Raw genomic sequence first — 57,671 nt, 5'->3', positions numbered from 1 at the left:
GCGTATATGAAAGAGATTCAATTGTAGCGTTTTTGTTCGGTAAACTAATTTAGAGGAATCCAAGATAAGTTGCACAGATATAGAGGAGTTGATATGTTTGAAAACATCCGTAGTGAAGGAAGGAAGAAAGCACAATAAAACGAAGAGAGTGTTACATATTTTACTTAAAATATTCGCCGCGATCCTTGTAGCCATATTACTGTTTATCGCTGGCGTGTATACGTATAATCAAATCGCTAGTCATGCAGAACAGAAGAGGATTGAACCCTATGGACAACAAGTCTCTGTGGACGGTAAACAGATGAATATACTCATTCAAGGAGAAGGTGAGGAGACTGTAGTCATTCTGCCTGGTTACGGCAATGCGGCACCTGGACTTGATTTTGAACCACTGTTATCAGAATTAACACCTTATTATAAAGTTGTCGTGTTAGAGCCCTTTGGCTATGGACTGAGCGATCAGACGGATAAGGAACGCTCTACGGATCAGATCGTAAGTGAAATTCATCAAGCTTTACAAAGCCTTCAGATTAATCGTTATGTTCTAATGGCTCACTCTATTTCAGGGCTATACAGTCTGGATTATGTGAACCAATATCCTGACGAAGTAAGTGCGTACATCGGCCTGGATAGCAGTGTTCCAACACTGAGCGAACAGAAAATTGATTCATCCGTGACTCAGCAGATTAAATGGTTCCGTAATTTGGGCTTTCCTCGCATCCAATTGATGCTGAGCGATGACCCGTATGAAGATCTGCCTTATGATGAAGAAACGAAAGAACAATTGCAAATATTAAGACAAAAAAATATGTATAACACGACACAATTAAATGAAGCTGTGAGTATGTATTCGAATTTCCAATCAGCAGCGCAAATATCTTTTCCACCCAATCTACCTGTGCAGCTCTTTGTTCAAGCCAAGCATCCGGTAACGCCTGAGTGGGTACCCGAACACGAGAAGCAGCTAGCGAATTCTGTTCATGCAGAGATGGTTTTGCTGGAGGCAGATCATTATCTATATCGAACCCATGCCAAAGAGATCGCTGCAAAAGTAAGAGAGTTTACCGGAGCATTAACGGGACAATGAATCTAGGTCGTGTCTGAAAACTCGCTGAAGTGCATCTTTTCCCCCCTTTTCGCCCCCTGCTGCGTCACTTTCCCTTGACGTGCCCCGGCACGCCTGCGGAAAACTTCCTGGCTTTGAACGAAAATTCGGCAAAATCTGCGTCCTTCGGAGTTTTCAGACACTCCCTAGTGAATATGGAACATATTGAACCCAGTTGAATAGGCAACAAATAGGAACGGACGGCTCGCATATCTTCACTTGCGGCTCGTTCGTTCTTTACATTTAAAATTAATGATTGTAATTTTCATAGGTTCAACTTTACAATATAACGATGTGTATCAATTTATTTAAAAATATAGATGAAGTGGAGACTTAAGGAATCATGACAAAAAGAAAGCAATGGAATGTGATTGGTCTAGCTCTATTATTGGGCGTATTTTCAACGTTAGGACCATTTACAATCGATATGTATTTACCCGCATTTCCTGAAATTGCGGCCATGTTCAATACGAATGCATCGCTAGTTCAGTTCAGTCTTACGGCTTGTTTGTTGGGGTTAGGTGTAGGACAGCTCGTTGTAGGGCCAATAAGTGATGCTCATGGTAGACGTAAACCTTTATTGATCTCAATGGCTGCTTATATTATCTGCTCGTTAGCGTGTGCGTATTCTCCTAGCATTGGCATGTTAATTTTGTTGCGTTTTACACAAGGATTTGCAGCTTCCGCAGGAATAGTTATTTCTCGCGCTATTGCTCGGGACTTGTATAGTGGCCATGAACTAACTAAATTTTTCTCTCTACTGTTGCTTGTAGGAAATCTCGGTCCTTTGGCAGCTCCAATTGCAGGTAGTGGGGTACTCACGTTTACATCGTGGCCGGGGGTGTTTATTTCCCTCGCGATCCTAGGTGTTTTCTTGTACATTATGACGCAATGGCGTCTCAAAGAAACGAATCCTCCTGAAAAGCGCGTCGCGCCTAATTTTAAACTTCAACTTCGTGGTTATGGTACAATGCTGCGTGATCGCAAGTTTGTTGGTTATATGCTGGCACAGGGTATTATGACTGCTGGGGTATTCGCTTATGTGGCAGGTACACCGTTTATTTACCAGAATATTTACGGCGTAAGCCCAACGGTATTCTCCATATTGTTTGCATCGAATGGAATTAGCTTAATTATTGGCTCGCAGATTGTGGGACGCATGTCGCACCGTATTCCTGAGCAGACGCTTCTATTATCTGGACTGTGGCTTGCGCTCATATCAAGTGTTGTCGTTGTTGCGGTAACGATGACTCAAGGGCCACTGTTTGCTCTGGTTATCCCATTGTTCTTCTTCGTATGTTCAATCGGTATTACGTCAACGGCAGCATTCCCACTCGCTATGGAAAGCCAATCCAAAATGGCTGGTAGTGCAGCAGCGCTTCTAGGTGTCGTACCCTTTGTATTGGGAGCTTTGGTTGCTCCAATCGTTGGTATTGCGGGAGAGGACACGGCTGTTCCGCTCGGACTTACTTTGTTAGGAACGAGTATTGTCGCGGTCGTTACTTATTTTTTACTCGTGGCTAAGAAAGATCAGAACTCCGCTCAGACGCATTAAGCGTTGAGCATTATATTATATGAACACTGAACGACGATAAATCGATTTAGAAAATGGATATGTAATTGTCCGGATAAATGAATCAAGGATAAGTGAAGGGTTGATTCTTTAATCCGCACATATTTAATAGAAGTTAAAAACACAGACTGCTCCGTAAACTCGATACACTACCTCTAACCATCTCTCTACATACACATTTGCCGGGCATTTTGTCGCCATACATTGATAAATATCCCCTCGGAAGTTTTGCAACTGGCATTGGCTTAACCCAATCGTTTGTACAGACATTGCCCTCCTAATCGACTAGTTGTACAGTGCAATATGTAACGCAGTTGAACCAGAGGGTCTTTTCTGGTGTTAGATTATTGTCTTTACTTACATATGGAATGAGGCGTATAATCCGTTCAGACATCATAGAGAGAAAAGAGGAATTCATTCATTATGAACAACGGGTTGGTTAACGCTATTATTGCGTATATCATGTGGGGGGTTCTCCCGCTCTATTGGAAGTTGTTTAATCATGTACCGGCAGGTGAGATTCTGTCGCATCGGGTAGTCTGGTCATTTGTCTTCATGGGTATTCTTGTCGCGATTCAGCGCCGCTGGGGCGAGATGAAACGGATTATGGCTAATCGTTCGCAACTGTTAGCACTCACCGCCAGCGGACTGTTGATCGCTGCCAACTGGCTGATCTTCATCTGGGCAGTTAACAACGGGCATGTGGTGGAGACAAGCCTGGGTTACTACTTGAACCCGCTATTGAACGTGCTGTTAGCGGTGTTATTCCTTCGTGAGAAGCCGAATCGGGGTCAATGGCTCGCCATTGTTATTGCTGGGATAGCAGTGCTCATCATTGCAATCGACTATGGGCGCTTCCCATGGGTTGCGATCTCCTTAGCTGTATCCTTTGGCTTATACGGCCTTGCGAAGAAGAAAATTAAGCAGGATGCTTCGGTAGGCCTGCTGTCAGAGACAGCGGTCGTTCTACCCATTGCACTTGGTTACTGGATTTACTTGGGGATTGTTGGGAAGACGACGGTTTGGACGCTGCCGACACCGATGTTCCTTGAATTACTTCTTTCTGGAATCGTAACGGCGTTGCCGTTGTTGTTCTTTGCCCGGGCAGCTGCACGGTTGTCACTATCTACACTTGGATTCGTGCAATACATTGGCCCAACGATCATGCTGGTACTCAGCGTATTTGTGTTCAAAGAATCCGTATCACCGGTTCTACTTGTTGGCTTCGGATTCATCTGGATTGCACTCATCGTTTATGCTACGGCATCGATTCGTGCCACGAAACTTGCTAAGGCAAGTTAAGACGGTTTGCATGTTACATCCCATGGCTCACTCCGCCTAGTCAGCGAAGTGAGTCATTTTTTGTTGTTATTAACTAATTTGAGAAATAAACAGTCAACCAAGTCGTTCTTTTAATCGGAATTAAACATTAAAAAGGCTTCTTGTATAAAGGATAATGTTAATTATAACAAGGAGTAATTAAGCTTTTATAGTATTATACAAAGGAGGCTTATTCAGTAAACATTATACAAAGGAGTGTGTAATATTGAGTCGTGAGAATAACATCATTATTTTACCATTAAATAATGAGTTAATAGAGGATATCCATACGACAAATGATTATTTTGAGTTAAATGGTAGAGTTGTCCCCAGCTTCCAATCAGGAAAATGGTCTTATACTGAAGTTCTTTTTGACGAAGTCAGAGAAACACGTTTTCCAGATGAGAAGCTTGATTGGAGCCAATATATAAACCAAGACGATAAAGCTTTGTTTTTAGCTTATATGAATAATACTTGCATAGGACAAATTAGAGTTATTAAGGATTGGAATCGCTTCTGTTATATTGAAAACATTGCGACTAAAAAAGATTATAGAGGCAGTGGAGTGGGGAAATTACTCTTAAATCAAGCAGAAGCGTGGGCAAAAGAAAGAAATCTGATAGGTATGTCCTTGGAAGCACAAGACGATAATCTTGGAGCATGCCGATTTTATGTGAAACAAGGATTCATACTCGGTGGAGTTGACACACTTAAGCAGACATATACGCCTAATATTGAGACCACGTTATACTGGTATAAGTTGTTCTAGTAAGAGGAGCTTAAGCGGAATACACAGTACAGCCGTTCCAACATCGGAATGGCTGTTTTTTTATATGTTTCTTCTTGAAATCCATTTCCTTGTATAAGAAATGTTATCGGATTGTAATTTTTTTGAAGATGTGTTGAGAGCGCTGATCGGTATATGTTAGCATCCCATATAGACATGAAATAAGTATAGAAAGAGTGCGTGGACCAACCATGAACGAGCGAGGATTATTTACAGCATTATTTGAAATTTTGTGGGTATCGACGAAGTTAGGTTTTACGTCATTTGGTGGGCCTGTTGCTCACTTAGGTTATTTTCATGAAGAATATGTCCGAAAACGAAGATGGATGGACGAAAAGAGTTATGCTGACCTCGTTGCTTTGTGCCAATTCTTGCCCGGGCCTGCCAGTAGCCAAGTGGGAATTGGGATGGGAGTTATGCGAGCTGGCGTGTTGGGAGGCATGGTTTCATTTCTTGGTTTCACCTTACCCTCTGTCTTTGTGTTAATTCTATTTGCCTTGATCCTCCAAGGTGTGGATGTGAGCGGTGCCGGTTGGATTCATGGATTGAAAATTGTTGCCGTCGCTGTCGTTGCACACGCGATTATAGGAATGGCTCAGAAACTAACTCCGGATCTAAGAAGAAAAGCCATTGCCTTACTCGCTATGGTCATTACATTATTGTGGCAAACCGCATATTCTCAAGTCGTAATTATTGTTGGCGCGGCTATCATGGGTTTCCTATTATACCGGGATCATATTCAACATGAAGTGGAGTCAGATAATCGTGTTCAATTTCCGGTTAAACGAAGTGTTGCCGTGGTCTGTTTAGTGTCATTTATAGACTTATTAATTCTCCTTCCTATTCTAAGAGAAATGACTTCCATGCAATGGATTGCGATGTTTGACAGCTTCTACCGTTCTGGCTCTCTCGTATTTGGTGGAGGGCACGTTGTCCTACCCTTACTTGAACATGAATTTGTAGCCACTGGCTGGCTCAGCGAAGAGGCATTTCTCGCAGGGTATGGGGCAACTCAAGCCGTTCCCGGGCCGCTATTTACCTTTGCCTCTTATCTAGGTGCAGTGATGTATGGATGGGGTGGGGGTGTATTAGCAACCTTTGCGATTTTTCTACCTGCATTTTTATTAATCGTAGGAACCCTTCCTTTCTGGGATGTAGTGCGTCGTAATCCAAAAGCCAAAGCAGCTTTTATGGGCGTAAACGCAGCAGTAGTCGGCATCTTAATTGCTGCATTATATCAGCCTATCTGGACAAGTACGATTCTGAACCCGCTTGATTTTGCGTTTGCGGCTATATTATTCAGCATGTTAGTTTATTGGAATTTACCACCATGGCTAATCGTGTTGACAGGCGCAATTGGCGGAACTCTGATTTCTTTACTCTAAGTATTGGTATAAGGTTAAGTCTCCCGTTATATGGGGATCAGAGGTATACTTGAGGGAGATTGGGACGACAATATCGCACATTGAGAAAACATCTTCATCCTGACATCACCTATATGCCCGCGCTTTTTGACACAGTGTACGAGAATATCGAGATCAATAGGCAAAATTGGGCAGAAACAGAGATTGGAAGGTCTCGTGTATACGGGGAGTACCTGCGAATATGTAAGTACGGTGATCGAGGCGATATTGAAATGTTAGAAGAACGTCTTCGGATTTGATTAGCTGAAATGCAAATTATCCGAGTCAGGGAAGGTAAGAGCACAGCATAACATATGTAGATCAGAAAGAGGAGGTAACCATATTCTGGTTTCCTTCTCTTTTATCATTAGATAACGATTAATTAAGAAATTACGCTTGATCTATGTCTGAGTTTTGTAAGTAATTCGTCCCCCAATTTTTGCAATTCTATTAGAATTGGCACCAAGCTCTTGCCTGTATCAGTTAACATATATTCAACTTTTGAGTAATATTCAGATTTTCATTTTATATACTATAAGCATTTTTGTATAATGGATAAGCGACTTCAGAATGTAAACGATGGTTAAGATTATAGCCTAATTACACGTATCGTGTTATTTTGGTAGCTGGAGCTACAGCAACTGTGGATCCGATCATAAACTTCTTCAGATGAATTGTAATGCGCGCGGTATATTTATTGATAAAATTTCATACTGAAATATGAGGGAATACAGTTGTTGCTATACATGTACACAGCATGCTTAAAGTCTTATCTAAAAACCAGTCAGTAGTAGGGAGAACGTTAAATGGACATTTTTGAAAATGTAATACCTAGAGAAAAGCTAAGATCAAACGAACCTTTGAAAGACCACACTTATGTAAAAGTAGGTGGTTATGCGGATACACTGATCCATCCAACAACGACAGAAGAAATCGTAAACGTTGTACAAATTGCCAAATCACATCAGATCCCCCTCACGATTATTGGAAAAGGGTCGAATGTAATCATAAAAGATAAGGGCATACGAGGCGTAACCATGTCTTTAAGTCAATTTGATCAAATTAAAGTGCACGAGGACACCATTATTGCGCAAAGTGGTGCCAATATTATCGATGTCTCACGAGCTGCGTTGGATCATGGCTTCACCGGTCTTGAGTTTGCATGTGGAATCCCTGGAAGTACAGGGGGCGCCATTTATATGAATGCAGGTGCTTATGGTGGCCAGGTGGATGATGTGGTGGAAAGTGCAGATGTCATTACTCGTGATGGACAACGGATGACGATGTCTCGCGAAGATATGAAGCTCAGTTATCGTAACAGTATCTTTAAGGATAATGAATATATTATTCTGGAAGTGACCTTTAGACTCCAGAAGGGTGATAAAGAGGCCATTGCTGCCAAAATGAAGGAACTGACCATGCTAAGAGAGGCCAAACAACCTCTTGAATACCCTTCTTGTGGTAGCGTGTTTAAACGTCCAGAGGGTCATTTTGTGGGTAAGCTCATTCAAGACTGTAATTTGCAGGGCACTCGTATTGGAGGCGCAGAGATTTCCTTAAAGCATGCGGGTTTTATTATTAATGCGGATCACGCTACTGCGCAGGATTATCAAGAATTAATCGACCTGATCAAAGAGACCGTTTACGCTAAATTTAATGTGCAATTGGAGACAGAAGTTATCTTTTTAGGGGAGTAAATAATTATTTTCCAAAAAAGTGAAAAGAGGAAATGTCTTTCAACGTATAAATAGGATGTGTCCAAGCATCACGCTATGGAGCATCCTTTTCTTTTGTGCTTTTCAAGTATGGAATGGGAGAAGGCAGGTTAGATAAGATAGATGTCCTAATATTTTTTACTATTATAGAAAAAGGTAGGTGGTAACCAATTGAATACCTCTCTAACGCGCATCAGCCTTATTGATGGACTACGTGGTTTTAGTCTGGCTGGCATACTGATGGCGAATATGCTGGCGTTCCAATACGGGGTATATGGTCAGAATGAACTTCATTTGTTCGGTGTTGAAGGCGTAGATCGAGCTGTCTACTCCTTGTTAAAGATTGTCGTGGTGGGAAGCTTCATGCCAATCTTTGCATTTATGTTTGGCTTCGGTATGATTAAACTGACAGAAAGCCTACAATCCCGTAATTTACGACCGAAGTGTCATCTGTTTCGCCGCTTTTTGCTCTTGTTCGTTATCGGATTGTTACATATGAATTATGTCTGGGAAGGAGACATCCTTGCGTTTTACGGTATACTTGGGTTCTTCTTACTCATGTTTCTGAATCGAAAGCCGAAGACATTACTAATCTGGGCGATTATACTACTGGTTGTAGCTGGTTTATGTGGTCTGCCAGCTTCGAATCCCATGAACCCGCTGGCCAACCCAACCCCCCAGATGGAAACGTATATCTTACAGAGCAAGGAAGTTTTTGGAAGTGGAAGTTATGCAGAGATTAAGGATTTCAATAATCATGCTGATCCGTTAGGCGGTGAAGTGAATCCAGCGTTGATCCTCCTACTGCTGGTATTTACTCCACTGATGACCATCCCGATGTTTCTTCTAGGTATGCACGCCGCAAGAGTTGGTACATTTGACGATCCACGAGCCATGCGACAAGTTTACGTTCGTCGTGCTAAGTTGCTCATACCCGTTGGTGTGGTCCTCAAAGCCTACAGTGTAATCGTACAACATCTTCGTGGGGGAGATGAATGGTTCGCGATCGGGATCGGGGAAGCCATTGGGGGCACGCTGTTAGCTCTGGGCTACATTTATGCTTTTGCACTGTTGCATACCAGGAGCAGCCGTGCCAATCGGCTGAGTAGGTTCGAAGCCGTGGGTCGGCTGTCACTAACGAATTACCTGATGCAAAGTGTCATCTGCACGATAATATTTTATGGATATGGCCTAGGACTCTTCGGTCGTGCTGGCGTGTCTGTGGGATTGCTTATTGCACTTACAGTCTATGGGTTACAATTGTGGATCAGTCCACTTTATCTCAAGAGGTTTCGTAGCGGCCCTGCAGAACACATGCTAAGGATATGGACATACCTGTCATGGAGAGGGCAGCCACGTAAGAAGAAAAGATCTGAGCAAATGATTTCAGACAATGCACCAGGTATGAACTGAATGAAGTAAATTTACACGATCATCAAGTGTAAACACCCCATTGGTATAGAAATGTTCTAATCAATGGGGTGTAAGCTATAAGAATAATGATATTGATGAATTTTTAACCTTCTATTTCCGAGTTTCCATCCCACCAGGAAGGTAACGCAGGTTTAAGTGCTGAGATCGAGAGGGTTTCGCCTATTTGAGGAACGACAATATCGACGTCTTTTTCTTTTGCCGCCTTAATAGCTCGTTGAATCGGATCTCGCCAGTCATGACTGGCTAGCGTGAATGCACCCCAATGACTAAGCATCATTTTGGTCGTGTTAACGTCCAGGCTAGCTTGAATAGATTGTTCGGGAATCATATGAATATCAGACCATTTCTTGTCATACTGTCCTCCCTCAATAATAGCTAAGTCGAAAGGTCCGTACTTGCGGCCAATCTCCTCGAAATGTGCTCCATATCCTCCGTCACCACTAATAAACAAGCGATTCTCCGTACCTGAGATAACCCAGCTTCCCCATAACGTACTGTTCATATTGAACAAGCTTCTACCAGAAAAATGTCTGGCTGGCCCTAAAGCAAGGGTAATTCCTTCGAAATCCATTTCGTCCCACCAGTTTAATTCCGTTATCTGACTTGCAGGGACTCCCCAACGTACAAGATGACCACTAACTCCAAGAGGAACAATGAAGCGTGACACCTTGTCTTTCAGTTCAACAACCGTTGTGTAATCTAAATGGTCGTAGTGATCATGTGTGATTAATACCGCATCGATGGTGGGCATTTTAGAAACAATGGTGCTGTAAATGTCTGTACTATAAGGATATCGCTTCGAACCTACAAATGAAACAGGGGACGCGACCGACTCCAACATAGGGTCTATCAACATTTTGCGGTTATCCATACTTAGCAGGTATGTGGAATGCCCCAACCAAGTGATGCTGTCTTCATCGTTGTTAACCTTATTCCAATCAATCTCTGCAACGGGTTGTGGGCTGGAAGGCTTTTTCTCTTTCCCCGCCGCGCCATCTGTTGTACCTTCGAACAAGGTTTTCCAGGAATCGAAGTCAGACTTGCTTGTTACTTCGTTCACAAACTTTCCGTTTGTATAATTTTCAAGCTGGTTATAGGTTTCCTTTTGTTCTTTGGATGGATTACCACCAAAGCTCGGGTAAAGTAGCATAAATAATAGAGCTCCAACGATGATTAAGAGTATAGAAGTTAATATGTAGAGTACCATTTTCTTCAATCTTCCTTTTCTTTTCATATTCGCCTCCTGAAGTAGCGATAATACTCCGAACCTTGTTATTCCTCAAAAAGATAAGCATCGGAAGTGATCTTAGCATACACTTAGATTGATGAGTAGTAAACGATATTCAATTAATGATATATTGTTAAGGAAATGAACTTCGTAGCTAACGATGAATAGTTGAAAGAATGAAGTGAATTATACAGTTGTTAGATGCTTTGTACCCAACGGAGGAGATTACGCTATGATTCAGTCTATAGTACATATCGCTTTGGTGGTTAATGACTACGATGAAGCGATAGTATTTTATACTCAGAAGTTGAATTTCACATTAATTGAAGATACGTATCAACCTGAGCAAGATAAACGATGGGTCGTGATTTCGCCTCCTGGTTCTATAGGGACTACGATATTACTAGCTAGAGCATCAACACCGGTGCAAGAGCAGTTTGTTGGCAACCAAACTGGCGGCCGAGTATTTTTATTTCTAAATACAGATGATTTTTGGAGAGATTATAATGAAATGGTATCTAGAGGAATAGAGTTTGTTAGAGAACCGAAAGAACAACCTTATGGGATAGTTGCAGTATTTAAAGATTTATACGGTAATCTATGGGATCTGCTAGAAATGAATCAAGATCATCCTATCTCCCAAAGAGTGAAGTGATTATTATTTAGCTAAGCAAAAAATTAATGTTATGGGAATCGTTAACTTAAACGGTTACCAAGAGAACATGATAACAACAAAAACAGCCGATCAACCTATGACTGAACCCCATTTGTTAAATACCACTAACAATGAAGGTAAAGTCAGGTGTCTGGCTGTTTTTGTGTTTAACTCAAACGGAATTTTTAAGTCGATGCGAACCTTTTAATCATCGGAGTAAAGCGTTGCATTAAAGCTTTCAGGACCTAATCGTATACCGTTCGCATTATACAAAGGATTATAGCTGAACGTAGCATATACGGAATAGATGATCTGACTACTACCCACAGTTGGCACATTATACTCAGAGCCGGTAAAACTGAATACACATGGGCTGAAAAATTGATCCGCTACTACTATAGTGCCTGCACGATAAACCAATTGTGTCGAAGCACCCAATCCTCGGTATACTTCGATAACCAAATTCCCATTCACAGGCAGCACATTGGCAGTAAGTTCGACTATTCCAGCGAAAAGTGTCCGCACGAATGAACCAGGATTATTAACTTGTAATGCAACCTGAGCAAATAAGATCGGAACACCATTCGTGAAACTGGGAGTTAGGCTGTACAGCCCATTAGAACCTTGAGATGTCCGTGCGTCTAACGTTCTGACCATAGTCATCCTCCTTTCTAATTCATCAGAGTCGGGATTTAGTCATCACTGTATGTGACTGCATTGAAACATTCCGGCCCTACACGCGTAGCTACTTCTGAAGGCGATGCCGGAACAAATGTCACATAACACGAATAGATTAATTGTCCTGAAGGAGGAGGAGGCACATTGTAATCCGAACCTTCAAAACTGGCTATAATGCTCCCTACCGAAGGAAATACCGGATTTTGCACAACGTAGATCGGTGTTCCTGTATTCGTGGAGCCTCTATAGATTTCGAATCGAACAGCAGAAGGGATCGAGGACAAGTTAGCCACAGAGATGCGATAGGTCCCATTAAACTGTGTGCGGATTAATAGTCCTGGATTGATGATGTTAAGTCCGAGGATACCAACGAGCGTAGGTGTATTGGCAGGTAGATTAATGTTAAGTGGAGCAACACCGTTTGATCCAAGCGAAGTACGGGCATCTAACGTACGTACCATGATGATTCCTCCAATCTATCATCCTATTTTCTTGCTTTAATCCGACGAGAATTACAAATACAATGGCATAAAAGTTTGTCCCAATCTCTACAGTCCATAGCCTGAACTAGCGGAGCAGTTGAGACTTGTTCATAAACTTGAATCGGCACAGAACTAGAGTTGGTCAAACTTCTAATCTGTGTGTACTTGTAATCTCGAAAATATTGTTGCTTCACCTCCTAATTTGAGAGATAACATAATATATGTGATACGATATACAAAGTATGGATGTTGTTACTGTAAAACGAAAAAAAGGCATAAATACTAAGGTTTGAAGGGGATGTATGTGTGGCTGTTGTAGGGATCTTAGGCGTTGTACACGATAATGCATTGCGAACTCAGCATCATTTAACACTGGATATCCTGAAAGAGTTGATTTTAGATTTTAAACCAGACGTCATATGTGGCGAGGTACTCCCCTCTAGTTTTGAGAAATTCACAATAAATCCAATAGAAAGAGGGTACTGGGGAGAACCTCCAAGCGAATATTATGATCTTATATTTCCACTGTGCGAAGAGCAAAACTACAAATTTGTTCCCATCGATTGGGTTGAACTAGATGTCTGGAACGATTTTGATCCATTGCGGAATTATACAGACGCTCAAAAAGAAGAGTTAGAACATGAATTGGAGAATTGGTGGCAGGAACAGCTCGCAGTATCAAGTGAAGGGAGAATCCCGTTTAACCATAATGCGTTTGATGATGTTACGAAGCGTAAGTATCAGTGGATCGCTCAACTGGATTCGAGATCGCATGCGGTGAGATGGGAATGCAGGCATGAAATCATGCTGCAACGGATCAAAAATGCCATCAAAGACAATACAAATGCACGAATTCTATGTATTGTGGGGGCTGATCATAATCATGCACTTTACGAAGGATTACAATCCGTACATAACATTCAGATTAGGTATCCGTTAAAATAAATACTATATATTGCCCTAAGTTTGAGGAGGTACATCTATTCATGGTCAACGAATTGTACCGTAAACCACGCTCATATTTTCTGAGGCAAAAACGAGTTCAGGTCGCATCTCATTTTTTGGTTTCAGCACTATTGGGATTGGTATATGCGCTTATGATTGTAAATGACACAACGAGAGGCATCATTTCTACCGTATTGCCAAGTACAGACGGGTCGGATATTCATCAATATTTACCTGTTGTGATTATGGTGATCATTTACTTATATCTGATTCGAACTACACTCCCGAGAAATCGTCTTAACAAAATCTCGTTCAGTTGCCTACTTATTATCACTGCCGAAATGAGCTTTGTTTTTTCTTTTGTCAGTTTAATAGTATTCATATTTTAAAAAGTTGTAACACAAAAAATGAACATATTTAAGTGAACTATTAATAAATACAGAGGTCATGTATATGAACATTCAAAGAAAGCGAAAGTGGATGGTCTGGTTGTTAGCTATTATTCTAATCATTGCTGTTCCAGCAACCATTTTCTTGCAGATCATTATCCACTCCAATGTACCAGAGCTTGCAGAAGGCAGCATTGAGCAGCATTATGCGCAGCAGGGGAGTCATCTTGTAAAGATAGAAGAAGTGAAGAATGCAATGGGAGAGCCTGCATATCGAATCTACTATCCCGAATTTCAAGGAGATGAAGCCTATCCTGTGATCTCTTGGGGAAATGGGACAGGCGCTAATCCAGATCGTTATGATGGGCTCTTGAAGCATCTTGCTAGCTGGGGATTTGTTGTCATTGACTCCTATAGCAAGACCACAGGTACAGGCCAAGAGATTGTGGAAGCGATTGATTATTTAACACAGGAGAACGAACGATCAGGTAGTATCTTTTACGAGAAAATACAAAAAGAACAAATAGGTGTAGCTGGACATTCGCAAGGTTCAACGGGAGTTATTAATGCTCATACCAACGATACAAGTGGTTCGCTGATCAAGACGATTGTATCTATCGCTCTTCCGGACTTGAAGCATTGTGATCCAGAAGATGTATACGACACATCGCAGATTACGGTTCCTTTCTTCATCATGGGCGGTACACGAGATTTTCTAATCTCACCTGTATCCACGAATCAATTGGCTCTGCAGCATACAGACAGCGGCACATCTGTGATGATGGGAATGGCCAAAGGCGCAGCGCATACAGCGATTGAAGGGAACGGTGGTAATCATAGAGGGTATCTGACGGCTTGGATGAGATATCGTCTGTTCAATGATCAGCAAGCTATGCAGGCATTTCACGGAGATGCGGCCGAGATGGTGCACAATACCAATTGGACGCATGTTGAACAAGCGAATATGGTGGATACGTTTAAGGAATGAAACTTTTTTGTGCACAGATGGTTGCGATCCGAAACGTGGGTACACCTATACTTTGAAATAAGAGGAGGGATCAGATGGATTGGCTTATGAGAATGAATCGGGCACTAGATTACATTGAAGTCAATTTAAGCGGCGAGATTGAACTGAAGGAAGTTGCTGGGCAGGCATGCTGTTCTTCGCATCAGTTTCAGCGAATGTTCTCATTCATTACCAATGTATCACTAGGAGAATATATTAGAAGAAGACGGCTTACGCTCGCTGCGATTGAATTGCAAAATAGCAAAATAAAAGTTGTAGATATTGCCCTAAAATATGGGTACGAATCACCGGTTTCATTCGCGAGGGCGTTCCAATCGCTGCATGGTGTTAATCCAGCAATGGCTCGTGAAGAAGGAACCGTCCTCAAAGCCTATCCTCGGTTATCCTTCCTCATTTCAATTAAAGGAGAGACGGCTATGAACTATCGGATTGAAACCAAAGATTCCTTTCAAATATTCGGAATAGAGAAGGTATTTCAAGTAAACGGAGAAGACACTCCGGCCAATCTATGGAAGCAGAGCCATGAACATGGGGAGGTTGAGAGGCTCGCTGCGAATGCTGGTGACCATCCTGATTTCTTAAATGAGCATTACCATAAAGTACATGCTGTGTGTAGCTATCAAAAAACCGGAGAAGATACCTTTCCATACATGTTATGTGCCTTCAAAAACGAAATGAGTAAAACGGAAGGGTACACTAGCGTGATGATTCCAGCTCATACATGGGCAATTTTTTCATCCGATCTCTTTACATGGGATCAATTCAATGAAACGATTGAAACGTTATACAAACGATTCTACTCAGAGTGGATTCCTACGACAGGGTATGAACAAGTGGATGGATTGGAGTTCGAAATTACGGGTGAGAAGGATGGTTTGAACTTTGTAGAGCTATGGTTTGCTGTTAGAAAAATATCATAGTTTGCATTGAATTTGAATGCCGCTGAAATCCAGCGGCTTTTTGCGTTTGCATTAAACTGAACGTCAAATGGAAAATTGAACATGTGCTAACATATACAGTGAACGTATGAATTGAACTATAACCTATAATCGATGGGAACGGACGATGATCAAAAGTTAAGATGGGTTAGTGTTTTGATATGCTGAGCTGCTGCATTGAATTGATCCGAAAATGGTGTAGAATCCTCATATTCTTCAGGTAATTCGTCTAGAAAGAGTTTGATCTGATGGGCTACTTTTAATTGTATCTCAGCATCTTGTTGATTACTTTCTAACTGTTTTCTCACAACATTGGCATATTCAAATCTGAATAATGTAAAATCATTTCGTAGAACATTTACATCAGGAAAACCACTTGTTTGTTCTTTTATAGTAGTGAAAAAGTCATTTACAAAATTAATATCAAGAAGCACATCAAATTCCGGCACAGCATTACCGTTTGCGTCTGACTCTTTGATCCTATCCAGTGTTTGATCCAGCTTCTGTACTCTCGAAATGAGACCTTGATAATACCGTGAGTTGATTTCAGCATTTTTATTGCTGTTATAATTATTAATGAGTACAACAATTGCGGCAATTGACAGTATAACAGCACCCCAAATGATGAGTTTAGAATATTTTTTCTTCATTACAATGACCTCCAGATGTTATGTATGCACAAGTAGCGATATTACCATGACGTAAGGGAATTGTTCTATATGAACAATTTACCAAAACGATGGAATGAGATGACACTAAACGATTATGTTGTTATGACAGGCTTGTTAAAGGAGATTAGTATGTAAAATGAGAAACATACTTTTAGATTATATGAGTAGACTCACCTCGCTTAGCATCGAACAGCAGGAAGCTATTTTAAATGAAATTCAAATAAAAGAGTTCAACAAAGGAAGTGTACTTATTCAACAAGGTGACATTCCTACGAAATGCTTCTTTGTTATACGAGGTTGTGTTAGACAATATTCAATCGATATGTCCGGGAGAGAATTTACCTCCAATTTTTATACAGAAGAACAGGCCATCGCTTTATTTAATCATCATAAGATTAATAAAGCTTCCGAATGTACATTTGTGTGTGTAGAGAATTCCGTGCTGGTTATTGGTGATCTTCTGACAGAACAGGATATGTACTCGAAATACACCCAATTAGAATCCATGACTCGTCAGATGATTGAACAGAGTCTTAGTGAGGTTCAAGAGAACTTTGCTGCGTTTATTGCTTCGTCCCCAGAAGAACGTTTTAAGTCTCTTTTGGTCAAACGACCTACGTTAATTGACCGGGTGCCACAACACCAATTAGCTAGCTACCTAGGTATGACTCCTGAATCATTAAGCCGAATCAAAAAGAGAATGGTTCAAGATGGAGAATAGTTGGTTGGAGTCTTGCTTTCCAACCTATTTTTACCTCCCCTATATATTAACCAAAGGGCAAAACTCAACTCTCCGACGGCCATAGGTATAGCCATGATCATATTGATTACGTCTGTAACGTTCTTAACTGCTGGTCCGATAAGTTCTAGGGAATGTATTACGAAGTAGCCAACAGACGCTAACAGAAGTAGAATAGCAATCCACTTAGGTGCCTCATCTGCCTTAAAAACCAAAATCCCGAGAATCATTAAATGGCTACCAAATACAATTAAACCTACAGACCAGACGTCCTGGAAATTTTGCAAATAGCTCATTATTTGTTCTCCTTGCGAAATTGCAAATTCCCCTGATACATGAACAATTTTTTGGATTAGTGGGAGGGTGAATATTAAATTGATTACGGCCCAGCCAAGTATAAGTGTGTAAACCAGACGGAGACATGCACATATGACTGCTAGTTTTTTATTTAGCTTCTTGAAGAAAAGATAGCAGGTACAGGTGACCACAATGTCGCATAACCAAACGATGATCCAACCTATAATTTCTGCTTTATAAAGATTATTACGGAAGATAAGATTTTGAACCGTTTCTTGAGCATTACCTTCAACCATTAATTCGCTATGAGCATAACCAAATGCAAAGCCTGCAGCAACAGCCATAAGCAGTAAAGCGAAACCTATAGTTAGAGCTGATTTACGACGATTTGGTGCAATTATCCATCCATTTTTCATCTTGTAGTTACCTCCTTGAAGTGTACGAATATCATTAGTGTAATGGTTACTCATATGGTCTGCATTGACTTAAGTTAATGTTATAGATGATAAGAGTGTTGTTTTGACAGGAACCGTGCTTGCATTTGCAGACGCAGTTCTTATATTCTTTATTAAGCTGAGCGCGCACCAAAGAGTGAAATCAAAATATTGGGGGATTACAGGATGATACGATGGGGTAATTCTCGGGGCAGAGTATATCGCAACTCGCTTTGCCACTGCACTACAACATGAACCTAGCAGTAAACTTTATGCAATTCGTGGCCGCAGTGAATCAAAGTTAAAGGAATTTGCAGATAAATATGCAACAGATCGACAGTATGTATCACATGATGAGATAGAAATAGCTAGAAGCAAAAACATTCTCTTTATGGAAGCTGTGAAGCAACACTTTGTGTCAATGTACATAGAACTGCGTCGAAGAGTGGAAGCAGGTACCAAGCTACGTGTAGGTCATGTCGAAGCACAAGTAGAGTGCATTTGACCGCCAAAAGGAACGAAAGGTTGTGTTACAGGGGGAACGAATAGTGAGATTCATCATTTCGTAGAATGTCTTAAGAATGGGCGGACTGAAAGTGACATCATGTCACTGACCGCTTTTCTGCGCTGTGCTGAAATTCTGGATACCATCCGTGCGGGTCTGTGGTACACTCATACAGAGATGGAGAATATACCCCATTATATGGCTTCTGGCGGAGCGTTCCGATCCGGGTACACAATGAGTGGGTCGCAACGCTTGCACTAAGCGGACTGCATGAAGGTAGAGACCATGAACTTGTCGTTCGGTCTTTGAGTAGAGCTCTTGAGAAGCAAGTTTCAGTTTTCCCTAGTGCCGCAATGTAAGTTGTAGCTTAAGAGAAGCTTAAGACCTTGACTAGATACCAATATATTCATAACAAGGAGTTTGCAAATGAACGAAATCACAATAACGCCGCTTGTTGGGATCGGTCCTTTTCGACTAGGAATGAGCAGGGAAGAGGTAGAGCAGACATTTCAGAATTTGGATCGTTGGAGAGCAGATGATGGCATTCCCATGAATCCAAGCTACATCGAAATGTTATTTATGCGTGAACATTTCGAATATGATACCGATGGTCGAGTGAAATTTATTCAACTGATCAATCCACAGTATTCGGGAGAGTTTCACGTTCCTTGCTTGTTTCAAGGGGTGGATGTATTCAAGGCGAAAGCTGAGGAGCTAATTCATTCCCTTAGGAAAGATTATCCCACGGTCGGAGATCATGATCCAAAGACAGGGTTTTCCTTCGCGATTAGAGCATTGGAGCTGAGCTTCTGGCGAGAAGGAATGATGAATGATGACATCTTGAAAAATCCGGAGTTTCTGGAGATGAGTGAAGAGAATCAGGAGCTTGAGAAGAGGTATTTCTATTTTACGACTGTCTCGATTGGAGCACCGGGGTATTTCGAGTTCATGGATAACGATTAGTGGATGTGTAGGATTGAAAGTCAGTGATTTCATCATATTCAAAAAATTCAAGAAGCAGGCGATTAGACAATCGTCTGCTTTTGTTTTATTAAAAGTATAAAAATTCAAAATCATCATCAAGTTTAAATAGGGTAAAGAGGTGAAATTAAGCAGTCGTTGGTAATAGACTTATCCTTCAAGTGTATCTATTCACATTTATGAATTCAACTTGGTAAAATCCATACTTAAGACTAATATGTTATCCGTTAATCAAAAAGTATAATTAAGGAAAAATATGAATACATAAGAGATTGGAGAAAGTCAAATTTATGAAAATGCCTGTAATGTTACACGTGGTTCGAGGTTTACTAGGTTTGAAATTAGTACTCTTGGTTTACTGGATGGTGTTACTCCAGATTAAAATCAAAGAAGCAGATGCTCAATTTATGTACCTTGATGTCAATAGTGAAAATTTGTATTCCACTTTTGGGTATCTAGAAGGGGAATTTTATGTGAGGCTAATACCCGCACTATTAGCTGTTACTTTTATTAGCTGCAAGCTGTATAAAACAACAATGATTTTGCTTATAGTTACTCTTCTTCAAGCAATTGCTTCGAAAGAGGTGCTCTCCATTCTGATTCATTTGTTTATGCTTATCGTAGTTCTAGTACATCGTCCTAGCAAAACATATCTTCAAAGGCTAACTTCCAAAACCGAAGTTGCTAATCAATAATTGTATGGTTAAGACTAAATACTAACCAAGCGCGTTCCTAAATAGGAATGCCTTTTTTATGTTAGTAATTCTAAAATACATTGGTTTTTAATACATTATATGATTTACACATTTGTCCATGGGAAATGAGGAATTACCCGAACCAAGTACTTTATAAAAAGCATATTTATCCATATGAACTGTAATAATTATACTCTCTTTCGACATGTTAGTATGATCATTTAACATCGGTGATAATATATGACCTTCATGGTAAATCATGATCCGAGAAGTTAGAATGGTGAGAGAATACGAATTCCGAAGAAGAGGTAATGATAATGAACACACTCACATAGATTCAAAAGTGGTACGCTCAACACTGAAGAAATACTCGATTGTTTTAAAAATTGGGCTGCTCTTTTAGATGAAGATTAACAACTTACCTTTTGAAATTCAACGTTTAAGGAGGGGACAGTATTGCGTAAAGAAATCGTTGTTAATTTACCCATCAAGCCTAACGAAGTCCCAGCGCTAAGAGAATTGACAGGTTGGGAGGGGCGTCACTCTGATTATCCCGTTTTATTTGAACGTTGCAATTTTTGGGCAGGTTTACGAGGTGATCAGGAGGAGTTAATCGCTTTTGGTTATATTTCAGGCATGGGATTGCAACATGGTTATATGGAAGATATCATTGTTCACCCGCGGCTTTGGAGAAAAGAATAAAATTGCTAACGTGTGGATTCGGATTCCAATTAAGTGTGATTATGTTAATCTGTATAAAGTAGACACCAAATTGAGAGAGGGATGTTACTTGAAGAATAGAAGCATATTATATATTGAAGATAATGAGAAAATAGGTAGTTGGGTAAAAGAAGAATTGGAACAGCAAGGATTTGCAGTTCAGTGGCTTCTCACGGGTAAAGGAGCTGAAGAAGCAGTGAGTCAGCATGAAGTTGTTCTTTTAGATATCATGTTACCTGGTTTAGATGGATTTACTGTGGGAAAACGATTAAAAAAGGCAGCGCCTACTATTCCTATTTTGTTGTTATCCGCTCGAACATCGATCGATGATAAGGTAGATGGTTTACAATTTGCTGATGACTATTTGACTAAGCCATTCCATATGGATGAGTTAGTTGCAAGATTAGAAGTGTTAATCCGTCGAGGTGGGAGAACGAATTCCGAACGAATTCAATTAGGTAATCATATTGAAGTCGATGCAGCAGGACAAATGGTATTTAACAAAGACACGGGGGAAGAAATTATACTGACAGGAAGGCAGCATCAAATTTTAATGTATTTCTTACGCCATCCCAATCAGGTGTTACCAAAAGAACAAATCTATGAAGCAGTTTGGCAAGAAGCATACATAACCGGTGATAAAACACTAATGGTACATATCCGTCGACTGCGTCAAAAGCTGGAACGTAATCCAGATTCCCCGGAAATTATTGAAACGCTGAAGGGAATAGGCTATCGGGTGAAACAATGAAACAGAATAGATCATTATTTCGCCATTACCTAAGAGGACATTTTCTCTTTATTTTTTTGCCTCCCTTGCTTCTGTTATTCTTCTCTATGTTCGTTAATTTCTCTATCGATGGTGAGGAGCCTAATACTCTAAATCCAATGATCATTATGCTCTTTATATTTGGTTTTATTATTGTCGCATTTGTTGCCATTTCGTGGCTATTCTTCTTCCGACTTCGTAATCGTCTCACACGCTTACAGGAAGTCATGTCATTTGCAGCAGATCATCATTCATTCCCTACACCAGTATCTGTTAAAGTGGATCGTATGGATGAAATAGACCAGTTAGGAAGTTCTTTTAATTGGATGATTGAGCAGCTTGAAGAAAGTCGTAAGCGAGAATATGAAGAGCAGTTATTGCGCCAACGACTTATTGCCAATTTATCTCACGATTTACGTACGCCACTGACGATTCTGAGAGGACATGTCACCAGATTAAACAAAGAAACCATAAGTCTAGAAGGACAACATTCGTTAACAGAAATGAATCATACGATCACAAGAGTTGGTGTACTCATGGATGATTTGCTTTCCTACACGTTGCTAACATCAGAGAAATATCCTTTTGAGCCCGCTTTAACAGATATTGTACGTTTAGTTAGAGCATCTGTTGCTGCATGGTATCCCGTATTTGAAGAAAAAGAGATACAGCTTGAAGTCGATTTACCATTCGAGCAGACTTTTTATTGGGAAACAGATCCAAAATGGATGTCACGGGTTCTGGATAATTTGTTTCAGAATATTCTTCGACATGCAGCAGAGGGGAAATATGCTCACATGGCAGTTGATGTAGATCAAGAACAAATCATTGTTGCAGACAGAGGCCCGGGTATGAATAACTCTTCTTATGAGGGTGGAGCAGGGATTGGTTTGTCGACTGTAAATTATATGTTAAACAAAATGAATCTGAAGGCAGACTTCGTATCTAATGAGGATTATGGTACAAAAGCAATTATTGGTAGAGCTGAGCAATGAGGCGCTCTATGTGTGTATTAAACATGACAAAGAAGAGGCACTTTGATCATTCAAGGTGCCTCTTCTTTGTCATGTTATCTTATAAGTGTAATCTCATGAGGAATGGTCAAAGTGGATCGCACAATTTATTGTCCAAGGACAAAAAAATAAATTGAACGCGAAAAAACGCTGTGATATAATCAGTAGCGCATTAAAAAATTAAATCAATAGTTGTATACTCTATTATCCTTAAATATAGTATACCTCTGGGATTTGGATTTGTCAATGCTCTTTTTTGGCCTAAAAAATGGGAAAAGGGTGGTTCAGAGATGATCGAAAAGAACAATTGGCATCAAGAACAGGAACGGCTGGAGTTAGTTAGAAACAAACTGCAGGTAAGGATCTCTGAACTGGAGCCGGAAGTAGCCGGATTACATGATCAGGCATCGGACATTCGCAAGCGATTCTGGGAAGAAGTTACGATGAACACAGGTACTAATGAAGACTTCGAGGAGTCTTTCTTCACCATTAACCAACAGTCCGCAGTATTAGCCGAACGAGAGCGTGGTCATCAGAGATTGATGCAGCAGTGGAAAAACTTAAAGCGTCTGCTTCCATCACCGTATTTTGGGCGAATTGACTTTCGGGAGAAGGGACTGAGCTTCAGTGAGGAAATTTATATTGGCGTGTCTTCATTTGTTGATCAAGACGGCTTGAGCTTTCTGATCTATGACTGGCGTACGCCCATAGCTAGCATGTATTATGACGCTTCCCCCGGGGTTGCCTCATACGTTACCCCTTCTGGAACCATCGAAGGCACGATGGAGCTTAAACGGCAGTTTCAGATCCAAAACGGGAAAATTAACAATATGTTTGATGCAAATGAAACGATCGGGGATGACTTGCTTCAGCATGTGCTTGGCTCTGGAGCAGATTCGCAAATGAAGAGCATTGTAGCAACGATTCAGAAAGAACAAAACGCGATTATTCGTAATGATACGAGTCGAATGTTAATTGTGCAGGGAGCTGCCGGCAGTGGTAAAACTTCAGCAGCTTTGCAGCGAGTAGCGTACTTACTCTATAAGCACCGCCAGACAATCAAGGCCGATCAGATCGTACTTTTTTCGCCTAATCCGATGTTTGCCAGCTATATCTCTACCGTTCTTCCAGAGCTTGGTGAAGAGAATATGCAGCAGACAACGTTCCAAGAATACCTCGACTATTGGTTAGATTCGACATTACGATCGGAGGATGTCTTTGATCAAATTGAATATGTACTGACTAAACATAGTATGCCAGGCTACGAGGCTCGTCTTCAGGGGATGGAGTATAAGACATCCGAAGCTTTCCTGCAAGCTCTACAGAACTATGGCTTATGGCTGGGACGTGAAGGCATGCAGTTCAGCGGGATTCGGTTACAGAAACGGGATCTGATTACGGCAGAGCAGATGAAGGAGAAATTTTACGGGTATGATCATACCTTACCTCTAATCAATCGGGTTGCTCTCTTGCAGGAGTGGCTCCTGAATGAACTGGCTTCGCTGGAACGGGCGGAACGTGAATCCTCTTGGGTGCAGGAAGAGTTGAATTATCTGGATACCGAGCAGTACGTTGAAGCATTCGGAATGTTGCATAAGGAAAAAGAGGTTTTCGATGTTGCAGAGCGTTATGCTGCCATTCTTAGAGATAGCAAGCAAAAACAACGAGGGGATGAAGGTGACTTTGATTTCACGCAACGAGAGGAACAACTGCTCCGTCAAAAAATTGTCAGAGCATACTTTAAGCCGCTAAAGAAAAGTGTGAGAAATTTCTCTTTTGTCAATCTTAAGGCCATTTACGCTCAACTGTTTGTTGATGAAGAAACGTATAAAGAAAAAACGAATGGAGCTGCGTTTCCTGCTTTATGGGCAGAAATCTGCATGAGAACCAAGGAAATGCTGGATCAAAATAAGTTGTTTCATGAGGATGCAACACCGTATTTATATGTAAAAGAGTTAATTGAGGGTGTTCGGACAAACACGGAAATTCGATATGTATTCGTAGATGAGGGTCAAGATTATTCGTCCTTTCAATATGAATATTTGAAAAAACTGTTTCCTCGTGCCCGGATGACCGTGCTTGGTGATTTTGGTCAAGCCATCTTCATGCAATCTACAAGTTTAGTTGGAGATCAATCTCCACTGGTTCGCCTTTTTGGTGAAGCTGACACAAGTCTATTTTCCCTATTGCGCAGCTATCGCTCAACTAAAGAAATTGTTGAATTCACAAGAGCAATGTTGCCTGGGGGTGAGGAGATCATACCATTTGACCGCAAAGGACCGAAACCTCTTCTGACCAAGTTATTGAGTAGGGAAAAACGTGATGAACAGGTACTGGCAGACATCGCAACACTTCGGGATAAGGGATTTAAGTCGATCGCAATTATTACGAAAACGGCAGCCGAGAGCCGTGAGGCGTATGCGATGTTACAAGCTCCGGGAAACGAAACCTTACAGCTTATTACAAAAGAGACTATACACTTTGAAAAAGGATTGATGGTGATTCCCGTTTATCTAGCCAAAGGAGTCGAATTCGACGCAGTCCTAATCTATAATGCTTCATCGAAAACGTATGGCGAGGAAAATGAACGTAAGTTACTTTATACCGCTTGTACACGGGCAATGCACGAACTTTATCTGTATACGATTGAAGATTGGTCACCATTTATACAGGCGCTACCTGCGGATTTGTATGAGATATCATCTTAGACAGCTCAGTGGCCATATAATAGAAAGCATTGTCAGCCTTGGTTATTCCCAACCAAGGCTTTTTTATCCAAAGAAAACCATACGCTATGCGTGAGTTCAGAGGAGATTCCAGAGGAATTTTTGAAAAATGTGGTTATAATAAACGCGTGACTTCATAACATGGCGTTTATGGGTTGCACAACTTATGAACGACAATCATGCTAAGAGTGTAACCTATAACGCTGGGCTGTAAGTATGATAAATGATAGGACAGAAAAACTGTTGACAATTATTTATCCTAACGTTAGGATAAATACATTCTAACATTAGGATAAATAATTGATACGTTTTACTTTCACTTTCAATTGTTCTTAAGTTTCAAAATGCTATGGAAGAGGATGGTTTGATAGATGAACGAGCAGAGTGAGCTTGATTTACGATTATTTCGTGTGTGGATGAAGGCGACAAAAGCAGCGACAGAAACAATTCAGAGAGATATTCAAAGTTACAATATCAGCATGGAGAATTTTATAACACTTGAATTGCTCTATAGCAAGGGACCGCAAACTGTTCAGAGAATCAGTGAATTGCTTTCTATACCGAGCGGAAGTATTACTTATGTAATTAATAAGCTAGAAAAGAAGGAGTTAGTCGAAAGGAAACAACATTCGGAAGATAAAAGGGCGTATCTTATCGCTTTAACCGATCAAGGAAGAACTCTGTTTGATGAAATTTTTCCTAAACATGTGGATTTGATCTCTCGAAGCTTGTCTTTTGTTACAACGGATGAAAAGGAACAACTCATTAATCTTCTCAAAAAGATTGGATATGGCATTCAAAATATGAGTGAAGAATGATTTTCCGACTAACATTTAAATAAAAATAGAAAGAAGGAGATTGAATGAATCAATCATCAGAATCTATGGAATTTGGACTAAGTACTTTCTTAGAATCTAAACCAACAGCGAATGGCGTATCTCATGCAGAGAGAATTCGACAGGCTGTTGAGGAAGCTGAATTAGCTGAACAGGTTGGATTAGACGTGTATGCTATTGGAGAGCATCATCGTGAGGATTATGCAAGCTCGGCACCCGCAACCATATTAGCTGCTATTGCATCTAAAACCAATAAAATACGTCTATCCAGTGCAGTATCTGTTTTATCATCTGACGATCCTGTTCGATTATATCAGAATTTTGCAACATTAGATGCTCTCTCTAGCGGACGTGCAGAGATTATGGCTGGCCGGGGATCATTTATAGAATCCTTTCCTTTGTTCGGATATGACTTAGAGGATTACAATGAGTTATTTGATGAAAAACTGGACTTGTTACTGCAGGTCTCCGCTTCAGAGAAGGTTACTTGGAGAGGTAAACACCGTCCTGCGATTCATGATTTAGGGGTATATCCACGAGCAGTACAGGAGCCATTACCTGTATGGATTGGGACGGGAGGAAACGTGAATTCAGCGATTCGAGCAGGAGTTTTGGGACTACCTATTTGTTTTGCGATCATTGGCGGTTCACCAGCGCAATTCGCTCCATTGGTTCAGGTGTACAAAGAAGCTGCGCTTCAAGCAGGACATGATCTAAACCAATTACAGATTGCTGTTCATTCACACGGTCTTATTAAAGAAGATGGCGAGCAAGCTGCCAATATGCAATTTCCTGCAGTAGTTGATCAAATCAATAAAATTGGCCGCGAACGTGGTTTCTCAGAGTACACACGTAGGTCCTTTGATCAAGCTCGAAGCTTAAATGGGGCGTTATATACAGGTGACCCTGAGTATGTAGCCGAGAAAATCATATTGTTGAGAAAAAACTTGGGACTGACACGATTTTTGCTGCATGTAGATAATAGTATGTTAGCTCATCGTGAGCTTTTAGAAACGATTGAATTGTTCGGAACGAGAGTTGTACCCATTGTCAAAAAGGAGCTTGCGCGAATACAGTCATCAAGTAACAAGTAACTGCTGTAGTTATGGAGCCAAGGGCTTGTCTGTCTGAAGACAATCCCTTGGTTCCTTCCTGTTATATGCTATTTATACCCAAGTAGCAACTTCATCTACCGGGAGACGATAAGATTGATGCCCTTCTCTAGCTCCTTTACCGATCGTAATTAACATAACCGTAGGGTAACGTTCCTTATCTAAGCCAAATACGTCATTGATTCTCGAACGATCATAACCGCCAATAGCGTTGGTATCGTATCCGTGTGCCCGTGCAACCAACATAAGCTGCATAGATACGAGTCCGGTGTCTAATGTGTTAAATTGGCGTAATTCAGATTCAGACATGCTCGTATACCCAGGTTTGACTGTGTTTAACTGTAAGTCTCTGATGTCTGCAGGTTTGTATCCAAGCTCAACTTCCTTGTTCAAAATGCGCTCCATGTTTTCAATGTGCTTCATATCCATGAACACGGCAATGACAGCTGCTGCAGTTTTAATTTGCTTTTGGTTATACGTAACAAGGGGAGAAAGTTTTTCTTTACCTTCATCACTCTCAATAATCAGAAAGCGCCAAGGCTGTAAGTTGATAGATGAAGGCGCACGCGTCGCTTCTTGCAAAATTTCAGTCATTTCCTCGTGGCTTATTTTAACCTCAGGGTCATAAACTTTAACAGTACGACGACCAAATACGATTTCGTTAAAATCGTTCGTTTTTTGATATTTTCCCATAAACCATAATCCTCCTTAAAATCAATCACTTATCTTATTTAAGTCGCGTCATCATCATGGACGGCTTGACTACGGACTTATCTTAATGCATAGTGTCTATTAATGTAAGTAGTTATATTTTTATAACATAGTCACAAAAAAAGAACCTTTGGGAAGATTGGTGATGTTTAATGGCTAAAATGGAGTACAATTCAATGACTGATGACATAGATTCTTCTGAAAACGTAAAAAGATGTGCTATCGCTAAGCCGCAAAATATGATAGCTGGAAAGTGGAAGTTAACTATTCTATGGCTAATAAGCATGCAGACCAGACGTTTCAATGAGCTTCAACGCTTACTACCCGGCATATCCAAAGGGATTCTTACGCGGCAGCTAAGAGAGCTTGAAACAGATGGACTTATTCATCGAGAGGTATATAAAGAAGTGCCTCCTAAGGTTGAATATTCGTTAACAGCGTTAGGAGATAGTTTTATGCCGATTTTAAACAGTATTGCTGAATGGGGTAAGCGATTTGAGCAACATGAGGAGGACAAGCAACTTTAATCCTAAGGATGAAATTTCTTTTGACCACTTAAGAGACCCATTAACCTATTCTTAATCAACTCTATGAGCAAATATAAAAGTTTGTTAACCTTGGTTGTATCAAGCCAAGGTTTTTTTAGTTCCAGAGCAGGTAGGCTCGTTGTCTCAGCAATGTTAGAATAGCTACAGATTGGCACCCATCTTTCACTTGTTACCAGAGTAGTACGGTGTATTCATTGAAACATTCTGATTGGAGGATTCTCATGTATAAATTGATGATCGTAGATGACGAGTTACTTATGCGCGTTGGAATCCGCTCGATGCTTAACTGGGAGGAGTTTGGTTTTCATGTGGTTGGTGAGGCAGGGAATGGAAAAGAAGCGCTAGAGCTTGCCTTGGAAGTTTCGCCTGATCTAATTATTACGGACATTAAAATGCCTGTTATGGATGGGCTGAAGCTAATCCAAGAGGCATCCTGTGTGCTCAAAACATGTAAGTATGTCATCCTTAGCAACTTTGATGAATTTCATTATGTGAAGGAAGCCCTGAAGCTTGGCGCAGCAGATTATCTAATCAAAAGCGAGATTACAGAATCATCGCTGTCCGAGCTTCTGACCACCGTTACGCTGAAACTCCAAAGTGAACAGATCAGTCCGGCTAACGTACCTTCTGTTACAATTGATTATTCCAAGAGCTTGAGGCACTTGAAAGATAGTTTCTTTCAAGATATTGTAAGCGGATTCATAAATGAGAAAGAAATCATGGTCAGAGCGGAGGAACTGCAGTTTCGCATCAGATCAGACCAATTGGTGATAATCAAGTTCTTCGTTAACTATTACGAGAAAGCGAAGAAGAAATATATCGAGAAGGGGGAGAAGCTGCTTCGATTTTCGCTCCTGAATATTATGGAAGAGATTATCCCATCCAAGTGGGAAAAAGAGATATTTGTGGAAAGCTCTTCTGAATATTGGGTTGTTGTCAATGTGCTTCCTGAGACGAGCTCGATACACGATGATCTGAATAAGTTATGTACTAAGCTTTTATCCTCCATAAAGGATTTTATGAATCTCTCACTCACAGCAGCTGTAAGTACAATCGTATCTGACTTTCGTTACATTAGAAAGGCATGTGAACAAGCAGAATTCGCTCTACATCACGGTTTCTTTACGGGCAGCAATCAGGTGCTGCACTACAATGATGTCCTTCAAGCTCCACCTAGGCAAGAGGTGCACGAAATGCTAAACCCAGAGCAGGAACGGAATTTTCTTAAATTGTGGGTCAGTAAAGACTACAACAGTGCAAAGGATTTTCTTCAAACCATTCGATCTGATCTGGAAGCACAGCGAGCGAATGAGAGCAGTGTTCGGAAGCAATATATTTTGCTGATGGAAACGATACAATCGCATCTGTCTCGTGGGACAGAACGAGGCAAGCGTAATTCTACAGAGAAATCCCCTTATGAAATTGTGCTCAAGGGAGAGAGTTGGGAGGATATTCACCAAGATATGTTGGACTATATCGCTTATTATTTTAAGGCCAATTCCCAGGACATGCAGGAGCATACCCATGCAGACGTTGCAATCGAGATGATCAACAAGTATTACGCTGAGGATATTTCTCTCCAAGGCGTAGCAAATCAGATTAATGTTAATCCATCGTATCTAAGCCGATTGTTCAAGCAGGAAAAGGGGGAGAACTTTATCACATATTTAACGCGAGTTCGTATGGAACATGCGAAGAATTACCTTTTGAGCAAAGAGCTAAGGGTGTACGAAATCGCAGAAAAGGTCGGTTACCATAACTACACATATTTCAGTAAAATTTTCAAAAGATCTGTCGGACATACCCCTGAAGAATATCGAGATCTACAGCAGGAATCCTTGTAAACCATGAATAGAGGTGCATCCGATGAAGCATGTCCGATTCGTGCGAATCCAGCACAAAATCATGGTGATCTGTATAACGGTCATTATCCTTCCGGTACTTGTGATGACCATCAATTCCTATTATTCTTCTGAACGTTTATTAACACAGAATTATACGAATGTGTTGAACGATCTGTCTAAGCAGACCAATATACGAATTGATGAGTTTCTCAAAGAGATCGAAAAAATTACTCTTCTGGCGAGCAATGGACTGAGCAATGATCTATCTGCGACACCTGAGGGCAGTTTTCCCATTCAGGACTTTCTTCGAAATAGTGATGAGCCGCGAGAGATTGCAGCTTACAATATTCTGATGAACTATATTATGATGAAGGATCGCGTGTTTTCGATCTACCTCTATAACCTAAACGGAGGTCCGAATCTGTTCGTTAGTCCTCATCAGCCTATTGATGCAAACTACAAAGTGGCAAACGAATTGTGGTTCAAACAGTTCCTGCATAGAAATGATCGAACCATCACGTTGACTACACGAATTGACGAGCAATTGCAGAACAAAATTCTTGCAGTCTCACATGCACGGAAAATTCATGATGTCTCTACAGGAAAGCTGCTTGGTGTAATCGTGGTCAGCATTGACATCAAGTTTATCGAAATTGTCAATCGCAACTTGCAGGAAGGACTGCGCTCCAGATTCATGATCGTGGATGAGGACGATAAGATTGTGTATAACGTGGATGAGCGATTGATCGGTACATTGTTTCGCGGAAACGTCCGTCCACCTGAAGCAACGAATGTTGTGGTGACTAGCCCTCTAAGTCAGCAAAAGTGGACAAGTTATCTCTACATGCCGTTGGATGAGTTGACTGCTGATGGGAGGATATTAGGTCGTAACCTAGTAACGCTCGCCGTCGTGATGTTCCTTTTTGCAGTCGTCTTATCCGTGTTTCTCTCCCATGTCATTACAACGCCAATCAAGAGACTGTTACGTAATATCTCGCTTGTAGAAAAGGGGCAGTTCGAACAAGTCGAGCATATTCGCTCTCAAGATGAGATTGGACATCTATCGGTACGATTTAACAAAATGTCGCATGAATTAAAACGAATGGTCGAGCGGGTGCAGCAAGAAGAAATGGAGAAGGCTCAAGCCGAGATGCGTGCTCTCCATCACCAGATCAATCCCCATTTTCTATATAACACACTTGGATCGGTAAAGTGGATTGCCTCCATGCAACAAGCTGACAAAATCGTGGACATGACAGATGCACTTATCTCAATGCTCCGTTACGCCACAAGATCAGATGATAGTCTAGTTACTATTCGTGAGGAATTAGATAACATTAAGAATTATGTAACCATTCAGAATGTAAGATACTATGACTCTATTCAGATGAATTATGAGATTGAAGATCAATTGATGGACTACCGAATGCCCAAAATGATTCTACAGCCCATTGTTGAGAATGCGATTTTTCACGGTCTTGCCGAGCATGAAGAAGATGGCCTTATAACGATACGGATTCAAACCAAGGGCAATGATATTACCATCGAAGTTTGTGATAACGGAGTAGGTATGGAAGAGCATACGATTCAGAACTTTATGGATGAGAATCCAAGGGTAGGCGATGGAACGAGAGGGATTGGAGTTCACAATGTACAGCGGCGCATTCAGCTGCATTTTGGGAGTCCTTATGGGATCCAGGTGGAAAGTGCAGTAGGGGAGGGCACGACTTTTACCATTCTGCTGCCTGGCATTTTAGATATCAAGTAATTGAGTGTATGGTGGTACAACGTAAATCTAGCAATTGATAAATGATTAGGATATGGAGCACCTATGCATGAGAGTCTAATTGGTTGACGTTTTCATAAAAAAATAGATTAAACCAAAGGACCTGCAGTTTATCCTGCAAGTCCTTTAATTACGTTTTAGCCAGTTGAGTGCATGTAGGCACGAGTCACGGGATTACCCTTTGACACTACCAAGCACCAATCCTTTAGTAAAATACTTCTGTAGAAATGGATATACAAGCAGAATCGGTATGGCTCCTAAGAACATTTGAGCGGCACGTCCCGTTCTGGCATTCATCATGGATAAGAGCTGAGTATAATCCGATCCAGATTTCAGCATGATTTGTTCAAAGCTCTGCAGAAGGGTCTGTAAGTAACTTTGTAATGGATAATTGGCTGGATTGTTCATATAGATAATGCCATCAAACCATGAATTCCAATGGGCGACGATACTAAATAAGCCGACCGTTGCAAGGGCAGGTTTGAGGAGTGGAAGCAAAATGCGAAGTAAAACTTGCACTGGCCCCGCACCGTCAATGATGGCGGATTCTTCAATTTCTTCAGGTAGTCCTCTAATGAAATTCATGAGAATAATCATACTAAATACAGGTAGAGCACCGGGCAGGATCAGCGACCAGATCGAATCAATGAGTCCCATCTTGACGACTACAAGGTACGTTGGAATTAACCCTCCATTAAATAACATGGTAACGATGAAAAAGCCCATGTAGATATTACGCCCCATCACTTTATCCTTCGTTTTGGATAGCGGATAGGCAGTGAGAACAATTAATACAAGATTCACTAACGTCCCAAGTATCGTTCGTTTAACGGCGATCCAGAGGGAGGAGAAAAATGCTCCACCTGTTAAGGCAAATTCATAGGCTTTGGTATTGAACTCGACAGGCCAGAATGTAACACTACCCGCAGATACTGCCGAACTACTACTGAACGATACAGCTAGTAAGTTGATAAATGGGAGGATACAAAGTAGAGATATGATTAGCAATATCGTATAGTTCACAACATGAAACAGACGCCTGCTCAAACTTTTATCATAGACCATAATGAGAGTTCCTCCTTAGAAGATGCGATAGCCGGCGACCCTGTATGCCAGAATGTACGAGACCGCAACCAGAATGCTGGAGATGATTGATTTGAATAATCCGACGGCTGTACCAATCGAATACTGCGCCTGCTGAATCCCTAGCCGGTATACATAGGTATCAATAATATCTCCCGTTTGATATACGACAGGGGAGTATAGGTTATAGATTTGGTCGAATCCAGCATTGAGCACATTACCGAGGGATAATACCGTCATTAACACAATGGTTGGCATAAGCAGGGGCAACGTAATATAGATCGTTTGCTTCCAGCGCTTGGCTCCATCAATCACTGCGGCTTCATACAACCCGGGGTCAATACTCGTAAGAGCTGCTAAGTAAACAACCGTTCCGAAGCCGAAGCCTTTCCAGATGTCACTCACTATCATCGTCCATGGGAATAGGGAGGGTGTGCCAAGAAAGGAAATAGGCTGTATCCCGAATACACCAAGGAATGTGTTAACGATGCCGTTGGCACTAAGGATATCGAGCATGATGCCAGCCATGATGACCCAAGATAAGAAATTTGGGATATATACGAGGGTTTGAAACGTACGTTTGACTCCACTATGAAGCACCTCGTTAAGTAGTAATGCGAAGATGACAGGCACGACGATCCCACCAACAATTTTAAATGCGGACATGTACAAGGTGTTCCAGATTGTTCTTATGAAGTTCGGCTGATTAAAGATGTGTGCGAAGTTGTCCCACCCAACCCAAGGGGAATTGAAGCCGAGGCCGGGATTGTATTTCTGAAAAGCAATTATAAGCCCGTAAAAAGGGATATAGCTGAAAATAAACACCAAGACCAGACTTGGGATCAACATGAGATGGTAAGGACTCTGCTGCTTCCATTTTCTCAGCATTACAATTCCTCCGTTCTAGATGTGTAGCATTTGTAACCGTTATCAAAAAAAGGGGGTGAGACGATGCTCATCCCCTCATTGCAACCAGTATGATTTATTGGCCGTAGGCTTCATTGACCGCCTGAGTTGCTTCGTCGCCTCCAGCAGCTCGCCAATTCTGGACAAGAACATCGAAATAATCAATATTCTCGCTACCCATGATAATCTTCGTGAAGCCTTCAGTCAGAATATCATCTAGTGTTGAGCCGTAGTTCGACAGTACTTCAGGTGAAACACCCCATAAAGCTGTCTTGATATAGTTCTCACTGTCTAACACTTTCTTGGCAAGACTATAGGCATTCTTAGGCGCTCCTTGTTGCAAATAATCACCGACTGCTCCTGGCGTTGCATTCTCCATAAACTCAACACTGTTATTGTACTTTTGCCACATTCCCGAAGTTGTTAAGCCGCTAGTGTCTTTGGATTGAAGGGCTGCGGAAACAGCCTCAAACTGCTCGTAGTCGGAGTTGGGATTAAGTACACGGAACGCACCTACAACATGTGCGATATCATTATCTAGTAAATTAGACAAGGTTTCTTCAGATTCCTTACCACTGCCTTCGTCCACGATGTAGGCGTAGTCGTTCAGAATTTTGATTACTTCTTGTGGGTTAGCGAATCCTTTCTTCATTACAATATAATTGTTGTTCGCGAAGAAGATGGATTGCTTCGCTTCTTGACCGTCAATCGTCGGGATGAGATAAGGATAGAAGATCGCGTCTTTCCCCAAATTGGATACCGTATCTACACCAGGGTTGTAACCCCACCATTGGTAAAATGGCTGTATCCCCACTTTGCCTGCGACAATATCGGCATTCATTGCGTTAAAGTCTTTAATCGCAAATTCCGGATCGATAATTCCTTGTTTATACCACTCCGCCCAATCCGCAAGTGCCTTCTTCATTTCGGGCTGGATCGAGCCATAAGCTAATTTTCCAGTGGAATCCTCGATCCACATGTCTGGATGTGCGCCCCAGGCAATTGCGAGCAGATTCAAGTAATCTAGACTCTGATCCACCGCTATGCCATAACCTCCGTGCTTCTCCATAAACTTTAATGCGATATCCTTAACATCACCCATGGATGTAGGGTCTTTCAGACCCAGCTCTTCTTTCCAATCATTCCGAATCCATACGAAGTCTGGTTGTTCAATTAATCCCCAATGCATCTGAGGTATCCCGTACAATTTTCCATCCTTCTTACCAGATTCATAGCTGTCCTTGTCCATTTCCATGTAGCTTTTAACACGATCTGAAGCGTGTTGATCAAAGACTTCGGTCAGATCCATCACCATATCTGCTTCGACCAGCTGTTTTAATTGAGAGGGGTTAACTCTAAATACATCCGGGAGATCATTGGATGCGATTGCCAAGTTCAGTTTGGTATTGTACTCATCACTGACCCAGTCGGTTTTCACATTGATATTGAACTTTTCCTGGTAACGCCGAGTCCATACATTGTTCGTAATATCATCACCTTGTGGGTACTTCGCAGCAGTATGCTCAGATGTAACGGTATGAATGGTTACGGTTCCAGAATCGCTGGAATCTTTGTCCGTATTCGTTGGATTTTGACCAACACCGCTATCATTCGAGCAAGCTGCGAGTAGTACGGTCGACATGAGTAGAGACAACACGAGAGTTTTGGTTTTCTTGTTCATGTACGTTCCCCCTTATGAGCTGTAGTAGAGTTAATCTTGTCTTGAAAATATTGTAATCGAGATTGAAATATTGGGATATAAACGTTATTGACGAAAACCACGAAGTTTTTTTACTTCATCCAATCACAGACGTAAAGCGAATATGGGGCGTCATGCACAAATTTTACCTCAGCCTGATCTTATTTTTACTTCGGAGGCTAATAAACATTAAAGTGAATATTTCAATATATGAAAAATTCACAATAGAAAAGCATCACTCCGCTGGTCATATTCAGCATATTCTATCTTCGCACACGCACATTGAAAAAATGCAAAAAGTAGCACATCTCACAGTTCAATACTACTATTATTTTCTGAGAAAACGCTCAAATAATAAATAGGAGGGAAGACAAACTAAAATTAGGAAAGTAGTTCCCGTCAGATATGTAAGCAGTATCGTTGTTTACAATCTGTTATAGGAGACCACGAAGAAACCGTGCTTATTGATTAATCTGCGAGGAGAAACGATCGACAAGCAGATTCCAGAAGAGCTGAAGCCATGGTGTTAGAAGTTTATTGCGGTGCCTGACCGCATAGATCGTTCGGATTGGACTCCAGTTTGGAATGGGACAAGCCATGATTTCCCCTTTGATAAGATCTTGAATGATGGAAGCCTGTGATAGCATTGCGATTCCCATGTTCTGGCGAACCATTGATTTTAGTGCTTCAGATCCTGAAACTTGCATGATTTCTGTAAATTGAACATCATGTTCAAGAGCCCACTGGTTAATAATTGCACGGCTACTCGAGCCTTCTTCATGTGCAATGAGTGGGAGGCTTTGCAAATCATGCGGTTCAATTGTGGGTTTGGTAGCAAGAATGTGTTCGGGGTGGAAGATGATGACAAGATCATCTTTCATCAGAGGTTCGTAGATTAAGTCCGGATCATCAGGTCCCGTATGCGAAATGACACCGAGATCCAGATCATAAAGTTTTATTTTTTCTATGACTTGTGTGGCTGGTTTAACGTCTAAGCTTAAATATATGTGATGCGCTTGTCTGAATTCGAATAATAAATCAGGAAGAATATAGGTGGCTGGGGTATGTGTGCTTCCAATTCTCAAACATTCGGTTGCGGTCTCTTTGTAATTTTCCAGTGTCCGGCGCATTTCGTCATCCAAAGCCACAATCTGCTTAGCATAGTGATACAAGGATCTACCAGCTTCAGTCAGTTTAATAACATGATATGTTTTGGTATGGAACAACGCCATACCTGCGTCCTCTTGTAACTTATTTAAATGGAACGTTACTGTAGGTTGCGTGATATTTAGCTTCTCAGCAACCAAATATAGTTTTTGTAAATTAACAACATGAACAAATACCTTCAACTGCTGTAAGTTCATATGTAAACGCTCCTCTTCATTAAAATAGATAATATCAATCTTATCATATAATTCATTAATATCATTTAAAATAACTTTAACTTCAATCTAATATGAATCGTTAACAACACCTTTAAGATTAACAGTAGTTCTTAAATAACATCTTAGGGGGAAAAACATGAATTACGTTTGGAAAAAGCGTTTAAGCGGAATAAGCCTGGCACTAGTGTTGATGATTGCTGGATGTGGCGGAGGAACGGGCGCGAATGGCAGCGCTGCTTCAGGAAGTACGGAGACAAATGTCTCATCAGTGGTAAAAGATAACGTGAATCCGAGCTCTTCCAATGAAGATACAGGAAAAACGATTTTTCTGTACGGGAATGATTTTGTTGATATTGTGGCTCCTGAGTTTGAGAAACAAACCGGCTACAAAATGGAAGCTGTCCATTATGGTGGCGGTGAGGCATTAGCCAAAATTGAAGCTGAACAAGGTAACCCACAATGGGATGTCGTCATGATGGACGGTCACGGTTCCATTCGAAATTTGGCTGATAGAGGATTCCTTATGACGGATTGGACACCAGAAAACATAAATAACCTTAGCGATTATGGTGCATCACTCGTTCCTGAGGATCATGCTTACACGCCAATAACCATCCATGCATCTGCAGTCATTGCTTACAACACCAATCGTCTGACTAAGGAACAAGCACCCAATACATGGGAAGGATTTTTCAATTACGAAGGTACGGCTGGACAAGCCGACCCTGCAGTGGCTGCCCCGGCATACCCACTCGTTTCCTCGCTTTTTTATCATTGGGGTATTCCTGATGCTGAACAAAAGTACGAACAGATGATGAAAAAAGGACTGAGAGTTTATCCCAAGAACGGACCTTTAGGAAGCGCACTGGTCTCCGGAGAAATTGATATTGCCGCTCTGCAAGAGAGCAATGCCTATGATCTGAAGCATTCCGGCGAACCAGTCGAGCTTATCTGGCCTGAAGAGGGTGCTCCGGGTAGCCTCAGGGTTGCTGCGATCAGCAAGCATACTAAAAATCCCGCTGCTTCCAAAGCATTTATTGAATTTATGCTCCAACCCGAAACGCAGCACATGCTTGCTTCGCTTGACTCGTCCGACAGCTACTTCACACCGCTTGTACAAGGGGTGGATTCACGCCAGGATCGCGAGTCTAATCCAACATTCCTGCTTCCTCCAGCTGAATGGTCTGCTGAGCATGAAGTGGACATCAAAACCTGGTTTGCTGACCAGAATGTAAATTAAGGGCGGCTTAATGAAAAATTCAGGAACTCGTTGGGGAGTCGGCATTGCATTAATATTATTCGTTGTCATTTTCTTGCCGTTACTTGCTGTTTTACTTAATGCTTTTTTACCAGGGATATTTTTTGGAGAAATTCGATTCCAAGGATTAGGGCTGCTCGGGGAGATTTTTAATCGCCCTTTGTGGCGCCAATCCTTGATGAACTCATTGTGGTTAGGTGTGGGAACAGCACTTTTAGGTACAATATTCGGTGCCTGTCTAGCGATGGTCAGGGCAAGATGGAATTACGCGACTGGACGTTTGCTTGATGCAGGCGTTTGGCTTCTACTGATCATGCCTTCATTTATGTTGGCGCAAGGCTGGATTTTATTCGCGGGAGCGGATGGCATCGCAAGCCGGTCTCTTGGCATAGAGTGGGTGACACATGCAGTATTTCAACCTACAGGGCTAATGTTCATCATGGCTTTGAGTAAATTCCCTTTGGCGTATCTGACGGTACTGGCTTCAGCAGAATGGAATGTCACTCAATACGGGCAAGCTGCTCGCTTAAACGGTGCTCGCCCTTGGACGGTATGGCGCACGGTAGAACTACCGCTTTCGGTACCATCCATCGTTGCCGGAGCCACGTTGGTATTTATTGATACTGTTGGTGATTTCGGTTTACCTGCAGCATTGTCCACCGTGTATCGTTTTCCTACATTGACTTATTCCATTTATTCCGCCATTTATCAATCACCGGTTCGATTCGATATGGCTGGTGTACTCGCATTTTATCTGGTTATTATACTCGGATTGGCAATGTGTGTGCTCATGATTAGCCTGCGTAAGTCGAGATTTGATTTTTTGAATTCCAGAGCTAAGAAAACGATAAAAATTAAACCTCGGAAAACCTATTTATTAAATCTGATTACGATTTGGTTCTTAACCATCAGCATCGGTATTCCCGTCGGGAGCAGCGTTTGCGTCTCATTGATGAAAAAGATGGGCAATGGATTCGCTTCTCAGAACTTTACGTTTGAACATTATGTCTCTTTATTCTCCACAAGTCTACCGGATCACACCAGACTGAATTTCTTAGATGGCATGATCCATTCATTATCCATTGCAGCGATAGCCGCAGTAGTCAGCATGATTATTGGATTCATTGTGGCATATGTACTCACGTTTACGCAGTTTCCGATGAAGGGCGGGCTGCAACTATTCTCTATTGTCTCCCTCGCCGTGCCAGGAATCGTGATGGGCATCGGATACATTTTTGTTTGGAATCAAAGGTGGCTAGAGTATATCAATCTGCATTTGTATGGTACACCTGCCTTGCTCGTGATTGCGGTCATCGCAGGAGCCATTCCTTACGCTGTTCGTGTTCAACTGGGCTCGTTTGGGGCAATCTCTTCTTCGGTGCTAAATGCTGCAGCAGTGCAAGGTGCGGGAACGCTTGAACGCATGGCGCATATCGTTTTGCCTTTGACACGTCGTTCATTGCTTCTCGCGGTGTTGGCTGCTTTTGGTACTAGTGTATTTGACTTGGCTCTAGCTTCAATGCTACAGCCTGCCAACTATGTGCTTATGCCACTTGTTATTGACCAGGCTTTCGAGTTTGGAAAATATGGTTATGCAACGGCTGCAACGATTCTGAGTGGTTCAATTCTATTAGCTATCATTATTTTCATCCAGATTGCAGGTGAAGCTGTTTTTCGCTGGAATGATCGGCGCCTCCAAAAGAGTGTAGCGATTCGTCCGGCTGATAACCACCGCAGAACATATGGGGGTTCGCAATATGAAACCAATTCTTAAGCTCGAAGGGGTTCACAAATCGTTTGACAAACAAGAGGTTTTACGGCCTTTATCTTTTGAAATGAACCAAGGTGAACGCATATGCATTCTTGGTCCATCCGGCTGCGGGAAATCTACCTTGCTACAACTCATCGCTGGTCTGCTGACAATCGACGGGGGCATCATTGAAATGGGTGGCAAACCGGTAGATGGCAAGAAACAGTTTATACCTCCAGAGAAGAGGCCGGTTAATATGGTATTCCAAGATTATGCGTTATGGCCGCATATGACCGTGCGACAGAATATTGAATACGGCATGAAGCGATCACGAACGGACTCATCTGTAAGAAAGCAACGACTGGATCGTTTGCAATCAATGCTTCAATTGGAAGGGCTGCTCGATCGATTGCCGACGGAATGTTCCGGTGGTCAACAGCAACGGATTGGAATGGCGCGAGCGCTTGCCACTGAACCTTCGATCTTGTTGATGGATGAACCTCTATCCAATCTGGACGTTAAGCTTCGAACCGAAATGCGGAGTGAATTGGCGAGCTTATTATCCGATCTGGACACGACCGCGCTCTACGTTACACACGATATGCTTGAAGCGTTTACTCTAGCTGATCGAATCATGGTACTCAGAGCAGGGGGGATTGATCAATTCGCAGAACCACATCAATTGTTCAGCCGCCCAAAGACACCTTGGGTTGCTCAGTTGATGGGGTATCATAACCGGCTTTCCACTGAATTTACGATGGACGGTTCTGCTACGCATATCGCCGAAGAGTATATTACGGGACAAATGATGGATCGTGGAGCATTGGGCGGACGCGCCATCGTTATGTCTCACCCCGAGCAATTACGTATTTCTATGAAGAGAGAAGAAAGGGAGTCTAATCAAATTCCTGTAATCGTGAAACAATCCATTTTTGAAGGCATTCATTGGAGAGTCATCATGCGAACCCGAGATAACCAATTAATCCAGGCATTCAACAAAGAATCCCTTGAACCTGGTTCAGAGTGCTGGCTTCATTTGTCACCTAAGCAAACCATGATCTACCCAGAAAGTGCAGAATATGGGAATGGGTAGACTTCTTGCCGTGTCTGACGTTCATGGTTACGGCCATCTACTCAAACAATTACTGAATGCCGCGGGGTATCGACCCGATCAGGATCAATTGATTTTGCTTGGGGATTATGTCAATAAAGGGCCTGATTCTTGGGGAACACTGCAATTGGTATATCAACTGACTTTGAATGGTGCGGTCGCTCTACAGGGCAATAATGAACGGAAATGGTTAGCCTCCATGCCGAATCCTCTTTCCGAAGATCATACTCCCGTTGAACATTATCGCAAATTTCTGGAACGGTTACCCTTATACTACGCAAGGAATGGACTTTTATTTGTCCATGCCGGGGTACGTCCAGGCATTCCTTTGAGTAGTCAAAGCCCTGAGGATCTGACTGAAATACGAGATCCGTTTTTCTCCAGCCCGGTAGATCCGAATTATACCGTAGTGTTTGGTCATACTTCTACATATCGGTTCAATGTGGCGCCTTGGGAAATTTGGATAGGCAGTGGAAAAGTAGGCATTGATACGGGAGCTGGCCATGGACATTATCTCAGCTTAGTAGATTTTACAACTCGAAATCGGTGGTATGTATCTGTACAAGAACCTTATGAAATCCAGAAAGCAATCCTAAACAGCTAGGAAATCGATGCTGCAGTGCAATTGCAAAATTCATACGCTATTAAAGCCGCTATTCAGCGGTTTTTTAGTTTCTCAGAAGATTTCGTAAGAGAACTTTTCTGAGAATACACTGCAAATATACAGTAGAAGGACAGATTAGTGAAATGGGGTTATAATTGTGCTGTAACTGTGGTAAAAGCAGAAGTCATGGTTTGTGCATATTACATATACTTTGAACAGACTTGGAGCGATCATAGAGATGAGTAGTCGTAAAGAAAGTTTATTGGAGACAGCACTGACGCTTTTTATCGAGCATGGTTTTGCAAATACAACGATTCAGATGATTCTAGATCACTCAGGTGTATCCAAAGGAACCTTTTATAAATTTTTTGATTCAAAGGAAGATTGCTTATATGCCATTCTCAATCAACGTATGCAAGAGGATCTATTGATCCGCAAACAACTTGAGGATAGACACTATAACGCTGAGTTTGATCTACTCGTTGATCAGATCGCTATTCCTATGTCTCTACCCGACAAAGAACGGGTGTGGGAATTATACTGGTCTGGATTTTATTCCGGAGAGATTAACTCTGCGAACCTAGCTACAATGCAGTTGAAATGGTTATCCACCAGATTTGTAGAGGTATATGGGCAGGAAATTAGTTTGTACGCGAGCGAAGGTGCTATTTTATGTTATGGCATGTTACATCAGATTGCGAATGCATCAAGAAGTCTTCATACGAAGAAGCCAGATTGGAACGAGGTCGTCCCCAAAGTATTAACGTATATTGAAGTCATATTAAGAAAAATGCAGCAAAAGAATGAACATATTTTTGACTATACATCTTTAGCTTCATTACATGAGGATAGGAGTACGAATCATAATCTTGTCCATCTGGAAGTATGGTTGGAAGAGTTTGAAGAGTTCAATCGACGGATACAGAAGTCCAATGAGTCCTTGAAATTAAAACAGCTGTCAACGGGACTTCTAACATTACTCCAGGAGAAGGATGAGCTCAATGTCTCTGTGATTGAGGTGGTGCTCAAAGCATTTCATAGCGAACATAAATCTAGCGATGTTCAATCCGAGGCGAACAGATTTATTGAATCCTGTTGGTGGTATATAGAACAAATTAGACAATAGCATTCTCATTGGGTTGGCACTTGCCAGCCTTTTTTGTTTGTTGAAAATAGATGGAATGTACGAATAGTATAATTAAAATATCTTTATTCATAAGGGTTTTTTCGCAAAAATAGGTGAAAAATTGAAATTGATTATACTGAGCGTATATAATTAGTTGAGCAAGTATTTTCATATGTATGAAGAATATTCTTGGAGGTGTACTACAAATGAGTAAAGAGGTTATCTCGGTTCCAGCAATCACTCAGTTTAACACCAGATCTGAAGAATTCTTTCCACTAGAATGGTACAAAAAGATGCTAAACGACAATCCAATCTATTATCACGAGGAAACCGATTGTTGGAATGTTTTTCGATATGATGATGTGAAGAAAGTTCTTAGTGATCATGAGTTCTTTTCTGCCGAGGGGACTCGAACCATTTTGGAAGTGGGCGCCAAAAACAAGGAGGGAGCCATTCCTGAAAAAGTCAGTATTTCAAGTATGGATCCACCTCGTCATCAAAAATATCGATCGCTGATGTCAGCTGCATTTACCCCACGGAGTCTGAAAAATTGGGAGCCGCGCATTCAACAGGTCATTCAGAATGTCTTAAATAACATAGAGAGTAACACCACGATAGATATTGTTGAAACTTATGCTAGTCCAATCCCTTCCATGGTCATGGCTGATCTACTAGGAGTCCCGTTAGAGGATAGTCATCTGTTCAAGAAGTGGGTAGATGTTTTGTTCCAACCATCCGACAACGGAGACAAAGACGAGTTAGAGAAGAAAAAACAAATCGCAGCTAAAGAATACTTTCAACATATATATCCAATCGTCGTTCGGAAGAGAGCTGACCCTGGGGAAGATATTATATCTGATTTACTGGCAGTAGAATTGGACAATGAGAAATTTACAGACGACGAGGTTGTTCGAACAACGATGCTGTTACTTGGGGCTGGGATTGAAACAACAAGTCATATGATATCGAGCATGTTCTACTCCTTATTGTATGATGACACAACATTATACGGTCAATTGAAGAAACAACCTGACCTGGTGCCTAACACCGTTGAAGAAATGCTCCGTTATCGTTTCCAGATCTCGAAGAGACATCGTACCGTCAAGCAAGATAATGAGGTATTAGGTGTTCGGCTGAAAAAGGGAGATCTAGTTATCGCATGGATGAGTGCAGCGAATATGGATGAACACATGTTTGAGCGACCTTTCGAACTGGATATTCATCGGAAGAATAATAAGAGAAACCTCACGTTTGGCATAGGCCCTCATTTCTGTTTGGGTGCGCCTCTCGCGAGATTAGAGTTAAATATTGCATTAACCACTTTTCTTCAAAGGTTCTCGGAGATTAGACCTGTGGAATCATTCCATTTAGAAGATAATTTAGCCACTTCTGCACCTGGTCAAAGTTTGATTCGCTTGCCTTTACATGTCATTTAAAAGAGACGTAGCTAGTTCACTTCATTGATTGGAGGCGGTTCAGTCTTAGTACATTTATCAAAGAAAGTCAGAAGGTCAAAATAGGTCAAAAATTAAGGGAAAAGGATCTATTTCGGTATAACAGGGCATATTGCAAAAATATCGTTTATTTTCGTTTTTTTCGCATTTTGATGATCATTAAATCGAGTATTATAATTGTGCATGTAAGCAACAACAAACTAATCATATTTAAGGAGATGATGTTTATGTTTGAGATGACTCCGTTTCGTAAAAGAAATGATGACTTGTTCGGACACATGCTGAAATCCTTCAATGATATGTTTGACCATCCATGGGTATCTCCCCTGGCAACCAGTAACCAGCCATTCCGAACCGATATACGTGAGGAAGAGAACAAGTATCTCATTGAAGCAGATCTTCCAGGAATTGCGAAACAAGATATCGATATTCAGGTTCAAGGTAACGAATTGATTATCCGAGCGAAACGTCATGAATTTCAAGAGCATAAGGATGATTCTAATCGTATTATTCGACAAGAGCGCCGATCGGGAGAATTCCTTCGACGTTTCTATGTGGAACGAATCGATGAAGAGAATATCAAAGCCAGATTGGAAGATGGCGTGTTGAAGCTTGAAGTACCGAAACGTTCAGGGGAAGAGCATAATCACAAACGTATTCAGATTGATTAATATGATAATTAAACAATTAAACGTACTATAATTTTTCCTCAAGGTAATTCCGTATGGGTACTTCAATATTGAAAAAATCCCCCATGATGTCTCATGGGGGATTTTTGTTGTGGCAAACGTAAGCCAAAGTTAACCCAGATGTAAACCTGTTGATCACCGATATGTAACTTAGCCTCTATATAATGAAAGCCATAACAGAAAGGATGTGTTGTGGTTGCTTACCATTAATAACCTAGTCAAACGTCGTGGGAATCAAGAGATATTATCAGGTATTAGCTTCAAAGCCGAACCTGGTAGAGTAACGGGTTTTTTGGGACCCAATGGGGCGGGTAAAAGTTCTACACTTCGTATTTTGCTTGGATTAGATCGCGCCACCTCGGGGAGTGCATTAATACATGGGAAGTCATTCAGAGAATTACAGAATCCTCTAACAACGATAGGTGCTGCGCTTGATGGATCAGGAGCTCATCGGATGCGTACGGGACGAGCACATTTGCGATGGATTGCTCGTGCTGCTGGTTTGTCGCTCGCACGTGTCGAGGAAGTTCTGGAAATCGTAGGTTTGAGTAACGCTGCCACGAAAAGAGTAGGCAGTTACTCCCTTGGTATGGCAAAAAGACTTGGAATGGCAACTGCGTTAATTGGTGATCCGGAAATATTAGTATTAGATGAACCTCTGAATGGACTCGATCCAGAAGGCATTCGTTGGATGAGAAGATTTTTACGTGAACGCGCAGAGTCTGGAAATGCTGTATTACTATCAAGTCATCTCATGGGAGAGCTTGCAGAGACGGTTGATGATGTGGTGATCATTCAAAATGGGAAAATCTGTGCAGATGGAACATTGGAAGAAGTAGTAGGCAACTATTCTACGTTGGAAGATGCTTTTTTTGCACTTACTACGGAACGAGCAGGTGATGTTAGGTGAGAGCATTCAACGCGGAAATGTCTAAATTGTTCTCCCTTCCAAGCATCTGGCTTGCCTGTTTTATTGGAGCATTTGCCCCAGCAATTTTTGCTGGTTTGGATAGTCTTGCACAAAAAGAAGATATCATAGCAGGGGTTAATACAAGACTAGCGGAAGTTGGATATATTGGATTAGGTTTCGGTGTACAAGGAGTCATCATCCTTGGTGTGCTTGCTGTAAGTAGTGAGTATTATACAGAGAGCAGTGAGTCGGGGGGAGGGAGACAGATAGAAACAAGTTTATCTGTTGTACCATCGCGACTTTACTTTTTGCTGGCAAAGGCAGGTGCTGTGACACTAATCGGTGTACTGCTTTGTGTAATTGCTATCGTAATCATTATGTTATCTACGCAGCTCATCCTTGGAGAATATGCTCCTGCATTTGAATGGTCCAGACTTATCGGTGCAGTCTGTTACTGGGTACTCACTGCTCTTATAGCTTTTGGGCTTACGCTTATAACAAGGAATAGCATGATTCCGCTTGCTGTTCTGATGATAAATTCATCCATTGTATCATTTAGTATCTTGCTTGCTAAAGTGACAACATTAGCGGTCTATTTACCAGATCGTGCCGGTATCGATATGTTCATGTCAATGAGCGACAGATTTCACACTCCGTTTACAGGCGGCTTGGTCATGTTTACATGGGTGGTCGTTCTTATGATTGTTGCAGCTATTGTATTTCATAGGAGGGATGTTGCATCATGAATGTCTCTTCTAGCAGAAAGATTCCACGAATTCTTAGTAGTGAATTATATAAATTAGTTACACTACCATCGATATGGATTACGCTAATAAGTACATTCGTAGCTAATTTATTTTTCGTAGCAGCTTTCACATCTGCTTCTACTAATGTACTAGGGACGGCAGGGACACAAAGTTCACTCCACATAGGGCTTTCTTCTATGGTATACCTTCAGGCAGGATTCATTATTCTCGGTACTTTAGCTACGTGTTCGGAGTATGCGGGTGGACAGATAAGAACGACATTAACTACCGTACCTTGGCGTGGTCTTCAATTAACCATGAAGCATGTAGCATTGGGTATCTTAACAATCCCTGCGGCATTTATTATTGTTACATGTAGTATGTTGTATCCTTTGTTTATACTGAGAGAGACTACGGTAGTGGTTCAATTAGAAACTATTATAGAATCATTAGTTGGTGCAACGGGATATCTAACATTCACCACACTTCTCAGTGCAGCCTTAGGTGCTATGTTAAGAAGAACGACGTCAACTTTAGTAATGCTACTTACTTATTATTACGTATTGAGTCCATTATCGAGAGACGTGATACCTCGGATTAGAGATTATTTTCCCGATACGGCAGGATTGTATATGTACATACCTCCTTCCTCTGATGTAGTCAATGGGTTTACGCCCATACAAGGCGCAGGAATTTCTACGTTATGGACATTGACCTTTATTACATTAGCTATTTTGTTATTTGCTAAGCGGGATGCTTGAGTTCTAATGAATCCAACGATTGAAACTGTTTAGTATTCAACAAGCCAAATCTATTCTAGACGAAATGGATGATTGACCCATCGTTTGCGGTACTGGTGAGGCGTGACATCCATCTGTTCTTTAAATAATTTGCAGAAATACGATACATTGGTCAAACCGATTTCCTCCGCAATGAGCGAGATCGGTTTGTTTGTTGTAGTTAATAATCGAACAGACTGATGAATTCTGCGAGTAGCAATATATTGAGAGATACTGATCCCGGTAGCGTCTTTGAATAAATGTGAAAGGTGATAAGTAGATAGGTGCAAGGATTGAGCCAATTCATCTAAACGAAAAGGAACATGATAATTTTTCTCGATCCAACCTAGAATTCGTTCCACCTGATGGTTTTTGCGTTCCGTGGGAGAAACTTTGGAGTTAACTACAAATTCAGTCCATAACGGCTTGAGGTGATGCAGCAAGTTTACCAGAAACAGTGAAATTTCTTCTAATCGATTTGATTCGTCCCATTGGGACATTTGCTCTTGAAAGCTCTTGAATAAGTGAACCAAAATGTGCTGTTCATCCAGATCATAGAAGCACGGTGAGGAAAGATTGCCTACATATGAAATGAACCCGTGTGGATAAACGACCTAATAATAGTCTCATATATCCATTCATTTTAGGCATGAAGTATTTTACAATACTCTAAACATATGAGAACGGAGACTATGAGCATGAGTAACTATGTAATCGGCATTGACCTAGGTGGAACCAATATTAAGTCGGCAATCTTCAACATGAATTTTCACATCGTTCACGAAAGAAGTGACCCCACGGGAGCGGCTAATGGGCCAGCTCATGTATTAAATAGAATTCAAGAAATCGTGCAAGAAATGCTGTTGCTCGAAGGCATCGATCAGTCTTCCATTAAGTGTATGGGGATGGGCATCCCGGGGTTACTAGATCCAGAGGAAGGACTATCGATATTCTCACCTAACTTCCCGGGGTGGGAGAACATTCATGTGCTGAATGCAATGAAGGAGCATTTCGAATTTCCTGTCTTTATTGATAATGATGTTCGAGTAAATATGTATGGGGAATGGCAGTTCGGTGCGGGCATGGGTTATCAGAACCTGGTACTAATTACATTAGGCACAGGTCTAGGCTCTGGTATTGTGAATGATGGCAAGGTAATCTATGGTACCACGTCTAGTGCTGGTGAAATTGGTCATATGAATATGTTCAGGGAAGGTCGGCCTTGCCGGTGTGGAAGCTCGGGTTGTTTAGGCAGATATGTATCTGCGGTAGGCATGGTTAGAACGTTTACAGAGAAGCTTGAGCAAGGCAGATCAAGTATCATCACGCAGTGGGTGGGAGACGATAGGACAGCCATTACTGCCCAGATGATATCAGAGGCATATGACCTTGAAGATGCTCTTGCAGTCGAGGTGATGCGTGAAACTGGAGAAATTCTTGGGTTTGGTCTTGCAAATGTGATTAATTTATTGAATCCAGAAGTCGTTATTGTGGGTGGTGGCATGTCGGCTGCAGGGGATCGTTTGCTAGAAACAGTACGAGATACGGTTAATAAACATGCTCTAGCGCTTTCTTCTAGTGTTTGTAAAATCGTACAAGCTACATTAGGGAGACAAGCGGGCATGATCGGTGCGGCTGCGTATGCGAACAATAAGATGTCTGTATAACGAATAAGTCTTAAAAAATTTCAAACAAACGCTCATTACGTTAAGGTAACGGAGACCATTCGTACCTAACCACGAGCGTTTTTTTATTTTCAGGATAAGCATCGTATGTACTATTTAGTATCAATATGGAAGATGCCAATCTCATTATAATGCTCTAGCTTGTAATCAATAGTACCCAGACTACAGTTCAACATATCCATTTGCTTCACAATGTTATGTCGATGTTGTTGCAACATTTCCTTCCGTTGTTCGCTAGTGCTGGAACCCTCCAGACATAGCAGCATAAACGTTTTAATATCCTCAAGCGGCATGCCACTGTCTCTTAAGCAGCGCACGAGTTCGAGCCAACATATATCCATCTCGGAATATTTACGAGTACCATATTCTGTCTTCTTCAACAAGGGCATCAAACCTGCCCGATCATAGAAACGCAAGGTGGAAGCAGGCAATTGGGTTCGTTCCGCAACTTGTTTAATCGAAAATTCCAAGCAAATCTTCCTTTCAAAAAAAAGATTGAATGTCTTGACTTAAACCTAAGTTTAACCACTATCCTAAGATTGTACAATAGAGCGTTTACACGAATAGGCTCTAATCCTACCATTCGAATAAGGAGTGATTCAGTTGAAATACAGAAGACTGGGTAGAAGTGGATTGAAGGTTAGCGAGATCGGATTGGGAAGCTGGCTGACCTATGGATCGGCAACTTCAGAGGAAGCGGCGCGCGCATGTATGCATAAAGCGTATGAGCTGGGCATTAATTTTTTTGATACATCAAATTCGTATCCCGGTGCGGAAGAGGTCATGGGAAGCACGTTGAAGGATTATTCACGCAGTAGCTATGTACTTGCTACGAAGCTGTTTTTCCCGCAAGGATCGGGACCAAACGACCGGGGGTTATCTCGTAAACACATCGTCGAGCAGTGTGAGGCGAGTTTAAAGCGACTAGGTACAGATTATATTGACTTATATCAATGCCATCGCTTTGACTCCGAAACCCCTGTTGACGAAACACTTAGAGCATTGGATGATCTGCAAGCTCAAGGCAAAATTTTGTATGCAGGTGTCAGTGAATGGACGGCGGCACAGATTGCGGAAGCATCAGGAATTAGTAAACGTCTGAATTTGCGTCCGCTAATTTCCAATCAGCCGATCTACAATATGTTTGAGCGCTATATTGAGAGAGAAGGTGTGATTGGACAATGCGAACAGGAAGGGCTAGGGCTCATCGTATTCTCCCCACTGGCACAGGGTGTGCTCACAGGTAAATATAAACCGGGACAGCAGATCCCTGAAGGTACACGGGCTGCGAATGATCAAACGAACGGTGTTATCAACAGTTATTTGCGTGAGGATGTGCTCCAATGTACCGTACAGTTGTCGGAACTTGCTAATGAACTCGGGGCAACATTGTCCCAATTCGCATTGGCTTGGATATTGCGTCAGCCAGTAGTAAGTTCAGCCATTATTGGCTCTAGCAGGCCAGCACAGATTGAAGAGAATCTCAAAGCAGTTGATCTAGAGCTCACGCCTGAGATTATTTCGGAAACGGAAAAAATTCTTTCTTCCATCAGCCATTTTGCACCAATGAGATAATAACTGGGATAAGGTTAGCCGTAATAACAGGCTAGCCTTTTGGGCCTAGGTTTTAATTAATAGCTAGATTCACGTCTATATCGATATTGCCTTGGTGAGGTACCCACAAATTTCTTGAACTGACGCATGAAGTGAGTATCATTTTCATAACCACATGAGCTGGCTATTTCGGTCACTGACATCTCACTGTGATCCAATAAATACTTGGCGTGTTCAAGCCTTCCATTAATCATATCCGTCATCACTGGACAGCCAAATAACTGCTTATAAATATGTTGAAAATAGGATTTGCTTACATTTAGTCTGGAAGCAAGTTCTGCCACAGAGATATTTTGGTGAGGCGTGCGGTACAGTTCGTTACGTAATTCATTAAAGGGGACATAATATCGATTCAGTTGATGAGGCGCCGTTCGCTCGCGCAGATCACTCAACTTCATGAAGAAAGACCGAAGATCACAATCGATGATACGCTCACATAGTGAACCATCGAGCCGGTTGAACTTTTGTAGCTCCATAATACTTCTGGATATGAGCAGCGGATCGGATGCTTCAATTGCAGTATCTAGCGGGAAATCCAATTCCATAAGAAAATCAGTCATACCCGTGCCATAACAATGAAACCAGTCATTGATAAAAGGGTTCTCCAATTCACGATACGCATGAGGCGTCTTGGGGCGAAAAAGAATAAATGTATTTTTGTCTACAATCACCGTTTGCTCATGTAGCTTCACTTCTGCACGGCTATTGAAGAATACAAACGTGTAATGGCCTGATCCATTCGGGCGATTCCTGATTATCCCTTCATGGTGAATGGTATGAAATCCGCATGAGATTAACTTCAACATCGATGTACACTCCCAGCACGATAGGTCAGTTTTTGATCATTATAGTTGATTGAAGAAGGGGATACAACGTTCTATACTTGATCTTCAATAAAGGAACTGGCGAAGGAGTGGACCGATATGAGTGACGACAGAAAATATTGGGTGGATACATTAGTTCAGATTGCAGAACCTGTTTTGAATTCTTTGTCAAGACGACAATTGGCTGTAGAAATGCCTGTCGAAGCAAGTACAGGTGATCGTTCTGATTATACATACTTGGAAGCGCTAGGGCGGACTTTAGCTGGTATCGCACCATGGCTGGAACATGGGTCACGTTCGGGTCATGAAGGGCAAGTTCGCTCACGAATGGCCGTGCTAGCAAGACAAGCAATCGAGGCCGCAACGGATCCAGCTTCACCGGACTATATGAATTTTACCAAAGGCGGTCAACCTGTCGTCGATGCAGCTTTTCTTGCGAATGCTGTTCTTCGTGCCCCAAATGAACTGTATGTATTGCTTGATGAAGAAGTAAAAACGAATTTAATTTCAGCGTTAATGTCTACACGAATCATCCGTCCGGTATTTAGCAACTGGCTCCTGTTTAGTGCGATGATCGAAGCTGCGCTGTTTCGAATGGGCGTAGAACAATGGGATCGCATGCGTGTCGATTATGCATTAAGACAGCATGAGCAATGGTATAAAGGCGATGGTGCTTATGGGGACGGCCCTGCATTTCATTGGGATTATTACAATAGCTTTGTAATTCAACCTATGCTTGTTGATATTCTAGATGCAGTAGGAGATCAGTTTCAAGATTGGGCTGCACTTCGAGTTAATGTGTTGAAAAGAGCACAGCGTTATGCGGCGGTTATGGAACGAATGATCTCCCCAGAAGGAACCTACCCACCCCTTGGGAGATCACTTGCATATCGTTTCGGGGCATTTCAACACCTATCGTTGATGGCTTTGAGAGAAGAGCTTCCAGAAAAGCTATTGCCAGCGCAGGTTCGTTGTGCACTTACAGCCGTAATGAAGCGACAGATTGAGATGCCAGGCACATTCGATGAGAAAGGTTGGCTGCGCATCGGGTTTGCCGGCAGTCAACCCGCAATCGGTGAGGGGTATATTTCGACAGGTAGTCTATACCTATGTACAACTGTATTTCTAGCCTTGGGTTTATCGCCAGAAGCTGATTTCTGGCAGGGAGAGGCTACTGGGTGGACTTCTCTAAAAGCATGGTCTGGAGGAACGGTTGAGCTAGATGTAGCAATGTATGATAATTATTAGTTTGTCTCTAAAAGAGCTCATCGATCTCACCAACATATTGAAAAGAATGAATATGAGTTCGCGTAAGTTCGATCACGTTCTGGATAAATGTCTCCCGTGATTCACGATATCCGCTTAAGATCCAATTGTTTAATAATCCAAAAAAACCATATGCGGTATAGTACTTGAAATACTCCATATTCACTGGGGAGTTGTTGATTGTCTCGAAGATAAACTGCTCCTCATAGATTTTAAGTATTGTTTGTGGAAAACCTGTATGTAGACCGGGTAAAGTATCGTCATATTGAATCAGTTCAAAGAAATCGCGGTGTTCGTAGATGTATTCTACGATTTGAAAAGATTCAGCTGTCAGCTTGCTTGTCAGAACTTTTTGACCATGCCAATAGGGTCTTCCTACCGCTCCTCGCAACCCTTTAAGTTTCATAATTAATAGTTCTTCACCAAGAATATATTTATCCTGATAGTGCAAATAAAATGTGCTCCGATTGTATCCCGCTTGCTCTACGATATCCTTTACAGACACCGCATGAAAGCCTTTTTTCTTGATGAGTTGAATCAGGGCGGATTGGAGGTGTTCTTTGGTGCGATTACGATGCTGTGTAGTCACAATAAGTTCATCATTCATTCAAAAAATCTCCTATTAATATCGACATTGTGGGGAGAAATGTCTATAAGGTAGACACTTCGTCTTATCTTAATGATTGGATTGTTACAATTTTAAGCATACAATTAGTTTTGTAAACATCATATAGCACTATTTATATAGCTGCTATTCAAAATATTTATATTATACTGGAGGAATTATTCATGGGCAAACTTCAAGATAAAGTAGCGGTCATTACAGGCGGAGCATCCGGAATTGGCGCAGCGACAGCACGTCTATTCGTTTCTGAGGGAGCCAAAGTGGTCTTGGTAGACTTGAATGAAGAAAAAGGAAAGGCGTTCGAGCAGGAGCTGAAAGCGCTTAAAGCAGATGCGCTTTTCATTAAAGCCAACATCACAAGTGAACAAGAAGTTGCTGAAATCTTCAAAAAAACTGTTGAGGCTTATGGCCGAGTGGACATCGTCTTCAACAATGCAGGGATTGGACGTGTGCATCCGTCACATGAATTGGACTATGCAGAATGGCGTAATACCGTCAACGTTGACCTGGATGGCGTATTCTTGGTTGCTCGTGAATCGATTCGCGAAATGCTGAAAATTGGTGGAGGCACGATCGTAAACACGGCATCCATGTACGGATGGGTAGGTTCACCTGGTTCTGCAGCTTACAATGCTGCCAAAGGTGGCGTCGTGAATCTCACGCGTTCACTTGCACTGGAATATGCAGAGAAAAACATTCGCGTAAACGCACTATGCCCAGGATTTATTGATACACCGATTATTCCTGAAGAGAGCAAGCAAGCTCTTTCTGCAGCAACACCAATGAAACGTCTTGGCCAATCAGAAGAAATGGCGAAAGCCGTTCTGTTCTTGGCAAGTAATGATTCTTCCTATATGACAGGAAACAGCCTGATCGTCGATGGCGGATACACTGCTCAATAAGAGCCAAAGATGAATGAAAGTAGCTTCATGGCGACATCCTAAAGGGGTAGTACCATCTCTCAGTCCCTGAGGAGGAGATCTTGTATGGCTCGCCAGAAGAAGAGGCAGGAAGCTGCTTGGAAGTCGCGAAAGCAAGAACAGCATCCTCATGGTAAAATCAGATCGCTCAAAGAAATATCAAGCGAATATGATGAGAAGCATACTACGCAATAAGACAACGACTGTCGGCATCTTCTGCCGGCGGTCATGTCAACTCAATTAAGAAAAGTCTACGGAATAGAGTCAAGCTCTTTCCCGTAGACTTTTTACTAGATATCAATATGATCAATCGGAGAGTGTACTAGTTTAGAACCAACGGCTAAGGTCTGGATAACCTGTTGTAGCCCAAGCCCCATCTACGATCAGACTTGAACCAGATACATATCCTGCATCATCACTAGCAAGGAAAAGTGCAGGTCCAGTCATTTCTTCCGGTTGTGCCGCGCGTTTCATTGGGATTCGCTCCATATAAGCCTCATTAATATCTGCATTGGAAAGCAGGTCGGCGGTTAATGGCGTATCAATGAGACCTGGAAGAATGGCATTCACCCGAATACCATTACGTGCCATTTCGAGAGCCCCGTTCTTGGTGAGCATTTCAACGCCAGCTTTGGCAGAAGCATACGCCGATCCAGCATACATAGGTACATGAGAGTTGAGGGAAGCAACGTTTACAATAGCTCCACCGCCATGTTTAGCCATCTCAAGGGCTTCATGTTTCATACTTAGAAAGACACCTTTCATACATAAATCCACAGTAAAGTCCCAGTCTTTTTCTGAAAGTTCCGTAATTACGCCAGCGCGGGAAGCACCCGCCACATTGAAGGCTAGATCAAGTTTCCCGAATTGTTTAACAGCCGCACGAACCATTTCTTCTACATCACTTTCAACGGTTACATTGGCTTTCACTCCGACAAACCGTTCTCCTAGTTCACCTTGGATGGTTGCCAGACGTTCCGTATTCAGATCGGCGGCGAGAACAGAAGCTCCTTCCTCGACAAGTCTTCTTGCAATCGCATAACCGATACCGGATGCTGCACCTGTTACAATCGCTATTTTTCCTGCAAATCGATTCTCATATGTGTTCATATGTTACACTCCTTTGGATTGTAGAATATTTGATTTCGCTTACATTTATCTTCAATTTAAAGTATACTTAACTTTTTTATTCATGTATATTTAAGAAAAGTTTACACAACTTAAATAAAATTAATGTAATGAGAGCTGAGGCTAACGATGAATTTGGAACAAATGATGTATGTACTCGAAGTTGAGAAGACAAAATCGATTACCATCGCTGCAGAAAACTTATCTGTTACGCAATCTACGATCAGTCAAGCCATTACTCGTTTGGAGCATGAATTGGGCGTGAAGCTATTTAATCGATCTCGTAATGGAGCTTATCTGTTAGAACATGGCAAGTCTATTCTGGATAAAATGAGATCCGTTGTGGATACGGTGCAAATGATGAAGGAAGATGCGCAGTATATTGGGGAATCGATTCAGGGGGAATTGCGATTATCTGCTATACCGGGAGGTGTTCCTGGCATTATTCCTACCATTGCAAGTATGAAAAAACGCTATCCCGATCTGAAATTTGAGTTATCTGAAAGTTCAGCTCGTAGTATTATTAAAGACGTTCGTAACAAAGAGATCGATCTAGGCTTAATCGCATTATATACAGATGATATGGAAAATCATTTACAGGGCCTGCATTTTGTCCCCATTGATGAAGGCGTGATGCACGCATGTGTGAATCACACGAATCGCCTAGCCAGCAAAAAGTCAATAACTATGCTTGAGTTGAAACATGAAACGCTTGTCTTGTTTAATGATGAATTGGTAGATCAATTTGTAACACAGCTTTCTCAAGTGGTGGGAGAGGTGGATGTCTTGTTTCGGACAAAAAACTCAGAAGTGGTCAATGCGGCTCTTGCTCAGTTGAATGCGGTGACGATCGGTCATGAATACTCATTCACGCACGATCGTAGTGTACTGCATCATGACTTTACCATCCTCAAAATTGAAGGAATGCAACGTGTCATTTCGATCGGCTGGGTTATGCGTGAGAGCCAATCAACCCATCGCCTCGTAAAACGTTTCCTTGATCGCTTCCAATACGAGAGCTAATGATGATACCAGAGATAATGATGATACCAGAGATGTTGAAGGAATCGGGTGAATCATGAAAATGATATACTCAAGCTAATTATGAAAGGATTTGATCTAGATCAATCATCAAATATTCAATTCGATCGAAGAGATTGATACATGCTTGCAACTTCATTCCTTAGTTCTACTATATGTTTCACAAGAAGAGTGTACGGTCTGTCACGCCATTCTCCCTAAATTACAGACATTGCTGACAAACTATCCTCACATACAATTAGTGCAAGTGGATGCACAGCAGGTACCAGAGGTAGCGGGGCAATTTTTAATTTTCTCCGTTCCAACATTAATTATGTTCTATGAGCAAAAAGAGCTGTTCAGGGAAGGTAGATTCGTCCAGTTCGAATCTCTTGAGAGTCGTATAGATCAAATTTACAATGCTATAGCATTGTAAAACTAGCGTGCCAAACTTCTGAGTACTTGAGAGCCTTATGCAAGTGCAGAAGGAGTTACTCATAATAGATAGCCTCATATGGAAAGGCTAATTTATTCATGCGATATTCTTTGGGTGACATGGACATATATTGCCGAAAGACTTTGCCAAAATAGCTAGGGCTCTCAAATCCGCATTGTTGGCCGATTTGGGAAATCGGAAGTTCTGTCGTACGGAGTAGTCGAACAGCGACTTCAATCCGTCTGTCTTTGAGATAGGCTAACGGAGATGTTTTTTCTGATTTCTGGAATAACCTGCAGAGATAGTGTTTATTGATATCGCAATAGCTGGCTAGCATATCCAACGTCAATGGGGAAGCATAATTTTCTCGAATGAACTTTTTACATTTCTCGATTGTTGTTATTGAAAGAAGACCGATATCTCTCTCCGCATCCCGACTCGATTGCACTAAGAGAAGCAGCCACTGATAGACTTGCATGGACAGGCGATACTTGTCAGTCACTTTCTCTTGATGAATCAAATGGATGATCTGCCACAACTCTTGAATTAAGGGAGAGTCCGCGTTTCGCAAAATGACGTGCCCCTCA

At 41.6% G+C, this 57,671-nt stretch carries 58 protein-coding genes and 1 pseudogene (2 of these 59 running past the window's edge); 42 read left to right on the top strand and 17 right to left on the bottom strand.

Features of this window, described 5'->3' with window-relative positions; genetic code table 11:
• The 6 genes from J2T19_RS04075 to J2T19_RS04050 form a co-directional block, all read left to right on the top strand.
• On the top strand, positions 1-27 hold the 3' portion of the coding sequence (locus J2T19_RS04075; protein WP_307213438.1) for an alpha/beta hydrolase. The gene continues 957 nt to the left of window position 1, outside the view; the window shows 27 of its 984 coding nt (coding positions 958-984); its start codon lies beyond the left edge, outside the window; its stop codon occupies positions 25-27.
• Between the two features lie 70 nt (positions 28-97).
• Positions 98-1,087 carry an alpha/beta fold hydrolase gene (locus J2T19_RS04070; RefSeq protein WP_307213436.1) on the top strand — a complete coding sequence of 330 codons (990 nt, stop codon included), beginning with the start codon at positions 98-100 and terminating at the stop codon, positions 1,085-1,087.
• A gap of 361 nt (positions 1,088-1,448) precedes the next feature.
• Positions 1,449-2,660, top strand: a complete 1,212-nt coding sequence (locus tag J2T19_RS04065; RefSeq protein WP_307213434.1) for a multidrug effflux MFS transporter — start codon at positions 1,449-1,451, stop codon at positions 2,658-2,660.
• A 441-nt stretch (positions 2,661-3,101) separates the two neighbouring features.
• Positions 3,102-3,980: an EamA family transporter RarD gene (rarD, locus tag J2T19_RS04060; RefSeq protein ID WP_307213432.1), complete on the top strand. Its 879-nt coding sequence runs from the start codon at positions 3,102-3,104 to the stop codon at positions 3,978-3,980.
• A 244-nt stretch (positions 3,981-4,224) separates the two neighbouring features.
• Complete coding sequence (locus J2T19_RS04055; RefSeq protein ID WP_307213430.1) at positions 4,225-4,767, top strand: GNAT family N-acetyltransferase; 543 nt, start codon at positions 4,225-4,227, stop codon at positions 4,765-4,767.
• A 209-nt stretch (positions 4,768-4,976) separates the two neighbouring features.
• The gene (locus tag J2T19_RS04050) at positions 4,977-6,170 is read left to right on the top strand and encodes a chromate transporter (RefSeq protein ID WP_307213428.1); all 1,194 of its coding nucleotides are present in this window, start codon (positions 4,977-4,979) and stop codon (positions 6,168-6,170) included.
• Positions 6,171-6,570: 400 nt separating this feature from the next.
• Here the strand turns inward: J2T19_RS04050 and J2T19_RS28135 are convergent.
• A pseudogene (locus J2T19_RS28135) lies at positions 6,571-6,681 on the bottom strand (hypothetical protein); the annotation flags it as partial.
• Between the two features lie 313 nt (positions 6,682-6,994).
• Here J2T19_RS28135 and murB point away from each other — a divergent pair.
• Entirely contained in the window at positions 6,995-7,885 is an 891-nt protein-coding gene (gene murB, locus J2T19_RS04045) for a UDP-N-acetylmuramate dehydrogenase (protein ID WP_307213426.1), read from the top strand.
• 189 nt (positions 7,886-8,074) lie between these two features.
• Positions 8,075-9,316, top strand: a complete 1,242-nt coding sequence (locus J2T19_RS04040; protein ID WP_307213424.1) for a DUF418 domain-containing protein — start codon at positions 8,075-8,077, stop codon at positions 9,314-9,316.
• A gap of 103 nt (positions 9,317-9,419) precedes the next feature.
• On the opposite strand, the gene J2T19_RS04035 is transcribed toward J2T19_RS04040, so the two are convergent.
• Positions 9,420-10,571: an MBL fold metallo-hydrolase gene (locus tag J2T19_RS04035; protein ID WP_307213422.1), complete on the bottom strand. Its 1,152-nt coding sequence runs from the start codon at positions 10,569-10,571 to the stop codon at positions 9,420-9,422.
• 226 nt (positions 10,572-10,797) lie between these two features.
• Between J2T19_RS04035 and J2T19_RS04030 the strand changes: the two genes are divergently transcribed.
• The gene (locus J2T19_RS04030) at positions 10,798-11,220 is read left to right on the top strand and encodes a VOC family protein (RefSeq protein ID WP_307213420.1); all 423 of its coding nucleotides are present in this window, start codon (positions 10,798-10,800) and stop codon (positions 11,218-11,220) included.
• Between the two features lie 204 nt (positions 11,221-11,424).
• On the opposite strand, the gene J2T19_RS04025 is transcribed toward J2T19_RS04030, so the two are convergent.
• Both J2T19_RS04025 and J2T19_RS04020 read right to left on the bottom strand, forming a co-directional pair.
• Entirely contained in the window at positions 11,425-11,877 is a 453-nt protein-coding gene (locus J2T19_RS04025; protein ID WP_307213418.1) for a hypothetical protein, read from the bottom strand.
• Between the two features lie 35 nt (positions 11,878-11,912).
• On the bottom strand, positions 11,913-12,359 hold the full coding sequence (locus tag J2T19_RS04020; protein WP_307213416.1) for a hypothetical protein: 447 nt from the start codon (positions 12,357-12,359) through the stop codon (positions 11,913-11,915).
• Positions 12,360-12,686: 327 nt separating this feature from the next.
• Between J2T19_RS04020 and J2T19_RS04015 the strand changes: the two genes are divergently transcribed.
• From J2T19_RS04015 to J2T19_RS04005, 3 genes are all read left to right on the top strand, one after another.
• On the top strand, positions 12,687-13,325 hold the full coding sequence (locus tag J2T19_RS04015; RefSeq protein ID WP_307213414.1) for a hypothetical protein: 639 nt from the start codon (positions 12,687-12,689) through the stop codon (positions 13,323-13,325).
• Positions 13,326-13,778: 453 nt separating this feature from the next.
• The gene (locus tag J2T19_RS04010; RefSeq protein ID WP_307213412.1) at positions 13,779-14,702 is read left to right on the top strand and encodes a poly(ethylene terephthalate) hydrolase family protein; all 924 of its coding nucleotides are present in this window, start codon (positions 13,779-13,781) and stop codon (positions 14,700-14,702) included.
• A 74-nt stretch (positions 14,703-14,776) separates the two neighbouring features.
• The gene (locus J2T19_RS04005; protein ID WP_307213410.1) at positions 14,777-15,661 is read left to right on the top strand and encodes an AraC family transcriptional regulator; all 885 of its coding nucleotides are present in this window, start codon (positions 14,777-14,779) and stop codon (positions 15,659-15,661) included.
• A 149-nt stretch (positions 15,662-15,810) separates the two neighbouring features.
• Here the strand turns inward: J2T19_RS04005 and J2T19_RS04000 are convergent, their stop codons facing one another.
• Positions 15,811-16,329: a hypothetical protein gene (locus J2T19_RS04000; RefSeq protein ID WP_307213408.1), complete on the bottom strand. Its 519-nt coding sequence runs from the start codon at positions 16,327-16,329 to the stop codon at positions 15,811-15,813.
• A 157-nt stretch (positions 16,330-16,486) separates the two neighbouring features.
• Between J2T19_RS04000 and J2T19_RS03995 the strand changes: the two genes are divergently transcribed.
• Positions 16,487-17,071: a Crp/Fnr family transcriptional regulator gene (locus J2T19_RS03995; protein WP_307213406.1), complete on the top strand. Its 585-nt coding sequence runs from the start codon at positions 16,487-16,489 to the stop codon at positions 17,069-17,071.
• On the opposite strand, the gene J2T19_RS03990 is transcribed toward J2T19_RS03995, so the two are convergent.
• Positions 17,056-17,802, bottom strand: a complete 747-nt coding sequence (locus J2T19_RS03990) for a DUF4386 domain-containing protein (protein WP_307213403.1) — start codon at positions 17,800-17,802, stop codon at positions 17,056-17,058. The genes J2T19_RS03995 and J2T19_RS03990 overlap by 16 nt on opposite strands.
• A 622-nt stretch (positions 17,803-18,424) precedes the next feature.
• Between J2T19_RS03990 and J2T19_RS03985 the strand changes: the two genes are divergently transcribed.
• The 9 genes from J2T19_RS03985 to J2T19_RS03945 all read left to right on the top strand — a co-directional run bounded on the left by J2T19_RS03985 (position 18,425) and on the right by J2T19_RS03945 (position 27,159).
• Positions 18,425-18,586 (top strand): hypothetical protein, encoded by a 162-nt coding sequence (locus tag J2T19_RS03985; RefSeq protein ID WP_307213401.1) that lies wholly within the window; start codon positions 18,425-18,427, stop codon positions 18,584-18,586.
• Between the two features lie 165 nt (positions 18,587-18,751).
• A complete protein-coding gene (locus J2T19_RS03980) occupies positions 18,752-19,288 on the top strand; it encodes a hypothetical protein (protein ID WP_307213399.1) in 537 nt (178 codons plus the stop codon).
• A 308-nt stretch (positions 19,289-19,596) separates the two neighbouring features.
• A complete protein-coding gene (locus J2T19_RS03975) occupies positions 19,597-20,001 on the top strand; it encodes a hypothetical protein (RefSeq protein ID WP_307213396.1) in 405 nt (134 codons plus the stop codon).
• Positions 20,002-20,457: 456 nt separating this feature from the next.
• On the top strand, positions 20,458-20,703 hold the full coding sequence (locus J2T19_RS03970) for a hypothetical protein (RefSeq protein WP_307213394.1): 246 nt from the start codon (positions 20,458-20,460) through the stop codon (positions 20,701-20,703).
• Between the two features lie 88 nt (positions 20,704-20,791).
• Positions 20,792-21,472 carry a response regulator transcription factor gene (locus tag J2T19_RS03965; protein ID WP_307213393.1) on the top strand — a complete coding sequence of 227 codons (681 nt, stop codon included), beginning with the start codon at positions 20,792-20,794 and terminating at the stop codon, positions 21,470-21,472.
• A gap of 137 nt (positions 21,473-21,609) precedes the next feature.
• Positions 21,610-22,485, top strand: a complete 876-nt coding sequence (locus tag J2T19_RS03960) for a HAMP domain-containing sensor histidine kinase (RefSeq protein WP_307213392.1) — start codon at positions 21,610-21,612, stop codon at positions 22,483-22,485.
• Positions 22,486-22,793: 308 nt separating this feature from the next.
• Positions 22,794-25,211 carry an RNA polymerase recycling motor HelD gene (helD, locus tag J2T19_RS03955; protein ID WP_307213391.1) on the top strand — a complete coding sequence of 806 codons (2,418 nt, stop codon included), beginning with the start codon at positions 22,794-22,796 and terminating at the stop codon, positions 25,209-25,211.
• A 389-nt stretch (positions 25,212-25,600) separates the two neighbouring features.
• On the top strand, positions 25,601-26,047 hold the full coding sequence (locus J2T19_RS03950) for a MarR family winged helix-turn-helix transcriptional regulator (RefSeq protein ID WP_307213389.1): 447 nt from the start codon (positions 25,601-25,603) through the stop codon (positions 26,045-26,047).
• Positions 26,048-26,091: 44 nt separating this feature from the next.
• Entirely contained in the window at positions 26,092-27,159 is a 1,068-nt protein-coding gene (locus J2T19_RS03945; RefSeq protein ID WP_307213387.1) for an LLM class flavin-dependent oxidoreductase, read from the top strand.
• A 72-nt stretch (positions 27,160-27,231) separates the two neighbouring features.
• On the opposite strand, the gene J2T19_RS03940 is transcribed toward J2T19_RS03945, so the two are convergent.
• On the bottom strand, positions 27,232-27,870 hold the full coding sequence (locus tag J2T19_RS03940) for a nitroreductase family protein (protein ID WP_307213385.1): 639 nt from the start codon (positions 27,868-27,870) through the stop codon (positions 27,232-27,234).
• Positions 27,871-28,040: 170 nt separating this feature from the next.
• Here J2T19_RS03940 and J2T19_RS03935 point away from each other — a divergent pair, with 170 nt between their 5' ends.
• From J2T19_RS03935 to J2T19_RS03925, 3 genes are all read left to right on the top strand, one after another.
• Positions 28,041-28,415 (top strand): winged helix-turn-helix transcriptional regulator, encoded by a 375-nt coding sequence (locus tag J2T19_RS03935; protein WP_370874795.1) that lies wholly within the window; start codon positions 28,041-28,043, stop codon positions 28,413-28,415.
• Positions 28,416-28,657: 242 nt separating this feature from the next.
• Positions 28,658-30,280, top strand: coding sequence for a response regulator transcription factor (locus J2T19_RS03930; RefSeq protein ID WP_307213383.1), 1,623 nt, complete (start codon positions 28,658-28,660; stop codon positions 30,278-30,280).
• A 40-nt stretch (positions 30,281-30,320) separates the two neighbouring features.
• Positions 30,321-32,048 carry a cache domain-containing sensor histidine kinase gene (locus J2T19_RS03925; protein ID WP_307213382.1) on the top strand — a complete coding sequence of 576 codons (1,728 nt, stop codon included), beginning with the start codon at positions 30,321-30,323 and terminating at the stop codon, positions 32,046-32,048.
• A gap of 192 nt (positions 32,049-32,240) precedes the next feature.
• On the opposite strand, the gene J2T19_RS03920 is transcribed toward J2T19_RS03925, so the two are convergent.
• The 4 genes from J2T19_RS03920 to J2T19_RS03905 form a co-directional block, all read right to left on the bottom strand.
• Entirely contained in the window at positions 32,241-33,131 is an 891-nt protein-coding gene (locus tag J2T19_RS03920) for a carbohydrate ABC transporter permease (RefSeq protein WP_307213380.1), read from the bottom strand.
• Between the two features lie 15 nt (positions 33,132-33,146).
• Positions 33,147-34,037 (bottom strand): ABC transporter permease, encoded by an 891-nt coding sequence (locus J2T19_RS03915; protein WP_056690921.1) that lies wholly within the window; start codon positions 34,035-34,037, stop codon positions 33,147-33,149.
• 94 nt (positions 34,038-34,131) lie between these two features.
• Complete coding sequence (locus J2T19_RS03910; protein WP_307213375.1) at positions 34,132-35,736, bottom strand: type 2 periplasmic-binding domain-containing protein; 1,605 nt, start codon at positions 35,734-35,736, stop codon at positions 34,132-34,134.
• 479 nt (positions 35,737-36,215) lie between these two features.
• The gene (locus tag J2T19_RS03905; protein ID WP_307213374.1) at positions 36,216-37,118 is read right to left on the bottom strand and encodes a LysR substrate-binding domain-containing protein; all 903 of its coding nucleotides are present in this window, start codon (positions 37,116-37,118) and stop codon (positions 36,216-36,218) included.
• 157 nt (positions 37,119-37,275) lie between these two features.
• Here J2T19_RS03905 and J2T19_RS03900 point away from each other — a divergent pair, with 157 nt between their 5' ends.
• From J2T19_RS03900 to J2T19_RS03855, 10 genes are all read left to right on the top strand, one after another.
• A complete protein-coding gene (locus tag J2T19_RS03900; protein ID WP_307213372.1) occupies positions 37,276-38,379 on the top strand; it encodes an extracellular solute-binding protein in 1,104 nt (367 codons plus the stop codon).
• A 10-nt stretch (positions 38,380-38,389) separates the two neighbouring features.
• Positions 38,390-40,171, top strand: coding sequence for an ABC transporter permease (locus J2T19_RS03895; RefSeq protein WP_307213370.1), 1,782 nt, complete (start codon positions 38,390-38,392; stop codon positions 40,169-40,171).
• Positions 40,155-41,240 (top strand): ABC transporter ATP-binding protein, encoded by a 1,086-nt coding sequence (locus J2T19_RS03890; RefSeq protein ID WP_307213368.1) that lies wholly within the window; start codon positions 40,155-40,157, stop codon positions 41,238-41,240. The genes J2T19_RS03895 and J2T19_RS03890 overlap by 17 nt, the downstream gene beginning before the upstream one ends.
• Complete coding sequence (locus tag J2T19_RS03885; RefSeq protein ID WP_307213366.1) at positions 41,227-41,862, top strand: metallophosphoesterase; 636 nt, start codon at positions 41,227-41,229, stop codon at positions 41,860-41,862. The genes J2T19_RS03890 and J2T19_RS03885 overlap by 14 nt, the downstream gene beginning before the upstream one ends.
• A 238-nt stretch (positions 41,863-42,100) precedes the next feature.
• On the top strand, positions 42,101-42,988 hold the full coding sequence (locus tag J2T19_RS03880) for a TetR/AcrR family transcriptional regulator (RefSeq protein WP_307213364.1): 888 nt from the start codon (positions 42,101-42,103) through the stop codon (positions 42,986-42,988).
• 206 nt (positions 42,989-43,194) lie between these two features.
• Positions 43,195-44,424 carry a cytochrome P450 gene (locus J2T19_RS03875; protein ID WP_307213363.1) on the top strand — a complete coding sequence of 410 codons (1,230 nt, stop codon included), beginning with the start codon at positions 43,195-43,197 and terminating at the stop codon, positions 44,422-44,424.
• Between the two features lie 245 nt (positions 44,425-44,669).
• Complete coding sequence (locus J2T19_RS03870; protein ID WP_307213361.1) at positions 44,670-45,113, top strand: Hsp20/alpha crystallin family protein; 444 nt, start codon at positions 44,670-44,672, stop codon at positions 45,111-45,113.
• Positions 45,114-45,327: 214 nt separating this feature from the next.
• Complete coding sequence (locus tag J2T19_RS03865; protein WP_307213359.1) at positions 45,328-46,041, top strand: ABC transporter ATP-binding protein; 714 nt, start codon at positions 45,328-45,330, stop codon at positions 46,039-46,041.
• Complete coding sequence (locus J2T19_RS03860) at positions 46,038-46,787, top strand: ABC transporter permease (RefSeq protein ID WP_307213358.1); 750 nt, start codon at positions 46,038-46,040, stop codon at positions 46,785-46,787. The genes J2T19_RS03865 and J2T19_RS03860 overlap by 4 nt, the downstream gene beginning before the upstream one ends.
• Complete coding sequence (locus J2T19_RS03855) at positions 46,784-47,548, top strand: ABC transporter permease (protein ID WP_307213357.1); 765 nt, start codon at positions 46,784-46,786, stop codon at positions 47,546-47,548. Before J2T19_RS03860 ends, J2T19_RS03855 begins: the two co-directional genes overlap by 4 nt.
• 50 nt (positions 47,549-47,598) lie before the next feature.
• Here the strand turns inward: J2T19_RS03855 and J2T19_RS03850 are convergent, their stop codons facing one another.
• Positions 47,599-48,066 (bottom strand): AraC family transcriptional regulator, encoded by a 468-nt coding sequence (locus J2T19_RS03850; protein ID WP_307213356.1) that lies wholly within the window; start codon positions 48,064-48,066, stop codon positions 47,599-47,601.
• Positions 48,067-48,264: 198 nt separating this feature from the next.
• Here J2T19_RS03850 and J2T19_RS03845 point away from each other — a divergent pair, with 198 nt between their 5' ends.
• Positions 48,265-49,233: an ROK family protein gene (locus J2T19_RS03845; protein ID WP_307213355.1), complete on the top strand. Its 969-nt coding sequence runs from the start codon at positions 48,265-48,267 to the stop codon at positions 49,231-49,233.
• Positions 49,234-49,343: 110 nt separating this feature from the next.
• Here J2T19_RS03845 and J2T19_RS03840 read toward each other — a convergent pair whose 3' ends face one another.
• Positions 49,344-49,721 (bottom strand): MerR family transcriptional regulator, encoded by a 378-nt coding sequence (locus J2T19_RS03840; protein ID WP_307213353.1) that lies wholly within the window; start codon positions 49,719-49,721, stop codon positions 49,344-49,346.
• A 133-nt stretch (positions 49,722-49,854) separates the two neighbouring features.
• On the opposite strand from J2T19_RS03840, the gene J2T19_RS03835 reads away from it, so the two are divergent.
• Positions 49,855-50,826 carry an aldo/keto reductase family protein gene (locus J2T19_RS03835; RefSeq protein ID WP_307213351.1) on the top strand — a complete coding sequence of 324 codons (972 nt, stop codon included), beginning with the start codon at positions 49,855-49,857 and terminating at the stop codon, positions 50,824-50,826.
• A gap of 56 nt (positions 50,827-50,882) precedes the next feature.
• Here J2T19_RS03835 and J2T19_RS03830 read toward each other — a convergent pair whose 3' ends face one another.
• A complete protein-coding gene (locus J2T19_RS03830; RefSeq protein WP_307213349.1) occupies positions 50,883-51,671 on the bottom strand; it encodes a helix-turn-helix domain-containing protein in 789 nt (262 codons plus the stop codon).
• Between the two features lie 117 nt (positions 51,672-51,788).
• On the opposite strand from J2T19_RS03830, the gene J2T19_RS03825 reads away from it, so the two are divergent.
• Positions 51,789-52,937, top strand: coding sequence for a DUF2264 domain-containing protein (locus tag J2T19_RS03825; protein WP_307213347.1), 1,149 nt, complete (start codon positions 51,789-51,791; stop codon positions 52,935-52,937).
• 7 nt (positions 52,938-52,944) lie between these two features.
• Here the strand turns inward: J2T19_RS03825 and J2T19_RS03820 are convergent, their stop codons facing one another.
• Positions 52,945-53,562 (bottom strand): TetR/AcrR family transcriptional regulator, encoded by a 618-nt coding sequence (locus tag J2T19_RS03820; protein ID WP_307213345.1) that lies wholly within the window; start codon positions 53,560-53,562, stop codon positions 52,945-52,947.
• Between the two features lie 182 nt (positions 53,563-53,744).
• Between J2T19_RS03820 and J2T19_RS03815 the strand changes: the two genes are divergently transcribed.
• Positions 53,745-54,482: an SDR family NAD(P)-dependent oxidoreductase gene (locus J2T19_RS03815; RefSeq protein WP_307213344.1), complete on the top strand. Its 738-nt coding sequence runs from the start codon at positions 53,745-53,747 to the stop codon at positions 54,480-54,482.
• Positions 54,483-54,566: 84 nt separating this feature from the next.
• Positions 54,567-54,695, top strand: coding sequence for a DUF6254 family protein (locus J2T19_RS03810; RefSeq protein ID WP_222124443.1), 129 nt, complete (start codon positions 54,567-54,569; stop codon positions 54,693-54,695).
• A gap of 132 nt (positions 54,696-54,827) precedes the next feature.
• Here J2T19_RS03810 and J2T19_RS03805 read toward each other — a convergent pair whose 3' ends face one another.
• Entirely contained in the window at positions 54,828-55,610 is a 783-nt protein-coding gene (locus J2T19_RS03805; RefSeq protein ID WP_307213341.1) for an SDR family NAD(P)-dependent oxidoreductase, read from the bottom strand.
• 147 nt (positions 55,611-55,757) lie between these two features.
• On the opposite strand from J2T19_RS03805, the gene J2T19_RS03800 reads away from it, so the two are divergent.
• Positions 55,758-56,651 (top strand): LysR family transcriptional regulator, encoded by an 894-nt coding sequence (locus J2T19_RS03800; RefSeq protein ID WP_307213339.1) that lies wholly within the window; start codon positions 55,758-55,760, stop codon positions 56,649-56,651.
• Between the two features lie 145 nt (positions 56,652-56,796).
• Entirely contained in the window at positions 56,797-57,084 is a 288-nt protein-coding gene (locus J2T19_RS03795) for a thioredoxin family protein (protein WP_307213337.1), read from the top strand.
• Positions 57,085-57,139: 55 nt separating this feature from the next.
• Here J2T19_RS03795 and J2T19_RS03790 read toward each other — a convergent pair whose 3' ends face one another.
• On the bottom strand, positions 57,140-57,671 hold the 3' portion of the coding sequence (locus J2T19_RS03790) for a helix-turn-helix transcriptional regulator (RefSeq protein ID WP_307213335.1). 341 nt of this gene lie beyond the right edge of the window; only the last 532 of its 873 coding nucleotides appear in the window; its start codon lies off the right edge, out of view — the gene reads right to left on this strand; its stop codon occupies positions 57,140-57,142.

The organism is Paenibacillus tundrae (assembly GCF_030812775.1).
GTDB classification, from domain to species: Bacteria; Bacillota; Bacilli; order Paenibacillales; family Paenibacillaceae; genus Paenibacillus; species Paenibacillus tundrae_A.
This window is presented reverse-complemented; position numbering and strand designations above follow the sequence as displayed.

Excerpts from the sequence above, each read along its gene's own strand:
- J2T19_RS04065 (WP_307213434.1), top strand. The coding sequence starts at position 1,449 with ATGACAAAAAGAAAGCAATGGAATGTGATTGGTCTAGCTCTATTATTG.
- rarD (WP_307213432.1), top strand. The coding sequence starts at position 3,102 with ATGAACAACGGGTTGGTTAACGCTATTATTGCGTATATCATGTGGGGG.
- J2T19_RS04050 (WP_307213428.1), top strand. The coding sequence starts at position 4,977 with ATGAACGAGCGAGGATTATTTACAGCATTATTTGAAATTTTGTGGGTA.
- murB (WP_307213426.1), top strand. The coding sequence starts at position 6,995 with ATGGACATTTTTGAAAATGTAATACCTAGAGAAAAGCTAAGATCAAAC.
- J2T19_RS04035 (WP_307213422.1), bottom strand. The coding sequence starts at position 10,571 with ATGAAAAGAAAAGGAAGATTGAAGAAAATGGTACTCTACATATTAACT.
- J2T19_RS04030 (WP_307213420.1), top strand. The coding sequence starts at position 10,798 with ATGATTCAGTCTATAGTACATATCGCTTTGGTGGTTAATGACTACGAT.
- J2T19_RS04025 (WP_307213418.1), bottom strand. The coding sequence starts at position 11,877 with ATGGTCAGAACGTTAGACGCACGGACATCTCAAGGTTCTAATGGGCTG.
- J2T19_RS04020 (WP_307213416.1), bottom strand. The coding sequence starts at position 12,359 with ATGGTACGTACGTTAGATGCCCGTACTTCGCTTGGATCAAACGGTGTT.
- J2T19_RS04010 (WP_307213412.1), top strand. The coding sequence starts at position 13,779 with ATGAACATTCAAAGAAAGCGAAAGTGGATGGTCTGGTTGTTAGCTATT.
- J2T19_RS04005 (WP_307213410.1), top strand. The coding sequence starts at position 14,777 with ATGGATTGGCTTATGAGAATGAATCGGGCACTAGATTACATTGAAGTC.
- J2T19_RS04000 (WP_307213408.1), bottom strand. The coding sequence starts at position 16,329 with ATGAAGAAAAAATATTCTAAACTCATCATTTGGGGTGCTGTTATACTG.
- J2T19_RS03995 (WP_307213406.1), top strand. The coding sequence starts at position 16,487 with ATGAGAAACATACTTTTAGATTATATGAGTAGACTCACCTCGCTTAGC.
- J2T19_RS03990 (WP_307213403.1), bottom strand. The coding sequence starts at position 17,802 with ATGAAAAATGGATGGATAATTGCACCAAATCGTCGTAAATCAGCTCTA.
- J2T19_RS03985 (WP_307213401.1), top strand. The coding sequence starts at position 18,425 with ATGTCACTGACCGCTTTTCTGCGCTGTGCTGAAATTCTGGATACCATC.
- J2T19_RS03980 (WP_307213399.1), top strand. The coding sequence starts at position 18,752 with ATGAACGAAATCACAATAACGCCGCTTGTTGGGATCGGTCCTTTTCGA.
- J2T19_RS03975 (WP_307213396.1), top strand. The coding sequence starts at position 19,597 with ATGAAAATGCCTGTAATGTTACACGTGGTTCGAGGTTTACTAGGTTTG.
- J2T19_RS03960 (WP_307213392.1), top strand. The coding sequence starts at position 21,610 with ATGATCATTATGCTCTTTATATTTGGTTTTATTATTGTCGCATTTGTT.
- helD (WP_307213391.1), top strand. The coding sequence starts at position 22,794 with ATGATCGAAAAGAACAATTGGCATCAAGAACAGGAACGGCTGGAGTTA.
- J2T19_RS03950 (WP_307213389.1), top strand. The coding sequence starts at position 25,601 with ATGAACGAGCAGAGTGAGCTTGATTTACGATTATTTCGTGTGTGGATG.
- J2T19_RS03945 (WP_307213387.1), top strand. The coding sequence starts at position 26,092 with ATGAATCAATCATCAGAATCTATGGAATTTGGACTAAGTACTTTCTTA.
- J2T19_RS03940 (WP_307213385.1), bottom strand. The coding sequence starts at position 27,870 with ATGGGAAAATATCAAAAAACGAACGATTTTAACGAAATCGTATTTGGT.
- J2T19_RS03935 (WP_370874795.1), top strand. The coding sequence starts at position 28,041 with ATGGCTAAAATGGAGTACAATTCAATGACTGATGACATAGATTCTTCT.
- J2T19_RS03930 (WP_307213383.1), top strand. The coding sequence starts at position 28,658 with ATGTATAAATTGATGATCGTAGATGACGAGTTACTTATGCGCGTTGGA.
- J2T19_RS03920 (WP_307213380.1), bottom strand. The coding sequence starts at position 33,131 with ATGGTCTATGATAAAAGTTTGAGCAGGCGTCTGTTTCATGTTGTGAAC.
- J2T19_RS03915 (WP_056690921.1), bottom strand. The coding sequence starts at position 34,037 with ATGCTGAGAAAATGGAAGCAGCAGAGTCCTTACCATCTCATGTTGATC.
- J2T19_RS03910 (WP_307213375.1), bottom strand. The coding sequence starts at position 35,736 with ATGAACAAGAAAACCAAAACTCTCGTGTTGTCTCTACTCATGTCGACC.
- J2T19_RS03905 (WP_307213374.1), bottom strand. The coding sequence starts at position 37,118 with ATGAACTTACAGCAGTTGAAGGTATTTGTTCATGTTGTTAATTTACAA.
- J2T19_RS03900 (WP_307213372.1), top strand. The coding sequence starts at position 37,276 with ATGAATTACGTTTGGAAAAAGCGTTTAAGCGGAATAAGCCTGGCACTA.
- J2T19_RS03895 (WP_307213370.1), top strand. The coding sequence starts at position 38,390 with ATGAAAAATTCAGGAACTCGTTGGGGAGTCGGCATTGCATTAATATTA.
- J2T19_RS03890 (WP_307213368.1), top strand. The coding sequence starts at position 40,155 with ATGAAACCAATTCTTAAGCTCGAAGGGGTTCACAAATCGTTTGACAAA.
- J2T19_RS03885 (WP_307213366.1), top strand. The coding sequence starts at position 41,227 with ATGGGAATGGGTAGACTTCTTGCCGTGTCTGACGTTCATGGTTACGGC.
- J2T19_RS03880 (WP_307213364.1), top strand. The coding sequence starts at position 42,101 with ATGAGTAGTCGTAAAGAAAGTTTATTGGAGACAGCACTGACGCTTTTT.
- J2T19_RS03875 (WP_307213363.1), top strand. The coding sequence starts at position 43,195 with ATGAGTAAAGAGGTTATCTCGGTTCCAGCAATCACTCAGTTTAACACC.
- J2T19_RS03870 (WP_307213361.1), top strand. The coding sequence starts at position 44,670 with ATGTTTGAGATGACTCCGTTTCGTAAAAGAAATGATGACTTGTTCGGA.
- J2T19_RS03855 (WP_307213357.1), top strand. The coding sequence starts at position 46,784 with ATGAATGTCTCTTCTAGCAGAAAGATTCCACGAATTCTTAGTAGTGAA.
- J2T19_RS03850 (WP_307213356.1), bottom strand. The coding sequence starts at position 48,066 with ATGTCCCAATGGGACGAATCAAATCGATTAGAAGAAATTTCACTGTTT.
- J2T19_RS03845 (WP_307213355.1), top strand. The coding sequence starts at position 48,265 with ATGAGTAACTATGTAATCGGCATTGACCTAGGTGGAACCAATATTAAG.
- J2T19_RS03830 (WP_307213349.1), bottom strand. The coding sequence starts at position 51,671 with ATGTTGAAGTTAATCTCATGCGGATTTCATACCATTCACCATGAAGGG.
- J2T19_RS03825 (WP_307213347.1), top strand. The coding sequence starts at position 51,789 with ATGAGTGACGACAGAAAATATTGGGTGGATACATTAGTTCAGATTGCA.
- J2T19_RS03820 (WP_307213345.1), bottom strand. The coding sequence starts at position 53,562 with ATGAATGATGAACTTATTGTGACTACACAGCATCGTAATCGCACCAAA.
- J2T19_RS03815 (WP_307213344.1), top strand. The coding sequence starts at position 53,745 with ATGGGCAAACTTCAAGATAAAGTAGCGGTCATTACAGGCGGAGCATCC.
- J2T19_RS03810 (WP_222124443.1), top strand. The coding sequence starts at position 54,567 with ATGGCTCGCCAGAAGAAGAGGCAGGAAGCTGCTTGGAAGTCGCGAAAG.
- J2T19_RS03805 (WP_307213341.1), bottom strand. The coding sequence starts at position 55,610 with ATGAACACATATGAGAATCGATTTGCAGGAAAAATAGCGATTGTAACA.
- J2T19_RS03800 (WP_307213339.1), top strand. The coding sequence starts at position 55,758 with ATGAATTTGGAACAAATGATGTATGTACTCGAAGTTGAGAAGACAAAA.